At 61.9% G+C, this 57,671-nt stretch carries 50 protein-coding genes (1 of these 50 running past the window's edge); 24 read left to right on the forward strand and 26 right to left on the reverse strand.

Translation table 11 applies throughout. The annotated features are described in order from the left end of the window. The first annotated feature begins 183 nt into the window (after positions 1-183). The 4 genes from pilB to coaE all read left to right on the forward strand — a co-directional run bounded on the left by pilB (position 184) and on the right by coaE (position 4,883). On the forward strand, positions 184-1,923 hold the full coding sequence (gene pilB, locus ACFPN2_RS10355; protein ID WP_380596530.1) for a type IV-A pilus assembly ATPase PilB: 1,740 nt from the start codon (positions 184-186) through the stop codon (positions 1,921-1,923). Positions 1,924-1,963: 40 nt separating this feature from the next. Further along, entirely contained in the window at positions 1,964-3,181 is a 1,218-nt protein-coding gene (locus tag ACFPN2_RS10360) for a type II secretion system F family protein (RefSeq protein WP_380596531.1), read from the forward strand. A gap of 71 nt (positions 3,182-3,252) precedes the next feature. Then, positions 3,253-4,179 carry a prepilin peptidase gene (locus ACFPN2_RS10365; RefSeq protein ID WP_380596532.1) on the forward strand — a complete coding sequence of 309 codons (927 nt, stop codon included), beginning with the start codon at positions 3,253-3,255 and terminating at the stop codon, positions 4,177-4,179. 59 nt (positions 4,180-4,238) lie between these two features. Further along, complete coding sequence (coaE, locus tag ACFPN2_RS10370) at positions 4,239-4,883, forward strand: dephospho-CoA kinase (protein WP_380596533.1); 645 nt, start codon at positions 4,239-4,241, stop codon at positions 4,881-4,883. Here coaE and ACFPN2_RS10375 read toward each other — a convergent pair. Then, positions 4,871-6,289 carry an OmpP1/FadL family transporter gene (locus tag ACFPN2_RS10375; RefSeq protein ID WP_380596534.1) on the reverse strand — a complete coding sequence of 473 codons (1,419 nt, stop codon included), beginning with the start codon at positions 6,287-6,289 and terminating at the stop codon, positions 4,871-4,873. The genes coaE and ACFPN2_RS10375 overlap by 13 nt on opposite strands. Before the next feature lie 144 nt (positions 6,290-6,433). On the opposite strand from ACFPN2_RS10375, the gene ACFPN2_RS10380 reads away from it, so the two are divergent. Next, on the forward strand, positions 6,434-7,306 hold the full coding sequence (locus ACFPN2_RS10380; RefSeq protein ID WP_380596535.1) for a DUF72 domain-containing protein: 873 nt from the start codon (positions 6,434-6,436) through the stop codon (positions 7,304-7,306). Position 7,307: 1 nt separating this feature from the next. Here ACFPN2_RS10380 and ACFPN2_RS10385 read toward each other — a convergent pair whose 3' ends face one another. Together ACFPN2_RS10385 and ACFPN2_RS10390 are read right to left on the reverse strand one after the other, a co-directional pair. Continuing rightward, positions 7,308-8,783 carry an ABC transporter permease/substrate-binding protein gene (locus ACFPN2_RS10385; RefSeq protein ID WP_380596536.1) on the reverse strand — a complete coding sequence of 492 codons (1,476 nt, stop codon included), beginning with the start codon at positions 8,781-8,783 and terminating at the stop codon, positions 7,308-7,310. Continuing rightward, the gene (locus tag ACFPN2_RS10390) at positions 8,776-9,531 is read right to left on the reverse strand and encodes an ATP-binding cassette domain-containing protein (protein WP_380596537.1); all 756 of its coding nucleotides are present in this window, start codon (positions 9,529-9,531) and stop codon (positions 8,776-8,778) included. The genes ACFPN2_RS10385 and ACFPN2_RS10390 overlap by 8 nt, the downstream gene beginning before the upstream one ends. Positions 9,532-9,650: 119 nt before the next feature. Here ACFPN2_RS10390 and ACFPN2_RS10395 point away from each other — a divergent pair, with 119 nt between their 5' ends. Continuing rightward, complete coding sequence (locus tag ACFPN2_RS10395) at positions 9,651-10,592, forward strand: AAA family ATPase (protein ID WP_380596538.1); 942 nt, start codon at positions 9,651-9,653, stop codon at positions 10,590-10,592. Between the two features lie 7 nt (positions 10,593-10,599). Next, entirely contained in the window at positions 10,600-12,099 is a 1,500-nt protein-coding gene (locus tag ACFPN2_RS10400) for a VWA domain-containing protein (RefSeq protein WP_380596539.1), read from the forward strand. A gap of 47 nt (positions 12,100-12,146) precedes the next feature. Here the strand turns inward: ACFPN2_RS10400 and ACFPN2_RS10405 are convergent, their stop codons facing one another. Both ACFPN2_RS10405 and ACFPN2_RS10410 read right to left on the reverse strand, forming a co-directional pair. Next, a complete protein-coding gene (locus ACFPN2_RS10405; protein WP_380600096.1) occupies positions 12,147-13,064 on the reverse strand; it encodes an SPFH domain-containing protein in 918 nt (305 codons plus the stop codon). 55 nt (positions 13,065-13,119) lie between these two features. Then, positions 13,120-13,557, reverse strand: coding sequence for an NfeD family protein (locus ACFPN2_RS10410; RefSeq protein ID WP_380596540.1), 438 nt, complete (start codon positions 13,555-13,557; stop codon positions 13,120-13,122). 191 nt (positions 13,558-13,748) lie between these two features. Between ACFPN2_RS10410 and ACFPN2_RS10415 the strand changes: the two genes are divergently transcribed. Further along, on the forward strand, positions 13,749-14,954 hold the full coding sequence (locus ACFPN2_RS10415) for a dipeptidase (RefSeq protein WP_380596541.1): 1,206 nt from the start codon (positions 13,749-13,751) through the stop codon (positions 14,952-14,954). A 45-nt stretch (positions 14,955-14,999) separates the two neighbouring features. Here the strand turns inward: ACFPN2_RS10415 and ACFPN2_RS10420 are convergent, their stop codons facing one another. The 8 genes from ACFPN2_RS10420 to groES form a co-directional block, all read right to left on the reverse strand. Beyond that, positions 15,000-17,012 (reverse strand): amidohydrolase family protein, encoded by a 2,013-nt coding sequence (locus ACFPN2_RS10420; RefSeq protein ID WP_380596542.1) that lies wholly within the window; start codon positions 17,010-17,012, stop codon positions 15,000-15,002. Between the two features lie 73 nt (positions 17,013-17,085). Continuing rightward, positions 17,086-17,655, reverse strand: a complete 570-nt coding sequence (locus ACFPN2_RS10425) for a hypothetical protein (protein ID WP_380596543.1) — start codon at positions 17,653-17,655, stop codon at positions 17,086-17,088. A 20-nt stretch (positions 17,656-17,675) separates the two neighbouring features. Further along, a complete protein-coding gene (locus ACFPN2_RS10430; RefSeq protein WP_380596544.1) occupies positions 17,676-18,251 on the reverse strand; it encodes an RNA polymerase sigma factor in 576 nt (191 codons plus the stop codon). A gap of 5 nt (positions 18,252-18,256) precedes the next feature. Beyond that, positions 18,257-18,862, reverse strand: coding sequence for a TetR/AcrR family transcriptional regulator (locus ACFPN2_RS10435; protein ID WP_380596545.1), 606 nt, complete (start codon positions 18,860-18,862; stop codon positions 18,257-18,259). 65 nt (positions 18,863-18,927) lie between these two features. Further along, a complete protein-coding gene (locus tag ACFPN2_RS10440) occupies positions 18,928-20,910 on the reverse strand; it encodes an amidohydrolase family protein (RefSeq protein ID WP_380596546.1) in 1,983 nt (660 codons plus the stop codon). A gap of 82 nt (positions 20,911-20,992) precedes the next feature. Beyond that, positions 20,993-23,185 carry a TonB-dependent receptor gene (locus ACFPN2_RS10445; protein WP_380596547.1) on the reverse strand — a complete coding sequence of 731 codons (2,193 nt, stop codon included), beginning with the start codon at positions 23,183-23,185 and terminating at the stop codon, positions 20,993-20,995. Positions 23,186-23,461: 276 nt separating this feature from the next. After that, positions 23,462-25,108, reverse strand: a complete 1,647-nt coding sequence (gene groL / locus ACFPN2_RS10450) for a chaperonin GroEL (RefSeq protein ID WP_380596548.1) — start codon at positions 25,106-25,108, stop codon at positions 23,462-23,464. A gap of 81 nt (positions 25,109-25,189) precedes the next feature. Further along, entirely contained in the window at positions 25,190-25,480 is a 291-nt protein-coding gene (gene groES, locus ACFPN2_RS10455) for a co-chaperone GroES (RefSeq protein WP_116808371.1), read from the reverse strand. Between the two features lie 244 nt (positions 25,481-25,724). On the opposite strand from groES, the gene cutA reads away from it, so the two are divergent. Genes cutA through ACFPN2_RS10470 form a run of 3 tightly spaced genes read left to right on the forward strand, consistent with a single transcriptional unit; the run spans position 25,725 to position 29,058 of the window. Then, a complete protein-coding gene (cutA, locus tag ACFPN2_RS10460) occupies positions 25,725-26,063 on the forward strand; it encodes a divalent-cation tolerance protein CutA (RefSeq protein ID WP_380596549.1) in 339 nt (112 codons plus the stop codon). Between the two features lies 1 nt (position 26,064). After that, the gene (locus tag ACFPN2_RS10465; protein ID WP_380596550.1) at positions 26,065-28,359 is read left to right on the forward strand and encodes a protein-disulfide reductase DsbD; all 2,295 of its coding nucleotides are present in this window, start codon (positions 26,065-26,067) and stop codon (positions 28,357-28,359) included. A gap of 24 nt (positions 28,360-28,383) precedes the next feature. Beyond that, entirely contained in the window at positions 28,384-29,058 is a 675-nt protein-coding gene (locus ACFPN2_RS10470; RefSeq protein WP_380596551.1) for a TlpA family protein disulfide reductase, read from the forward strand. Here ACFPN2_RS10470 and ACFPN2_RS10475 read toward each other — a convergent pair. After that, a complete protein-coding gene (locus tag ACFPN2_RS10475; RefSeq protein ID WP_380596552.1) occupies positions 29,048-29,311 on the reverse strand; it encodes a hypothetical protein in 264 nt (87 codons plus the stop codon). The genes ACFPN2_RS10470 and ACFPN2_RS10475 overlap by 11 nt on opposite strands. On the opposite strand from ACFPN2_RS10475, the gene aroQ reads away from it, so the two are divergent. From aroQ to purD, 9 genes are all read left to right on the forward strand, one after another. After that, entirely contained in the window at positions 29,310-29,759 is a 450-nt protein-coding gene (gene aroQ / locus ACFPN2_RS10480) for a type II 3-dehydroquinate dehydratase (protein ID WP_380596553.1), read from the forward strand. The genes ACFPN2_RS10475 and aroQ overlap by 2 nt on opposite strands. A gap of 58 nt (positions 29,760-29,817) precedes the next feature. Then, positions 29,818-30,276 carry an acetyl-CoA carboxylase biotin carboxyl carrier protein gene (gene accB / locus ACFPN2_RS10485; protein ID WP_380596554.1) on the forward strand — a complete coding sequence of 153 codons (459 nt, stop codon included), beginning with the start codon at positions 29,818-29,820 and terminating at the stop codon, positions 30,274-30,276. A gap of 61 nt (positions 30,277-30,337) precedes the next feature. Next, positions 30,338-31,681, forward strand: coding sequence for an acetyl-CoA carboxylase biotin carboxylase subunit (gene accC, locus ACFPN2_RS10490; protein ID WP_380596555.1), 1,344 nt, complete (start codon positions 30,338-30,340; stop codon positions 31,679-31,681). A 6-nt stretch (positions 31,682-31,687) separates the two neighbouring features. After that, positions 31,688-32,614: a 50S ribosomal protein L11 methyltransferase gene (gene prmA / locus ACFPN2_RS10495; RefSeq protein WP_380596556.1), complete on the forward strand. Its 927-nt coding sequence runs from the start codon at positions 31,688-31,690 to the stop codon at positions 32,612-32,614. A gap of 7 nt (positions 32,615-32,621) precedes the next feature. After that, positions 32,622-33,809 (forward strand): DUF3426 domain-containing protein, encoded by a 1,188-nt coding sequence (locus ACFPN2_RS10500; protein WP_380596557.1) that lies wholly within the window; start codon positions 32,622-32,624, stop codon positions 33,807-33,809. Beyond that, positions 33,809-34,804 carry a tRNA dihydrouridine synthase DusB gene (gene dusB, locus ACFPN2_RS10505; protein ID WP_380596558.1) on the forward strand — a complete coding sequence of 332 codons (996 nt, stop codon included), beginning with the start codon at positions 33,809-33,811 and terminating at the stop codon, positions 34,802-34,804. Before ACFPN2_RS10500 ends, dusB begins: the two co-directional genes overlap by 1 nt. Before the next feature lie 133 nt (positions 34,805-34,937). Next, a complete protein-coding gene (fis, locus tag ACFPN2_RS10510) occupies positions 34,938-35,165 on the forward strand; it encodes a DNA-binding transcriptional regulator Fis (RefSeq protein WP_116808282.1) in 228 nt (75 codons plus the stop codon). A 16-nt stretch (positions 35,166-35,181) separates the two neighbouring features. Further along, positions 35,182-36,753 carry a bifunctional phosphoribosylaminoimidazolecarboxamide formyltransferase/IMP cyclohydrolase gene (gene purH / locus ACFPN2_RS10515; protein WP_380596559.1) on the forward strand — a complete coding sequence of 524 codons (1,572 nt, stop codon included), beginning with the start codon at positions 35,182-35,184 and terminating at the stop codon, positions 36,751-36,753. Positions 36,754-36,856: 103 nt separating this feature from the next. Next, the gene (gene purD, locus ACFPN2_RS10520) at positions 36,857-38,146 is read left to right on the forward strand and encodes a phosphoribosylamine--glycine ligase (RefSeq protein ID WP_380596560.1); all 1,290 of its coding nucleotides are present in this window, start codon (positions 36,857-36,859) and stop codon (positions 38,144-38,146) included. A 242-nt stretch (positions 38,147-38,388) separates the two neighbouring features. Here purD and ACFPN2_RS10525 read toward each other — a convergent pair whose 3' ends face one another. The 6 genes from ACFPN2_RS10525 to ACFPN2_RS10550 form a co-directional block, all read right to left on the reverse strand. Further along, entirely contained in the window at positions 38,389-38,772 is a 384-nt protein-coding gene (locus tag ACFPN2_RS10525; RefSeq protein ID WP_380596561.1) for a hypothetical protein, read from the reverse strand. 3 nt (positions 38,773-38,775) lie between these two features. Then, positions 38,776-41,076, reverse strand: coding sequence for a protein kinase domain-containing protein (locus ACFPN2_RS10530; RefSeq protein ID WP_380596562.1), 2,301 nt, complete (start codon positions 41,074-41,076; stop codon positions 38,776-38,778). Positions 41,077-41,130: 54 nt separating this feature from the next. Continuing rightward, positions 41,131-41,679, reverse strand: coding sequence for a GNAT family N-acetyltransferase (locus ACFPN2_RS10535; protein ID WP_380596563.1), 549 nt, complete (start codon positions 41,677-41,679; stop codon positions 41,131-41,133). Between the two features lie 9 nt (positions 41,680-41,688). Next, complete coding sequence (locus ACFPN2_RS10540; RefSeq protein WP_380596564.1) at positions 41,689-42,966, reverse strand: dicarboxylate/amino acid:cation symporter; 1,278 nt, start codon at positions 42,964-42,966, stop codon at positions 41,689-41,691. 56 nt (positions 42,967-43,022) lie between these two features. Beyond that, a complete protein-coding gene (locus ACFPN2_RS10545) occupies positions 43,023-43,520 on the reverse strand; it encodes a hypothetical protein (RefSeq protein ID WP_380596565.1) in 498 nt (165 codons plus the stop codon). A 109-nt stretch (positions 43,521-43,629) separates the two neighbouring features. Further along, positions 43,630-44,136: a DUF2721 domain-containing protein gene (locus ACFPN2_RS10550; RefSeq protein WP_380596566.1), complete on the reverse strand. Its 507-nt coding sequence runs from the start codon at positions 44,134-44,136 to the stop codon at positions 43,630-43,632. A 131-nt stretch (positions 44,137-44,267) separates the two neighbouring features. On the opposite strand from ACFPN2_RS10550, the gene ACFPN2_RS10555 reads away from it, so the two are divergent. Continuing rightward, the gene (locus ACFPN2_RS10555) at positions 44,268-44,978 is read left to right on the forward strand and encodes a DUF4097 family beta strand repeat-containing protein (protein ID WP_380596567.1); all 711 of its coding nucleotides are present in this window, start codon (positions 44,268-44,270) and stop codon (positions 44,976-44,978) included. Here the strand turns inward: ACFPN2_RS10555 and ACFPN2_RS10560 are convergent. After that, complete coding sequence (locus ACFPN2_RS10560; protein ID WP_380596568.1) at positions 44,968-46,062, reverse strand: MBL fold metallo-hydrolase; 1,095 nt, start codon at positions 46,060-46,062, stop codon at positions 44,968-44,970. The genes ACFPN2_RS10555 and ACFPN2_RS10560 overlap by 11 nt on opposite strands. 44 nt (positions 46,063-46,106) lie before the next feature. Here ACFPN2_RS10560 and ACFPN2_RS10565 point away from each other — a divergent pair, with 44 nt between their 5' ends. Together ACFPN2_RS10565 and ACFPN2_RS10570 are read left to right on the forward strand one after the other, a co-directional pair. Next, entirely contained in the window at positions 46,107-47,411 is a 1,305-nt protein-coding gene (locus ACFPN2_RS10565; RefSeq protein ID WP_380596569.1) for a M20/M25/M40 family metallo-hydrolase, read from the forward strand. Positions 47,412-47,545: 134 nt separating this feature from the next. Next, positions 47,546-48,835, forward strand: coding sequence for a PDDEXK nuclease domain-containing protein (locus ACFPN2_RS10570; RefSeq protein ID WP_380596570.1), 1,290 nt, complete (start codon positions 47,546-47,548; stop codon positions 48,833-48,835). On the opposite strand, the gene ACFPN2_RS10575 is transcribed toward ACFPN2_RS10570, so the two are convergent. The 5 genes from ACFPN2_RS10575 to trxA form a co-directional block, all read right to left on the reverse strand. Beyond that, complete coding sequence (locus ACFPN2_RS10575) at positions 48,832-50,034, reverse strand: DUF1501 domain-containing protein (RefSeq protein WP_380596571.1); 1,203 nt, start codon at positions 50,032-50,034, stop codon at positions 48,832-48,834. The genes ACFPN2_RS10570 and ACFPN2_RS10575 overlap by 4 nt on opposite strands. Before the next feature lie 172 nt (positions 50,035-50,206). Continuing rightward, entirely contained in the window at positions 50,207-51,592 is a 1,386-nt protein-coding gene (locus tag ACFPN2_RS10580; RefSeq protein ID WP_380596572.1) for a DUF1800 domain-containing protein, read from the reverse strand. Positions 51,593-51,857: 265 nt separating this feature from the next. Then, on the reverse strand, positions 51,858-53,702 hold the full coding sequence (locus ACFPN2_RS10585; protein WP_380596573.1) for a bifunctional diguanylate cyclase/phosphodiesterase: 1,845 nt from the start codon (positions 53,700-53,702) through the stop codon (positions 51,858-51,860). Between the two features lie 263 nt (positions 53,703-53,965). Continuing rightward, positions 53,966-55,222: a transcription termination factor Rho gene (rho, locus tag ACFPN2_RS10590; RefSeq protein ID WP_129781675.1), complete on the reverse strand. Its 1,257-nt coding sequence runs from the start codon at positions 55,220-55,222 to the stop codon at positions 53,966-53,968. A gap of 245 nt (positions 55,223-55,467) precedes the next feature. Then, positions 55,468-55,797 (reverse strand): thioredoxin TrxA, encoded by a 330-nt coding sequence (trxA, locus tag ACFPN2_RS10595; protein ID WP_380596574.1) that lies wholly within the window; start codon positions 55,795-55,797, stop codon positions 55,468-55,470. Between the two features lie 462 nt (positions 55,798-56,259). Between trxA and ACFPN2_RS10600 the strand changes: the two genes are divergently transcribed. Next, positions 56,260-57,671, forward strand: the 5' portion of a protein-coding gene (locus tag ACFPN2_RS10600) for a DEAD/DEAH box helicase (RefSeq protein ID WP_380596575.1). 118 nt of this gene lie beyond the right edge of the window; 1,412 of the gene's 1,530 nt are visible here — the first part of the coding sequence; the start codon lies at positions 56,260-56,262; the stop codon falls past the right edge of the window.

A 57,671-nucleotide genomic window follows, 5' to 3' on the forward strand; every position in this document is an offset into this window, starting at 1 on the left:
CGAAAGCCCCTCTCCGGAGGGGCTTTCTTTATTTTGGACGGGGCGAAAAACACGCCGCTCGTGTGAGCCCGGTCACGCTGAAAAGCCGCTGAAATATGCGAGCATTGCCGCTGATTTGACAATTTGCATGCTGCCCGGCTTACGGTAAAACTAACCGTCATTTTTCCGCCCTCCACAATCCCCATGGCTGACAACGTCGCACCGGCTCTCAATCCGCGCCTGGTCATGCAGGGCCTGCCACAGCGCCTCATTCAGGATGGGCTGGTCGACGAGCAGGCCATGACGCAGGCCATGACGGCCGCCAAGGAGAGCGACACCAACCTGGTCTCGCACCTAGTGAGCCAGGGCATCGCTGATGCCAAGGAAATCGCCATCGCGGCCGCGCAGGAGTTCGGCGCGCCGCTGCTCGACCTCGATGCCATTCAGCTCGACCTCGATGTCGTCAAGCTGGTCTCCGACAAGCTGCTGGCCAAGCACCGCGTACTGCCGCTGCTCAAGCGCGGCAAGCGCCTGTTCGTCGCCGTTTCCGATCCGACCAATCTGCATGCGCTGGACGAGATCAAGTTCCAGACCGGCCTGTCCATCGAAGCGGTGGTGGTCGAAGAGGACAAGCTGCAGAAGATCGCCAACAAGACCATGGAACAGGTCGACACCCAGATGCCGGCGCTGGCCGATGACGATCTGGATTTGGAGAACCTGGAAGTCACCGGCGGCGACGAGGATGACAATGGCGCGGCCGCGAGCCGCGACGACGTGGAAGACGCGCCTATCGTGCGCTTCGTCAACAAGGTGCTGCTCGACGCCATCAAGCGCGGCGCCTCCGATATTCACTTCGAGCCCTACGAAAAGTCTTATCGCATTCGTCTGCGCCTCGACGGCTTCTTGAAAGAGATCGCGAGCCCGCCCGTGCAGCTGGCAATCAAGCTCGCGGCGCGTATCAAGGTCATGTCGCGTCTGGACATCGCGGAACGTCGCATCCCGCAAGACGGCCGCATCAAGATGCGCATTTCGAAGAATCGCGCCATCGACTTCCGCGTGAGCACCTGCCCCACGCTGTTCGGCGAAAAGATCGTCGCGCGTATTCTCGATCCTTCCAGCGCCATGCTCGGCATCGACGCACTCGGCTACGAGCCGGCGCAGAAAGAGCTGTACATGAATGCGCTGGCGCAGCCGCACGGCATGATCCTGGTCACCGGCCCGACGGGTAGCGGTAAGACCGTGTCGCTGTACACGGGCTTGAACATCCTCAACAAAGAGGACACGAATATTTCCACCGCCGAAGATCCGGCGGAAATCAACTTGCCCGGCGTCAATCAGGTCAATGTCAATCCGAAAGTCGGCCTGACGTTCGCCTCGGCGCTGCGCGCGTTCCTGCGTCAGGACCCGGACGTGATCATGGTCGGCGAAATCCGAGACCTCGAGACCGCCGAAATAGCGATCAAGGCCGCCCAGACCGGCCACCTGGTTCTGTCCACCTTGCACACCAACGACGCGCCGAAGACGTTGACCCGTCTGATCGACATGGGCGTGAAGCCCTACGCGATCGCGACCTCGGTGTCGTTGATCATCGCGCAACGCCTGGCCCGCCGGTTGTGCAATAACTGTAAAGTGCCGATGGAAATGCCTGCCGAAGCATTACTCAAGGAAGGCTTTACGCAGGAAGAAATCGACGAAGGTATCAAGATCTACAAGCCGGTCGGCTGCGGATCGTGCACCGACGGTTACAAGGGTCGTACCGGCTTGTATCAGGTGATGCCGGTGTCTGAGGAAATCCAGCGCATCATCCTTCAGGATGGCAACGCGGTGGATATCGCCGCGCAATCGGCCGCGGAAGGCATCTGGGATCTGCGCAAATCGGGCCTCTCCAAGGTGAAGGCCGGCATCACCAGTCTGGAAGAAATCAATCAGTGCACGGTCGAGTGACCGCGCATACTTGCAAAGTCATCGAGCAAGGACCTAGACCATGGCCCAAGTAGCATCCAGCCAGCAATTCCCGTTTGTCTGGGAAGGCACGGACAAGAAAGGCAAGCGCATCAAGGGAAAGATGCTCGCGGTGTCCGAAGCCGCGGTCAAAGCCGATCTGCGCCGTCAGGGCGTGCTCGCAAAAAGGGTGCGCAAGGAAACGCAGCTGTTCAAGAGCGGCAAGAAGGTCGATGCCGCCGACATCGCGCTGTTCGCCCGTCAGCTCGCCACCATGCTGCAGGCGGGTATTCCGATGGTGCAATGTTTCGACATCATCGGTAACGGTCACGACAAGCCTTCGGTGCAAAAACTGGTGCTGGCGATTAAGGCCGACATCGAATCGGGCACCTCGCTGCACGAAGCGCTCGGCAAACATCCGCTGTATTTCGACGATCTGTTCGTGAACCTGGTCGAAGCCGGCGAGCAGGCCGGTGCGCTCGAGACCTTGCTCGACAAGATCGCCACCTACAAGGAAAAGACCGAAGCTCTGAAAAAGAAAATCAAAAAGGCGCTGTTCTATCCGGCGGCGGTGCTCGCGGTTGCGGTCATCGTCACGGTCATTCTGTTGATCTTCGTGATTCCGCAGTTCGAATCGCTGTTCAAAGGCTTCGGCGCCGATCTGCCCGCGTTCACGCAGATGGTCATCAACATGTCGAAGTTCGTGCAGACCAAAGGTTGGATCCTGGCTGCGATCTTCGGCGGCGCGGGCTATGCGTTCTTCTATTTCAAGAAACGTTCTCGTCCCATGCGCCGGACGCTCGACCGCATGATGCTGAAGGCGCCGGTCGTCGGACCGATCATGGAGAAGGCCGCCATCGCTCGTTACTCGCGTACGCTCGCGACCATGTTCGCCGCCGGCGTGCCGCTGGTCGAAGCGCTGACCTCCGTTGCCGGCGCAACCGGCAATATCGTGTTCGAGGAAGCCACGCTGAAGATTCGCGACGAAGTCTCGACCGGTCAGCGTCTGCAGCGCTCGATGGAATCGACCGGTCTGTTCCCGAACATGGTCATTCAAATGATCGCGGTCGGCGAAGAGTCCGGCTCGCTGGACGCCATGGCCGGCAAAGTCGCGGACTTCTACGAAGCGGACGTGGACGCGGCCGTGGATGCGATGAGCAGCTTGCTCGAGCCGCTCATCATGGCCATCCTGGGTGTGCTGGTCGGCGGCCTGGTGATCGCGATGTATCTGCCGATCTTCAAGCTCGGCGCGGTCGTGTAAGCTCCGACCTTACTTCCAATAACAAACGAACGCCGCGCCCGCTCAAAGGCGCGGCGTTTTTGTAACTGACCATGCAAGACTTGCTGGGCTCAACGATGTACCTGCTGACCTCCTCGCCGACGGCATGGACGGTCTCGATGCTGGTGCTCGGCCTGCTGGTCGGCAGCTTCCTCAACGTCGTCATTCATCGCCTGCCCATCATGATGGAGCGGGAATGGAAAACCCAGGCTCAGGAAATTCTCGGCCCGAACCTCTACGATCCGCCGCGCGCCGCGCCTGTCGAGCAGCAGCCGTACAACCTCGTCGTGCCCCGCTCCGCTTGTCCGAAGTGCGGAGCGCCGATCACGGCGCTGCAGAACATTCCGGTCATCAGCTATCTGTTCCTGCGCGGCGCCTGCGCCAGGTGCAAGACCAGGATTTCCATTCGCTATCCGTTAATCGAATTGTTCACCGGCGTGGTCTCGGCGGCCGTCGCGTGGAAGTTCGGCTTCACTTGGTATTGTGGAGCGGCGTTGCTGCTCACCTGGGCCCTGGTGGCGTTGAGTGCCATCGATATCGATCATCAGCTGTTGCCGGACGACATTACGCTGCCCTTGCTGTGGCTCGGTCTGCTGCTCAGTCTCGCACCGACGCTGCCGGAATTCGGCCTCCCGGTCGATGCTCGCTCCAGCATCCTGGGCGCAGTGTTCGGTTACCTGAGCTTGTGGAGCATCTATAAGCTGTTCAAGCTGCTCACCGGCAAGGAAGGCATGGGCTACGGCGACTTCAAGCTGCTGGCCGCACTCGGCGCCTGGCTCGGCTGGCAGATGCTGCTGCTCATCATCCTGCTCTCCGCGTTCGTAGGCGCGGCGGTCGGTATCGCACTGATCGTGCTTCGCGGCCGCGACCGGAACATTCCCATCCCGTTCGGCCCCTACCTCGCGGCCGCCGGCTGGATCGCTTTGATGTGGGGCGATCGGCTGGTGAGCTACTACGTCACGACCACAGGGCTGAAATAGCTCACAACTGCTGAATGGGCCAATTGCCCGGCCCGCGCGAGCCTCCTACACTGGCCGCGATGAACGCCACTGCCCCCAAGAATTTCCGTCCCCTGCTGATCGGGTTGACCGGCGGCATTGCCAGCGGCAAGAGCGCCGTCGCGGAGCTCTTCGCTCAGCTCGGCGCTCCTGTGCTGGATACCGATCAAATCGCACGCGACGTGGTCGAGCCCGGTACGCCGACGCTGGCCAGGCTGGTCACGGAATTCGGCAGCGACATTCTCGATGCCAGCGGTCGTCTCGATCGCGCCCGCATGCGAACCCGCGTGTTCGCCGATCCGGAGCAACGCAAGCGCCTCGAAGCCATCACGCATCCGGCGATTCGAGAAGAGCTGGCGGCCAGAGCACAACGCGCGCAAGGGCCTTACCAAATTCACGTCATCCCGTTGCTCGTCGAAAGCGGGCGCGCCGATCTCTACGATCGGGTGTTACTGGTGGACACCAGCCAGGAGGATCAGTTGAAACGTCTGCTGGCGCGCGACGGCTCGAGCGAGGAACAAGCCCGGCAAATTCTCGCCGCGCAAGCGTCACGCGAAGACCGGCTCGATGCCGCCGACGATGTCATCGTCAACACCGGCACGCTGCAGGATCTGCATCAGTTCGTGCAGACCCTGCATCGTAACTACACGGTGCTGTCCGAGCGAATCAACGCTCAGAACTTATAAGCCAGCTGGGCGCTGACGATATCCACGGCCGACGTCTGCTCGCCGATCAGAAAGCCCCGCGCCACGGCGTTGCCGTCGTCTTGATTCAACGGCACGTCGTCGGCAAACAAATGCGCATAGCCGACGTCGACAACCCACGCGTCGGCGGGCTTCCACTGGGCACCGATAGCCACCCACGTCCGCTCTGAATCCGGCAATCGCGCGGTACGCGTGCTGTCCGGAACATTGGTGCCGTCGTAAGCGACACCGCCGCGCAATTTCCATTGATCGTTGAGCTGATACGTCGCGCCGATCGCATACCGCCAGGTGTCTTTCCAACGCTCCGGCGTTACTGACAACACCGCGCCGGTGTCGCGCACGATGCGCAGCTCTTGAATGCTGCTCCAGCCGGTCCACGCGACATCCGCCAACAACTCGACCTTGCCCATCCGGTGATAGAAAGAAGCCGTCGCGATGTCCGGCAGTTTCAAATCCACCGTCGCCGGGCCGGTGGCCAATGTTGCTCCGGGCGCGGAGGCGGCTGCGATGATGCTCTGTCCAATGGCATTGGTCGAAGTCGGCGCGTCGAAACGCACGCCACCTTCGAGCGTGTAGTCGATTGTGGATCGATACGAAAGACCCACACGCGTGTCATCCGAGAACTCGAACAACACGCCGGCATTGAAGCCCCACGCACTGTCATCGCCGCGCACGGCGGTGTGACCTTCGAGCCCGGCGTTGGCTTGAATCAACCCCGGCACGGCGATCGCGGGCACCTGACCGGCGGCCACCAATGTTTGCAATCCTTGCGCGACGACCGCGGTGTAGTTCACCGAGTTGGTGAGCTCCGCCGTAATGCGCTGATAGTCCGCACCGATGCCAAAACTCAACTGCTTGTTCACTCGCCACGACAGCGAGGGATTGAAGTTATAAGTCTGGATCTCGTTGTTGAGCGACTGGAAGCGGCCCATCCAGCCGTTGTCATACTCGAGCTTCAGGCCGAACGGTGCATTGATGCCGAAACCAAAGGCGAACTGATCGTTGATCGGCAGCGCGAAATAAGCCGCCGGCACCGCATTCCAACCGCCAGCGTCGCCACCCTCGCCGCCCAACGGCTGACCGAGCGCGACTTGCGAGTTCTGATTGTTGAACTCGGATTTGATGAGCACGCCGCTCGCCACCACCACAAATTCAGTTTCCGTGAGCTTCGCGAGACCGGCGGGATTGTAGAAAATCGTAGTCGCATCGTCGGCCGCGGCCGCCGTGCCCGCGAATGCGGTCCCGAGCCTGCTCGAGCTCTGTTCCAGCAAAGCGAAGCCGGACGCAAACGCGCTCGAGGACGCGCAACATAGAAGCAGGCCCACCGGCAATACGTACCGGCGCCCCGCCAATGCGCGCTTCACCGAGGATGAGATTTGTTTGTTCATGATGGCGACCGTCTTACCGTAGACAAATCCAAGAGAGTTGAACGCGCACTCATCGATAGAGTTCCGCGCGGGCCGCTGAGGCCCCTGTTGCGAAAATCGAGGATGTGACCGGGCACCCGCGCCCGGCATGAATCGTTGCTGAGCATGGCCCGCATACGCATTGGCATTTCCGGATGGCGCTACACGCCCTGGCGCGGGGTGTTTTATCCGAAAGATCTGCCCCAACGACTGGAGTTGCACTACGCATCGCGCGTGCTGCCCACGATCGAGATCAACGGCTCCTTCTATTCGTTGCAATATCCGGCGAGCTACCAGAGCTGGCACGACGAGACCCCGGACGATTTCGTATTCGCGGTCAAAGGCCCGCGCTTCATCACGCATATGAAAAAACTGCGCGATGTGGAAACGCCGCTCGCGAATTTCTTCGCCTCCGGCGTGTTCAATCTGCGCCGTAAGCTCGGTCCCATTCTCTGGCAATTCCCGCCCAACTTCAGATATGACCGACAAAAGCTCACAAAGTTCTTCGAGCTGTTGCCGCACGATACCGAAGCCGCGTTGAAGCTCGCGCGCGGGCGCGATTCGCGCATGACCGGCCGGTCCAGGCTGGCGATCGACACGCGTCGGCCGCTGCGACATGCGATGGAGATCCGTCACGAGAGCTTCTGCGATCCGTCGTTCATCGAACTGCTTCGCGAGCACAACATCGCACTGGTGATCGCCGAGACGGCACAGCGCTTTCCCATGATGCACGACATAACCGCCGATTTCGTGTACATGCGTCTGCACGGCGACAAGACGCTCTATCAAAGCGGCTACAGCGATCGCGCACTGGAGAAATGGGCCAAGCGCATCGAAGCCTGGCATAGCGGGAGCGAGCTGCGCAGTACTCAGAAAGTCACCAAGCGCAAGCCGCCGACGTCTAAGCCGCGAGACGTCTATTGCTACTTCGACAACACCGACGTGAAGCTGCGTGCGCCCGTGGACGCGCGGACGCTGATCAGAAAGCTGGGCCTTTGAACTACTTCGCCGTGACCCAGCGACGCTCGACCCAGCCGAACACCCACTGCACGAGCAGTGCGAGCACCGCGGCGGGCACCGCGCCCTCGAGAATCAACTTCGTATCATCGAGCCGGATACCGGTGAGGATGGGCTGACCATAACCGCCGGCACCGATCAGAGCACCGAGCGTCGCCGTGCCCACATTGATCACAGCAGCCGTTCTTACGCCAGCCAGCATCGAGCGTGCGGCGAGCGGCAGTTCGACATAGCGTAACCTCGCTATGCGCGGCAGGCCCAAAGCCTCGGCAGACTCGCGCAGATCTCTCGGTATATCTGCCAACCCAGTGTGCGTGTTCCTGAGAATCGGCAGCACGCTGTATAGAAACAACGCCACGATGGCGGGCGCGTAACCGATCCCGAGCCACGGAATCAGGAACACCAGCAACGCCAGTGCCGGCAAGGTTTGCAAGATATCCGCGATCGCAAACACTACTCGCCCGACGCCACGGCGATAGCACGCGATAATTCCCAAGGGCACAGCCACCAGCACTGCCAGCCCGAGCGAGATGCCCACCATCGCCAGGTGCTCACGGGTCCGCTGCCAGATGCGGGCGGCTCGCGATTGAACTTTCGCCTCAGCACTCACATGCAACTGGTCGCGCAGAAAACTCGCCGCGATCTGCGCCTCGGGTTCGCGATCCAACGCAGCTCGTGCGTTCATCTTCGTCATGGCCCTTTCATCGATGCGTCCGCCAAGACGATTCAAAGATTCTCGAATCGCATCGGACACGTCGTCGCGACAGACGATGATGGCGTCATAGACCGGGAAGAATTTAGCGTCGTCCACCAGCGTCGTGAGATCGTAGTGAACGATCTCGGCGTCCGTGGAATAGAGATCGGTGAGATCCAGCGATCGGGATTGCAACCCGCGATACGCAAGATCATGCGACAGACCGCGAACATCCTGCTGCGGCAAACGATAGTGAGCGCGAATGCCCGGCCAACCATCGGCGCGCTCCATGAACTCGTTACTGAACCCGAAACGCAGCGTCGGATGATCGGCGAGTTGCGACATGCGCGTGATGCCCAACTCCGCCGCACGATCGCGCCTCATGCCGAGCACGTAGGTGTTATTGAACCCTAGCGACGTCGACGTCCAGATGGATTGTTTCGCCAACGCCTCGCGCAGCTCGGCATCGTTGGTGATGTTCTGGCTGGAGAAGATTTCTGTACGAAGCGTTCCCGTGTACTCGGGATAGCACTGGATGTCACCGCGGACGAGCGCGCTCCACAGCACTCGAGTACCGCCAAGCTGACGTCGATGCTCGGCATCAAAGCCAGCCTCTTCCGTCAGTTGAGCCGCGATCTCGCCGAGAATGACCGACTCGGTAAATGCCTTCGAGCCAATGACTGTCTTGGCAGCAAGTGCCGTCGAGCCGAAGCTCAGGACGGCAATCGTCAGCATCACACGAAACCAGCTGCGCGACTCAGGCATCGAGCGCCTCTGTATGTAGCCCGCGCTGCGCTTTCACGAAGTCGCTGACGAATTGCTCGGCGGGCGCGTCGATCAGGTCTCGATAGCTGCCCCGCTGCACGATCTTGCCTTCACGCATCAGCACGATGTGCTGCGAAAAGAACGCGGCCTCCGCCATGTCGTGCGTCACCAGCAGCACCGACTTTCGCAGCCGCTGAAATAAACGACGCAGATCCTCCTGCAAGCCATGCCTCACCATGGGATCGAGCGCCCCCAACGGCTCGTCGAGCAGCAGGACGGCAGGATCGAGCATCAGCGCACGCATCAGACTCACGCGCTGCCGCTGGCCGCCGGAAAGGTTGTTGGGGAATCGATCCAGCGCATCGAGGGGCAGCTGCACGAGCTCCGCCAGCTCGCTGACGCGAGTCGCGATCCATTGGCGCTCGCGCTTCAGAAATCGCGCCGCCAATGTCACGTTATCGACCGCGCTCAAATGAGGAAACAAGCCGCCGGACTGAATCACGTAGCCGATGCGATGACGAATCTCGAGCAGATTATCCGGCGCCAATGCGCGGTCGGTCACGAACACCGAGCCCTGCTGAGGCCGCACCAGTCCGGCGGCCAGCTTGAGCAAGGTCGACTTGCCACAGCCGCTCGGACCGATCAGCGCCACAGTTTCGCCCGGCTCGACTCGCAGGCTGACGTCATCTACCGCGACCGCGTGCGGATAGCGGTGGGTTACATGCTCGAAGGCAATGGCGCTGCTCATGTGGCCGCAAGCTTAAAGCAAAGCTCGCAGGTCTCCCACCCAGCAGCACAAATCAATCGCACGAGGACGCAGGAACGGCCGATTGCATCTGCGCCGCCCGAGGCGGACACTCACTGACTATGGCCGATATCCCCAGCATTGCCGCCTCCGTTGCCTCCTTGAAACAGCACCTGGAGGCGCACCGTTACATCTGCTCCGATCAGATCGCCACCGCGGTGTACCTCGCCTATCACCTGCGCAAGCCGGTATTGATCGAAGGCCCGCCCGGCGTCGGCAAGACCGAGCTCGCCAAGACCACCGCCGAGATGTTCGAGCTGCCGCTGATCCGTCTGCAGTGCTACGAAGGGCTCGATGAAGCCAAGGCGTTGTACGAGTGGAAGTATGGCAAGCAGCTGCTGTACACGCAGGTGCTCAAGCAAACCCTGGATGAAGTTCTGCAGGGCGCGAAGGGCTTTGCGGAATCGGTGCAGCGACTGCATGAGTTCGGCGATATCTTTTTCTCTGAGGAATTCCTCGAGGCACGCCCGCTGTTGAAGGCGCTGCGAGAAGAGCGTGGCTGCGTGCTGCTGATCGACGAGGTGGACAAGTCCGACCACGAGTTCGAGTCGTTGCTGTTGGAACTGCTGTCGGACTATCAGGTGTCGATTCCGGAGATCGGTACCGTGAAGGCGCGACATACTCCGCCGCTTGTATTCCTGACCAGTAACAACACGCGCGAGATTTCGGACGCACTCAAGCGCCGCTGCCTGCATTTGTATATTCCGTTCCCGGACATCTCGCTCGAGCAACGCATCGTCAACGCTCGCGTCCCGGAGATCGCCCCGCAGCTGCGCGAGCAATTGGTTCGGTTCATTCACGACCTGCGCGAACTGGATCTGAAGAAGGTGCCGTCCATCAGCGAAACTATCGATTGGGCGCGTACCCTGCTCCTGTTGCACGCGGACCGGCTCGATCCGGAGGTAGTGCGCAATACCATGAATGTGATTCTGAAGTTTCAGGAAGACATCGAGAGCGTGCAGCCCGAGCTGCGCGGCCTGACCGACAAGGCGACTCGCTCCTGACAACGTCATGGACCAGTTGCTGACCAACTTCATCCGGGCGCTTCGTAACGCCGACGTGCGCATCTCGCCGGCGGAGACGCTGGATGCATTCAGCACGGTCCAGTTGGTGGGCTATCGAGATCGGCAGTTGTTGAAGGACAGCCTTGCTCTGGTCCTGCCCAAGACGCCGGATGAGAAGGCCGCGTTCGACACGTGCTTCGATCAGTTCTTCTCGTTTCGCGAGCGCTCGCCTTTACCCGCATCGGATGCCTCTGGTAGCGATGGCGACAGCTCTGCCACGGATGATGGCGACGACGCACAGCCCGGCAATGCCGATGCTGGCGGCAGCGGCGAATCACAGGGCAAGCGCACCGGACGCGGTGAAGGCGGTAGCAACGCCGTGCACGTGGCTCGCGAAACGACCGATGAGACTGAATCGCTCGGCATCGGCGAAATGTCGGCTGCTCAATCCGCGCTCGGTCAGCTGCTCACGCGAGCCAACACGATCGAGATCAACGTGGCCATCAGCGCCGCCGGTCAGCAGGTCAAAGTTCACCAGATCGAGCTGTTCACGCAGAAAGGTCTCTACACCCGCCGCATTCTGGACGCGATGGGCCACACTGAGCTGCAACAGGAAATCTTCACGTTGATGGCCAGCGACGCGATCCCTGACCGGCGTCTGGCGCAGGATCTCGGCCGGCGCCGCGACTGGCTGCACGAGCGCATCCGCGACTACGTCGAACATCAGTTCCTATTGCACGCCGATGTCACCGGCCGACGCCTTCGCGAGAGCCTGCTCCGCAACTTGCGACTGTCGACCTTGGAGCAGCGCCATCATCGTCTGCTTCACGACCTCGTTCACCGGATGGCCCGCAAGCTCGTCGCGGCGTACTCGCGCCGACGCAAAGTATTTCGTCGCGGCCAACTGCACGTGCCCCGCACGCTGCGGCGAAATTTGAAATACGACGACGCGATCTTCGACCTGCACTGGAAATCGGTGAAAACCGACCAGCCCAAGGTCTTCGCCATCTGCGACGTGAGCGGCTCGGTCGCGAACTACGCACGCTTCATGCTGATGTTTCTATACAGCCTGGAGGAAGTGCTGCCGAAGGTGCGCTCGTTCGCTTTCTCTTCCGACCTCGGCGAGATCTCCAACCTGTTCGCACGCAACGACATCGACGACGCCATCGCGCTGGCCCTGCGCCAGTACGGCAACGGCTCGACCGATTACGGCCAGGCACTCGCCGATTTCCGCAAGCTGTGTCTGGAAGAGATCGACAAGCGCAGCACCGTCATCATTCTCGGCGACGCACGCAACAACTATGGCGATCCGAGGACGGACGTCCTCAAAGAAGTTTACGACCGCGCACGCCGCGTGATCTGGCTCAATCCGGAGTCGCGCCCGGCATGGAACACCGGCGATTCCGAGATGCGCCATTATGCGCCGTACTGCCATCAGGTGGATGAATGCGGCACGTTGACGCAACTCGAGCGGGTCGTGAGCCGGCTGCTGCAATCGCAGCGCTAGCGAGACAGTGGTGCGCACTTCGCGTGTGCGCACCACTTAGATGATGATCAGCTGGTCTTGTTCTGCAGCTTCACCACGCTGGTCGCCATCGCAATCATCGAAGAGATGTCGCTCAGCGTGGCCGGCACGATCAGCGTGCTCGACGCCTCATCCGCCAGCTTGCCGAATTGCTTCACGTACTCTTCCGCGACGCGCAGCTGCATGGCTTCCATACCGCCAGTGCCCGCCAGCGCCCCACCGACGCGTTTCAAGCCTTCAGCAGTCGCAGTGGCAACCGCGAGAATGGCTTCGGCCTGGCCGTGCGCTTCGTTGATCTGCTGCTGCTTCTTCGCCTCGGATTCCTTGATCACGCGCTGCTTCTCGCCTTCCGCCTGGTTGATCTTGGCATCGCGATCGCCTTCGGAGGTGAGCACGACGGCGCGCTTCTCTCGCTCGGCGCGCATCTGCTTTTCCATCGCGTGCAGCACATCCTTGGGCGGGTTGATGTTCTTGATCTCGTAGCGCAGGACCTTCACGCCCCACGCGGCGGACGCGTGGTCGAGCTCGCTGACCACGTTCGCATTGATCGTGGCGCGTGCCTCGAACGTGCGATCGAGATCGATCTTGCCGATCTCACTACGCAAGGTCGTCTGCGCCAGCTGGATGATGGCGAAGCGATAGTTGGTGATGCCGTACGAAGCGCTGCGCGCATCCAACACCTGCATATACAGCACTCCGTCGACGCCAACCTGCACGTTGTCCTTGGTGATACATACCTGCTCGGGAATATCGAGCGCGTCTTCCTTCAACGTATGTTTGTAAGCGATGCGCTCGACGAACGGCACCAGAATGTGGAAGCCCGCCTGTAGCGTGCGGCTGTAGCGGCCGAGCGTTTCGACCACGAACGCGCTCTGCTGAGGCACGACGATGGCGGTTTTCATCAGGACGATGAACACCAGCACAAGGAAAGCCAGCACCACAAACATAGTTGTGCTCACGAGTACCTCCTCCAGGGTTGACGAATATCGACAGGAAGGCGCGTCAAGCGATCGCGCGCACCATCAGCACCAGGCCATCGACGCGCGCGATCACCGCTTCCCGGCCGGCTTCGATCGGCGTCTCATCGACGTTGCGCGCGGTCCAGGAAGAGCCGCGATAGTCGACACGGCAGGTTTGCGAAGGCTCGAGCCGGACCGGCACGGTGACCCGATCGCCGACGGTCAGGCGCTCTTCGACATGGCCAGTGCGATTGCGCACGAGTTCATACGCGCGCTTGCGAAAGGTGAGCATCGAGGTAACGGCCAGGACGGAGAGCGCGAGAAACTGCACCCAATCCGGCATGTTCACGCCAGCGAGGCCGAGGAAGCCGATGATGGCGGCGGAAATGCCAAAGAACACGAGGTAGAACTGCGCGTCGAGCACGAACATCTCGAACGCGAGCGAGATCGCGGCGACGATCATCCAGGCCCACCAAGCCATGACAGCCCCTCCTCTGCAAGTCGCGCAGATATTACCAGCATGGCGCCCGCCCTCGCTGGAATGCTCACCGGCATGCAGCCGCGATTTGCCGGCGGGCGCTTGCCTGGCTGCATCCAGCGGTGCCTTCGGAAAGAAAGAAGTCAGGCGAGCCAGGGACTGTTACGCCGATCTGCCACCAAGAGGCTCCTTCCATGACCTATGACAAATCCTCACCGCCGGACGCCACGGATGCCGGCCTGAACCGCCGGCAAGTGTTGCTGGCCATGTCCGCCCTGCCGCTCGCCGCCGCCGGCGGCCAGGCGCTGGCCGATGTCGCGACTGACGATCCGTTGGCGGGCATGACGGTCGTCAACACGCTCGGTTCGCTGTTCGGTTACGACGTGGCCGCGGACATCATGAAATCCACCAGCAATATCATCGTCCATACATTGCCGGGCATGGTCACCGACTCGGCCGTGCGCGACACGCTGGCCTCCGGGCTTGCGGCCGTGAACGTCACGGTCGGCTATGTTTCGGGCGATGCGGATCCCTTCGAGCATACGGTCGCGGACATCGGCCGCTTCGACCGCATTCTCCGACAGCGCCCCAATCAGCTGATCAAAGTGCTCACCACGCAGGACGTGCGTCGCGCTCGCGCCGAACGCAAAGTCGGCGTCATCTACGGTTTTCAGAATGGCGAGATGGTCGGCAACAAGGCCGAGCGCGCCGAAATCTTCACCGACCTGGGCGTGCGCGTATTCCAGCTCACTTATAACAAAGCGAACCAGATCGGCGACGGCTCGATGGCACCGGAGAATCGCCCGCTCACCGCGTTCGGCCGTCAGGTCGTCGAGCATCTGAACACGCAGCCCGTGCTGATCGACCTGTCTCACAGCGGTCAGCAAACCTGTCTGGATGCGGCCCGGGTGTCGAAACGTCCCATCTCCATCAGCCACACCGGCTGTCGTGCGCTGGTCGATGTGCCACGAAACAAGACCGACGAGGAGCTGCGATGGGTCGCGGAGAAAGGCGGTTACGTGGGCATCTACTTCATGCCGTTCCTGGCGAAAGACGGCCACGCGCGCTCCGAACATCTGATCCAGCATCTCGAGCACGCGATCAACGTGTGCGGCGAGGATCACGTCGGCATCGGCACCGACGGCGCCACCTCTGAAATTCCAAACATGGCGGAATATCTGAAAGCGCAGGCCGACTATGTCGCGGAACGCAAGCGGCAAGGCATCGCCGCACCGGGCGAATCCGGCACGGCCCCGTTCTTCGTTGCCGATCTCACCGGACCGGAGCAATTCCGCAAGCTGGCTCGGCTGCTCAAGAAGAAAGGCTGGTCGACGACCCGGATCGAGAAGGTCTTCGGCGAGAACTTCCTGCGCGTCGCCAAGGAAGTGTGGGGAGCGTGATGCCTGAGGAGGCGGTCCCAACAGGACCGCCTCCTTCGTTCGAAGTCAGCGCGGGCGCACTCCAGCCGCCTGCCACATCTCCTCGGAACGGAACTGCACGCCGTTCTTCATCACCAAGGTCGCTTTGCGCACGTCGCCGATCTGAACCGTGGGATCGCCGTCGACCAACACCAGATCCGCGAGCTTGCCGGCTTCGATGGAGCCGAGACGCTTGCCCTCGCCGGCAACGTTTGCCGCGCCCAATGTCGCCAGATACAACGCCTGCGACGGCGTCAGGCCCGCTTCAACATAGATTTCCAGCTCGCGAGGCAGTGCCACACCCGCCATGCCATCGGTGCCGGCCACCATCGGAATGTTGGCCTCGTACATCTTCTTGAAAAACTGGCGCAACTTCACGAACGACTCGCGCTGATGCTCACGCGCGTCGGCATCCTTGGCGGTGCCGCTTGCGATGGAAGCGCGAGCGATCAAAGGCGGAAGACGATTGAACATCGCGGCGATGCTTGACGGCGGGTGACCAGGCTCGCCGAGCACTGTGTCCTCGATCACCGTCAACGTCGGATCGAGCGATGTATGCCGCTGTTGTAACAGCGCGATGAAGTCCGCGACCGGCTTCGAATTCAGATCGAGCTCACGCCCGTGCTCGGCAACGGCTAGGAACCGGGTCATACCGTTGGTCTTGTTGTTGATCTCCGGTCCCATGAAATTCAGCATCCAGAAGTTCGCATGCTGAACTTCGTCGTAGCCCGCGCGGACTGCCTGCTCCATGTTCATGCCCGCCGGAATGTGTCCGCTGACGCGCATGCCTTTCGCGTGCGCCGCCTCGACGATCACGGGCACCAGCTCCGGCTTCAACGAGCTGTACAGTTTCACTTGCGGATAACCGTTGCTCGCGAGCTTCTCCACCACGGCACGCGCTTCTTCAGGCGTATCGACGAGCAGCTTGGTCGGACCCGCCAGTGGGCCTTTGCCATCGACCATGCCCGCAAGAAAGATGCGCGGACCGGGCAGCTTGCCACTGTCGAACGCTTTTCGGCGCGCCAGGATCGAATCCATATCGTTCGCCAGATCGCGAACGCTGGTGATGCCCGCGGCGAGATACATCAAGCCATCGCTGTTCGCGGAAACGTGCACGTGCATATCGAACAAACCGGGCAGCAGCGTCTTGCCACGACCGTCGACGACTTGCGCGCCCGCAGGTATTGCCACCGAAGCATTGGCACCGACCGCTTCGATGCGATCGCCACGCACGACGACCGTTTGCGACCGACGCGCCTGCCGCGCGTTCGCGTCGTAGATAGAAACGTTTTGGAAAACGACCGCTCCGCTCGCGCGGCGCGCCAGCTTTTGCGCCTGAGCGATCTCTCTTTTTTCGAGCGCTTCGTCCTGCGCCCGTAACAGCTCGGGCACGGCCGCTTCGGCTCCTTTGCGGACGCCCGACAGCCAGACATTGCCCTCGAACATCAACTCACGCGAATCGTCCAGCCAGATGGGACTGGGGCTGAAGCCAACGCCTTCGATGAGATAAAGCGTGGCCTTGCGCTTGCCCGCGGCGGTGTCGATATCGCGAGTGAGCACCTTCTCGATGCTGGCGCGACCACTCGGCAGCAGTGGCAACGCTCGATCCTTGCTCGACAACAGCGCTCGCGCCAGCACGGTGGACACATCGGATGTCATTTCGTGCTGCATGTAGAAGCCGGGCGTCGGCGTGCTGCCTCGATCCGCCGAGCTGGTCCAGACGGCGAGCTCGCCTTGCCGGCGAAACTGCTCGTCCACCGGGACCTTCAAATAGCTCACGCCCTTCACGCTGAGCTCGAGCGGCAAGCCGTTGGCATCGGTGCGCACGACTGACGTGACATCCGGCCCGCGGCCGCGATCCACGAAGCTGAAATTGACGCGTCGGGTCTGGCCTTCGTTGACGACCGTCATCTGGCCGCGTGCCGTGCCGGCCACCAGAATGGCGTACTCACCGTCGGCATGAGCGGGCACCTGGCCCAAGAGTAATCCGCCGCACAGGCCTGCCAGCCAGCGCGCACGCAATCCGATTCGAGCAAGCAAAGGACTCTCCCCTATCAGTTGCAGCGGAAAGCTGCATCGACAGGCAGTCCTCCAGAGCGCCGAACTCTTTCCCCTAGGCAGCCCCGGCAGCGTCCAATCGGTTGCGAATTTGCTGGAGGCTGTCGAGATAGCGCCGATCCCGGCGCAACGCGAACGCGTGATAGACCAGGATCGGAATGAGCAGCGCGGACACGAGGGCGACTTTCCGCCAATCCAGGCCCGCCTTGGCGTAGGCAACGATGGCACAGAACGCGACCGCCAACGCCGCCAGGATGTAGGACGAGCTGGCCAGGCGAATGCCGGCGCGGGTTTGTCGAATGGAAATATCCAGCGCCTGGTGGACGGTCTCGGTGCGAATCTGGCCGGTGTTCGCTCTCGTCCACAAGCTCAGCACGAAGCCCGCGCCGGCGTAAGCGATGGTGGCAATTCCGATGAGGCGGGCCGCCCATTCGGGCTGTATCAACAGCCACACGCCGAACGACAGCGCGGTGGCCGCGGTGACCAGATCGAACGCGAATATCAGCTTGCCGTTGCGTGCCCGGCGCGCAATGGTGGCTCGCACGACTTCGACGTCGGACTGCTGTGAATCGGCTCGCCACAGCTCCGCAAGATCCGCCCAGCCCGGATCAGTCTGGTTATGCATCCTGCGAAGCCTACAGCAGATCAGTCCTGTGCGGTAAATGCGCTGCGAAGCATCGCCTTGGCGCGAGTCAGACGAATGGAAATGACGTTCGGCGAGAGGTTCAGAACATTGGCGATTTCGCGGGGCGTGAATCCTTCCAGCGTCAGCACCACCAGCTCACGCATGCCGAGCGGCAATTGGCGGACCTGCTCCATCAAGAGCGCCTGGCGATGTGTGATGTCGGCATGCTCGAGCGGCGACGGTTGTGGCGAGGGCTCGAGCTCCGTCAGCTCCGTCGTACGCGGCCGGGACGCTTCACGAGCGACATGACTGACGCCGCGATTGTGAGCGATGCGCGCCAGGAACGTTCGTAACAGCGAGTCGTTGCGGAACGAAGGCAGTGCGCGCCAGATCGCGAGCAGGATGTCCTGATGCAACTCGTTACGTCGCTCGGGATCGGCTTCGTAGCTGGCGGCGATCCGGCGCAAGAGCGGCCCGTGATCGCGCACGATTTGTTCGAACGGCACTTCGGCCGCTCGCTGCCCGGTGGCGAGCGCAGTTGTTTGCCGGAGTGCTCCGACCTCACCCAACATCGACACATCCGACCAATCCGACATCGCAGTTACTCCGGCGACAACCGCCGGGCGCCCCGTCGCCGCAAATCCTTGAGCAGCACATCGATCGCCCACCCGACGGCCTCCGCGGCCGCCTCCCCATCGAGACCCCACTCTTCACGCATCTGCAGCCACGTATAACCGCTGTGGAGCACCTGAATCGCGGCCGCGGCCTTGCGTCGCTCCGACTCGGGCAATGACTTCGCCGCCTCCCGAGTCGCTGCGAGATAACCTTTGACGCGCTCCGGCCGCATGAGCTTGCGCAGACGCCGCCCCTCATCGGTCAACAGCACCGCAATGGTTTGCGGAGCGAGCGAGTCGAAGCCGGTGAAATACGGTCGGATCAATTCCGTTAAGTCCGCTTCGCTTTGTGGCATGCGAGCAAAGCCGCCTTGACCGCTCACGCGCGCCCACATCGCGCGTAACAGGTCGTCCCGCGACGGAAAGTATCGGTACACCGTGCGCTCGCCGATCTCGCTCAACTCGGCGATTTCAGCGTAGGTGCCCGTGCGACCTTGCTGAAGCGCCTCGCCGAACGCATCGAGGATGACCTCGCGCAGCTCGGCTTTGCGACGCTCGCGCAGAGGGGGCTTGACGGGTCGGGTGGGTGACATGGCAGTGTTTTGCCATTCTGACAGTATCACTGTCAAATTTTCGCCAAGGAGAGGGACTGTCTCGATTATTTCGGAGTCGGCCCGACTCCGACGTAGGCGAACACTTCATCCGGTTGAAACAGCACGCCATCTTTCATAACGACATCGGTCGCGCGCAGCACGCCAATGTCACGCTCCGGATCGCCACGAACCAACACCAGGTCCGCCAGCTTGCCGGCTTCGATCGAGCCCACCTGGTGACTCGTGCCAGCCACACGAGCCGCCCCCAGGGTCGCCATGTACAACACATCGAGCGCGCTGACGCCTGCATCGACGCGCGTCTGCATCTCGTGCGGCAGGGCCAGGCCGATGATGAAGTCGGTGCCCACCACCATTTCGATGCCGGCATCGTTGAAGCGCTTGAACAGCGTCTTGAGCGCGGCCATCGAAACTTTGGCCTGCGCCATGCGCTCGGGCTGCAGCGACGAGGGAAATCTCATCGTGCGCGCAAACACCAGCGGCAAGCGATCCGCCACGCCTTGCAGGCTCGGCGTCACTTTCGACGCGTCGGAGAGCAGGAAGTCCTGATAGATCGCGAGCGTCGGATCGAGCACGGTACGATGTGACTTCATCAGCGCGATCAAACGTTCGAGATCCGGCGAACCTGGCTCGAGCAATCCCGGCGGCACTGGCGGCAGACCGATGCCATTCTTCGGCGGCGCCGTCGGGCCGGCGAAGTTGCTCAGCCAATAGCTGGAATGCTGAATCTCGTCGTAGCCGAGCTCGATGGCCTGTTCCATCGTGAGGCCGGTCGGTATGTGCCCGCTCACTCGCAAACCTCGCGCACGCGCGGCAGCGATCAGCGGCGGAATGAGCTCCGGCTTGAAGGAGCTGTAGATCTTCACCTGTCGATATCCCGCGCCGGCGATTCTCTCGATCGCGGCATTGGCTTCTTCGGGCGTATCGACAAACAACTTGGTGGGACCGGCGAACTGCCCGCGACTATCGACCATGCCGGCGGGCACGATGCGCGGCCCGACCAGCTTGCCCTCGTCGTAAAGTTTCTTGCGCGCCATCAGCGTGTCGATGTCGTTCGCAAGGTCGCGAATGCTGGTCACACCAGAAGCGATGGCGAGCGGACCGTCCGTCGCGAGCGCTGTGTGGGTGTGCATATCAAACAAACCGGGCAACAGCGTTTTACCGGCGCCATCGATGACCTGCGTATCGGCCGGAGCGGTGACTTCAGCGGCGGGCCCAACGCGCTCGATGACCGAGCCTCGCACTAGCACGCTCATCGATGGCAGCATGCGCTTCGTAGTCGCGTCGTACATGCGCACGTCGCGGAAGAGCACCGGACCTGAAGGAACCTTACGCAGCTTCTGTGCAGCGGCCATATGCCGAGCCTGCACAGCGTCTTCCTGAATTTTCAGCATCGCATCGACCGACGGCCGCAACGCAGGCCTGACCGCGCCGATCCACACCTGTCCCTGAAATGCGAGCCCGCCTTTGTCATCCAGCCAGATCGGCAATGGACCGAAATCGAGACCGGTGATGAAGTACAACGTCAGCTCGCCCTTCGCGCCTTCGATGCGATGACGCCCGACCGTTTCGATGCGAGCATGACCCGCGGGCAACAATGCCAGCGAGCGATCCGGTGCCGCCAGCAGCGCTTTCGCCAGTGCCGTAGTGACAGTCGGATCCGCCTCTTGAGGATAGTAGAAGCCAGTGCAATTGGCTGTTCCCGAATCGACGGCGCTGGTCCAGCGAGCATTGCCGCCGTTGCAGTCGAATGTTTCTTTGACCGGAGTCCGCAGCAGACTGGTGCCGGTCACGCTCAGCTTCTTGGGCCAGCCACGCGAATCGTAAGTCACAGACGATGTCAGTGTCGGACCGCGACCGCGATCAGAGAATTGGTAATGACTTTCCTGCGCGCCGCCGCGGGCACTGACGGTTAACTCTCCGCGCGTCGTTCCTGAGAGGACGACCTCATATTTGTCCGCAGCGCTGGCCGTCCCGATCCAAGCTACAGCGACCGATGCAAGCAACAACCTTCGACCAGGCTTCAACATGATTCTCTCTACAATTCCGAGCGCCAAACGGCGCGTTCATGCCTCGAACGGCCGCCCGGCGGTGCCGGGCGAGCCCATGCGGTCAGAACCGCACGTCCACGCTGACGCCCAGCGTGCGCGGCTCGTTGATCGGCGTGACGTAGTACAAAACAGCGGTGCCGCGTCGCTGAGCCATCGGCGACAGGAAGGCGCGCTCGTCAGTGAGATTCTTTGCGAACAATTGCACCGACCATCGCTGATTGGTCAGAGCAACCGTGGCGTCGACGATTCCATAGGCCTCCGCTTCCTGCGCAGTGGCGTTGTGCTCGAGCGTGGAGAAGCGGCTGCCGCTGTAGCGATAGCCGCCATTGAGCTGCATCTCCCAATCGGAGAAGACATCGAATCGGTAATCAGCCATCAGCGCCCCACTCCACTTGGGAATGTACGAGATGCGATCACCATTGAGCCCGCCGAGCGCGGCAGCGCCGCTGAGGATCGTCGCGTCCGTGTAAGCACCGCTCAGGCCGAACGTCAGCCCTGACGTCGGGCGCACCGTAGTTTCTAATTCAACGCCCTTGCTGCGCGCCTTGCCGCCGTTAGTGAGGTACGCAATGTTTTGCGGGCTGACCACATTCGACTGAATGTCATCCCAATCGATATAGAACACCGTGGCATTGAGCAGCGCCTTGCGATTGAACAGCTCGGACTTGAAGCCCAGTTCGTAATTCGTCGTCGAATCGGAATCGACGGTGGGCGGCACGCCGGGCAGCGCCACGTTCGGACCACCGGGTCGATAACCGGTGACGTAACGGGCGTAGATCATCGCGTCTTCGGACAGATGCAAACGCGCGTTCGCCATGTAGGTGACGACGCTTTCGCTGGAATCGCTGCCGGTGCTGTCGTCGTTGCCGAACGCCGGGCCGCGGGTGAACTGATCGAATCCCTGCTCGTTGCGCGCCCAGCGCAGGCCGGCGCTCACATCGAAACGATCGGTGAAGTGATAAGTCGCGTTGCCGAAGACTGCTTTTTCTTCGTAGGTGGATGACAACACGGCGATGCCGAGCGGCGCCAGGGCTGGAATGATCGCGTAGTTGGAATCGCGCGCTTCGAGCCTCTGATCGTAGAGCGACTTCTCACGCGCGTAGAACGAGCCAAGCATCCATTCAAACCCGCCGTCCGCGCTCGAGCTCAAACGCAGCTCGTGCGTTTGTTTCTTCACATTGTTCCGATACGGAAACGGCACGACACCCGTCGTGGTCGGCGCACATCCGCCACTCATCGCACAAAGCACCGGAATCAGCGGCCCGAAACTGACGGTGAGATCGCCCACATCCTGCGACCCGTTCTCGGAATAGCTCGCAGCGTAAGTCAGATCTGCCCAGGGCAACGACCAGTTGACGGTGGCGGCGTAGTGATCCAGCTCCTGATCGAACGGCGTCAGCACGTACCGCTGTTGAGGCAAGCCGCCGCCCAGCGGCTTCAATGTTTGCGGATCGAGCGCGACATGATTGGTGGTATCGACTTCGTTCTGTTGTTTCAGCGCCGTGAGTTTCACGCTCAGATCGGACGTCGCCTGCCACAACAACGCAACCCGGTAGTTTTCCTGGCGGCCGTCGTTCACGTCGCTGAGACCGAGGATGCGGTTGTCGACATAGCCGGGGCTCTCGCGCACGAGGAAGCTGCCACGAACCGCGAGCTTGCCTTCGATCAAGGGAGTGCTCAGCGCGCCACGCACGCCCCAGCCTTCCTGAGATGCCTTGCTCGTGGTGAAAAGCTCGCTACCGACGCGCATTTCGGTGCGTTCGAGATCGGGCTGCGTCGTCACATATTTCAGCAAGCCGCCCAACGCATTGGCTCCATAGAGCGTGCCTTGCGGACCGCGCAGGACTTCGATGCGCTCAACATCGTATGGCGTTAAATCGACAACGACGGTCGATCCCGCCGCCAATGCGCTGCTCGAACCGACGGGCGTGTCATCGATGTATGTGCCGACGGCGGCCGCTTCGCCGAGGGGAGCAAGGCCGCGTAGCGCGATGTACCCATGCCCTTGTCCGCCGCGACTCGCAAACACGAGACCGGGCACATAGCCCGCGTAGTCGGCAAGTTGCGTGGCGCGTATCGATTCGAGCTGCTCGGTGCTCACCGCACTCAATGAGGCAGGCACATCCTGTAATCGCTGTATCCGCTTCTCGGCGGTGACGATGACTTCTTCGAGTTGCGAAACAGGCTCGCTCGTTTGTGCCCAGACATGCGCCGATGCGGTTGCTGCCAGAACAGCACAGATTGTCGACTTCATAGGCTCCCCTGTGGGCCTGTGTTACAGGCCGCGGCTTTATCGTTCGGGGAGCTAGTCCAGAGCGCGCGAAATTTCTTTCAGCTTGCCGCCCGGAATCGGACCTCGCCGTTGTTCAGGAAACACGACGTTCTCGCGCGCCAGGAGCCTGGCTTTGCGCTTCAAGTGATAAGGCGCGGGCAACGCGGCGAATGATAGTCCGCGGTCCCCAAAAGAAAAGCCCCGCCGAAGCGGGGCTTTCCAGGGATCGAATCGATCCAGTCGAAAGACTGGGGTCGATTACATATCCATACCGCCCATGCCACCCATGCCGCCGCCCGGGGCGCCATGAGCGTGGTCGGCTTCGTCCTTCGGAGCTTCGGCGATCATGACTTCGGTCGTCAGCAGCAGGCCGGCCACCGAAGCGGCGTTCTGCAGGGCCAGACGGGTCACCTTGGTCGGATCCAGGATGCCGAGCTCGAGCATGTCGCCGTAATCGCCGGAAGCGGCGTTGTAGCCGAACGTGCCCTTGCCTTCCTTCACCTTCGCCAGCACCACAGCGGCGTCTTCACCCGCGTTGGTGACGATCTGACGCAGCGGCTCTTCGATCGAGCGCGACAGGATGCGGATACCGAAGGCCTGATCTTCGTTCTTGCCTTCCAGCTTCTCGACAGCCTTCTGCGCACGGATCAGCGCCACGCCGCCGCCAGGAACCACGCCTTCTTCAACGGCGGCGCGGGTGGCATGCAGCGCGTCTTCGACGCGAGCCTTCTTTTCCTTCATCTCGATCTCGGTGGCAGCGCCGACCTTGATCACGGCCACGCCGCCCGACAGCTTGGCAACGCGCTCCTGCAACTTCTCCTTGTCGTAGTCCGAAGTGGCTTCTTCGATCTGACGACGGATCTGCTCGACGCGAGCCTTGATCTCGGAGTTCTTGCCCTTGCCGTCGATGACGGTGCTGTTTTCCTTCTCGACCACGATCTTCTTGGCTTCGCCGAGGTCGTTCAGGGTCGCCTTCTCGAGCGACAGACCGACTTCTTCGGAGATCACGGTGCCACCGGTCAGCACGGCGATATCCTGGAGCATGGCTTTACGGCGGTCGCCGAAGCCCGGGGCCTTCACGGCGGCGACCTTGACGATGCCGCGGATGGTGTTGACGACCAGGGTCGCCAGCGCTTCGCCTTCGACATCTTCAGCGACGATCAGCAGCGGGCGACCGGCCTTCGCGATGCCTTCCAGCAGCGGCAGCATTTCGCGCACGTTGGAGATCTTCTTTTCGTACAGCAGCACGTACGGGTTGTCCAACTCGGCCGTCTGGTTCTGCTGGTTGTTGATGAAGTACGGCGACAGGTAGCCGCGGTCGAACTGCATGCCTTCGACGACATCCAGCTCGTTCTGCAGGCCCGAGCCTTCTTCGACGGTGATCACGCCTTCCTTACCGACCTTCTCCATCGCGTCGGCAATGGTCTTGCCGATCGACTCGTCGGAGTTCGCGGAGATCGTGCCGACCTGCGCGATGGCCTTCTGATCTTTGCAGGGCTTGGAGAGCTTCTTCAGCTCTTCGACAGCAGCGGCGACGCCGGCGTCGATACCGCGCTTCAGATCCATCGGGTTGGCGCCGGCGGCGACGGCCTTCAGGCCTTCGCGCACGATCGCCTGGGCGAGCACGGTGGCGGTGGTGGTGCCGTCGCCAGCCTCGTCAGAGGTGTTGGAAGCGACTTCCTTCACCATCTGCGCGCCCATGTTCTCGAACTTGTCCTTGAGCTCGATTTCCTTCGCGACCGACACGCCGTCCTTGGTGACGGTGGGGGCGCCGAAGCTCTTCTCGAGCACCGCGTTGCGGCCCTTGGGACCGAGCGTGGCTTTGACCGCGTTCGCCAGGATGTTCACGCCTTTCAGCATGCGGGCGCGAGCGTCGTCGCTGAAACGTACTTCTTTAGCTGCCATGTGAGTAAACCTCTAGAATTTTCTTGGTCGTGGGGCCGGCTCCGCCGGCCCCACGACAACAAATTTGCTTGCAGGGATCGATTACTTTTCGATCACGGCCATGACGTCTTCCTCGCGCATCACGAGGAGCTCTTCGCCGTCGACCTTCACTTCGGTGCCGCTGTACTTGCCGAACAGGATGTTGTCGCCGACCTTGACGTCCAGCGCACGGACTTCACCGTTCTCCAGGATCTTGCCCTTGCCGACGGCAACGACCTTGCCCTTGATCGGCTTCTCGGTCGCCGAGTCCGGAATCACGATACCGCCGGGGGAGGTGCGCTCCTCTTCCAGGCGCTTGATGATCACGCGATCGTGCAGGGGGCGAATCTTCAGTTTCTCGGCCATAGCTCAAACCTCGGCAAAGCTAGTTTGCGATTGGATTTGGGAGTCTTGGAGGGTGGGGCGGAGCCGCGATCGATCGTTAGCACTCACCCCATGCGGGTGCTAATAATAGGCAGCGAAGGGGATATTTCAAGCCCAATTTGGCGTTCCCGATGACCCCCATGTCACCGCCCCGACACTGACATCGGACCCCGCTCCAGCTATGCTGCCGAGCGCCGTCAGCGAGTGTAACCCCATGACCGAGCAAGTGATTGTTGGCCTTTCCACCTGCCCGGACGAGGCCACCGGCAAGCGTATCGCCGAGGCGCTGGTGAGCGAGCGATTGGCAACCTGCGTGAATCGGGTGGCAGGCTGCGCCTCGACATACTTCTGGGACGGGCGTCTCCAGGACGACGCGGAGATTCTGTTAATCATTAAGACCACGGCGGCGCGACTGGCCGAGCTGGCAGCGCGGCTGAACGTTTTGCACCCTTACGAACTGCCGGAGCTGATCGTCCTGCCCGTCACGGGCGGGAACGAACGCTACCTGCAATGGGTCCGAAGCGGCGTGGGCGAGCAGACTGAAGGCGGATAACTTGAACATCGACAGGCATCGATCGGGACTGATGGGTCGGCTCGTGCTGGCGGCACTGGCCTGGCTCGCGCTCGCGCCCCCTGCGCTGGCCAAGGACGACTTCCTGGCGCCCGCCCAGGCCTATCGCTACACGATCGACGCCGACGGCGATCGCGTCGTGATCCACTGGAAGATCGAGAAGGGCTACTACCTCTATAAGAAGAAAATGGGCGTGGCCTCGACCATGGCGACCGTGCAGCTCGCCGAGCCGCAGTGGCCCAAAGGCGAAGATCACACCGACGATTACTTCGGCACGCAGGAAATCTATCGCGGCAATGTCGATGTCCCGGTCGCATTCTCGGTGCAAGGCGCCGAGCGACCCAAGAAGCTCGCACTCGAATTGAAACTGCAAGGCTGCGCGGATGCCGGCCTGTGTTATCCGCCGCAACGCTGGAAGACCGAAATCGATCTGCCCGCGGCCGCCGCTCCGAAGACTGGCGGCAGCTTGAGCTCGCTGTTCAAATCGAAATCCGGCGTGCCCGGCGGCAACAAACAAGAGGACTTCCTGCAGCCCGACGACGCGTTCCGCTTCGGCGCCGGCATGGAGAAGCCGGACTCGGTGGCGCTGACCTGGATCATCGCCGAGAACTACTACCTATATAAGGATCGCATCCACGTCGAGACCGACACGCCGGGAGTGACACTCGGCAAGTTGCAATTGCCCAAGGGCGATCCGAAACATGACGAGTACTTCGGCGATACCGAGGTCTATCACGAAGTCCTCGAAGCCTCGCTGCCGATTGCGCGGCCGGCAGGCTCCGGCGGCACGCTGAATCTGAAGGTGACGTATCAGGGCTGTGCCAACGAAGGGATTTGTTACAACCCGATCGCCAAGAATGTTTCTTTGGAATTGCCGCCGTCGGATAAGGCCACGAGCTTGCCGACGGACGCGCAGTCCGAAGGTTCTGTAACGAGCGCCGCAGGCCCGACTTCATCGTCGAAGGCGCCAGTCGCCGAACAGGACAAGCTCGCCTCGCTGATTCGCGACGGCAATTTGCTGGCCGTGCTCGCCACGTTCTTCGGCCTCGGCGTGTTGTTGTCGTTCACGCCCTGTGTGCTGCCGATGATTCCAATTCTGTCCGGCATCATCGTGGGCCAAGGCGGCACGGTGACTCCCGCTCGCGGCTTCTCGCTTGCGTTCACCTATGTGCAAGGCATGGCACTGACTTATGCCGCGGCTGGAGCGGCGTTCGTGCTCGCATTCAAACAAGCGCCGCAAGCATTCTTTCAGCAGCCGTGGATCATCACGTTGATGACATTGCTATTCGTCGTGCTGGCGTTCGCCATGTTCGGCGCATTCACGCTGCAATTGCCGAGCTCGCTGCAGACCAAGCTGACCAGCGTCAGCAATGAGCAGAAGTCAGGCACCTACGTCGGCACGTTCATCATGGGCGCGTTGTCGGCACTCGTCGTCACAGCGTGCGTGGCTCCGGCCATCATCGCGGCGCTCTCCGTGATCAGCCAGACGGGCCAGATCGCACGCGGCGCCGGCGCGTTGTATGCGACCGGGTTGGGCATGGGCGTCCCGCTGTTGATCGTCGGCGCATCCGCCGGCTCGTTGCTGCCGAAAGTGGGACCGTGGATGGATACAGTGAAGTCGCTGTTCGGCGTGCTGTTCCTCGCGGTCGCGGTTTATCTGGTCTCGCCGTTGCTGCCCGCGAGCGTAGTGATGCTGTTGTGGTCGCTGCTTGCGGTGCTGTCCGGCTTCTGGGTGTTCTCGCTCAAAGCTCGCGATGGAGGCCCGGCCGCCGCACCGCTGCGAGCGTTGGGCTTGATCGCGGTCGTCTACGGCATTCTGTTGTTGATCGGCGCGGCCTCGGGCGGCAAGGATCCACTGCAACCGCTGGATCGCCTGGCTGCGGGCGGCGGCGCGAGCGCGCAGGAACACGTGCTTGCCTTCCAACGAATCAAGACCGTCAGCGATCTGGAAAACGCCGTGGCCGCCGCGACAGCCGCGGGTAAGCCGGTGATGCTGGATTTTTTCGCGGACTGGTGTGTGTCGTGTAAAGAGATGGAGAAGTACACGTTCCCCGATCCGGGCGTGCAGTCGGCACTCGCCAACGCGGTGTTACTGCAGGCTGATGTGACCGCCAACGACGATGCGGACAAGGCCTTGATGAACCGCTTCGAGATCTTCGGTCCGCCGACCATCGCGTTCTATGGCGCCGACGGAGTCGAACGCAAAGACTTCCGGCTGGTAGGATTCGTGCCCGCCGAACGCTTTCGCGAGCACGTGAAAGCCGCGTTCGGCAGCTGAGTTTCCTTATTCGAGACTGCTGATATGAAACCCATCGGTTACGTTGTGGTCGCCGTCATCGCGGCGGCTGCCGGCTTCGGCATTTATCAATTCGCGCTCGCGCCTCGCATGAACGCCGAGGTCCCGCAGGTTGCGAACGAGGCGAACACCACGCCGACCGAGGCAACCGCCGAAGCGGACAGCAGCGCCGACGGGCTCCCCGAAACCCTCCCCGACTTCACGCTCGCCAATCTCGAAGGCCAGCCGCAGTCCATCCGCAGCTGGCAGGGCAAGTCGATGATCGTGAATTTCTGGGCGACCTGGTGCGCGCCCTGCCGTCGCGAGATTCCGCTGCTGAAGAAAATCCAGGCCGAGCATGGGGCGGAAGGTTTTCAAATCGTCGGCGTCGCCGTGGACTTCCGCGACGACGTGTTGAAGTACGCCAAAGAAATGAGCATCGACTATCCGCTGCTGATCGGCGAAGAGGATGGCCTGAACGCGGTGACCAAATTCGGCCGCGGCTCGCTGGGATTTCCCTTCACGGTATTCACCGACAACCAGCAGCGCCTGGTGCTGTTCCACCTCGGCGAGATCCATCCGGAGCAGGCGAAGATCATGCTGGCCGCCGTTCGGAGGGTGAATGCCGGCGAACTGACCCCCGCGGCCGCCCGCATCGTTGCAGCCAAGCAACTCCAGGAATTGCCGCCGGCTAAAGAGTAAAGCTGGCCGACACCGCTGAATCGGCTATGATGCCCGCCCGGTTTTCCCCGGCTCGCACGCGCTTGGGCGCGTTTTTGACGATCTGAGCCGGGCTGGCGCGATCCACCCGCTGTTGCAGATTTGCCCACGAGAGGCGCCGGACTGGCGGCGATCGTGGCGCAATCTCGGCGTAGATCATCGCCAAATTGCTTCCAATCTGGGTAAACTCGCCGCCATCTTCGGTAAAGTGAACTTTTGGCGCGCCCTCCTGCATGGCTCATCTGCTACTTCTCAACGGTCCCAACCTCAACCTGCTTGGCACGCGCGAGCCGGGGACCTATGGGTCCGTGACTCTGGAGCAGATCGTCAACCGGGTGAGCCAGCTGGCGGCGGAATCCGGCCATCACTTGTCGGCTTTCCAGAGCAATGCCGAGGCGGAGCTGATCAGCCGCATTCACGAAGCTCCGGCGTCGCACGTCGCCTGCATCATCTTCAATCCCGCGGCGTTCACGCACACCAGCGTGGCGCTCCGGGATGCGTTACTGGGCGTGAAGATTCCTTTCATCGAAGTTCATCTGAGTAACGTGTATGCGCGGGAGTCTTTCCGCCATCACTCCTACTTCTCCGACATCGCCATCGGCACGATTACGGGACTGGGGGCTTTCGGGTATGAGCTGGCGCTGCGCGCGGCGGCCAACTACCTGACCCTCCCTCGTAAGTAGCGCTGGCATTTTTCGCACTCTTTCCGCGCTCCCGCAGGAAAAGAACAAGAGGATCCGTATGGATATTCGTAAGGTCAAAAAACTCATCGAGCTGCTCGAGGAATCCGGCATCGCCGAGATCGAGATCAGCGAGGGCGAGGAGTCGGTGCGGATCAGCCGCTATCCGCAAGGTGGAGCGCCTGCTCCGGTCGTGCACTACGCGGCTCCGCCGGTGGCCGCGCCCGTTGCCGCTGCTCCCGCCGTTGCCGCGGCCCCAGTAGCTGCGGCCGCGCCGAGCAAGGCCGATCACACTGTCACGGCGCCGATGGTCGGCACGTACTACTCCGCCGCCTCGCCGGGCGCGAAGTCATTTGTCGACATCGGCAGCGAAGTGAACGTCGGCGACACTCTCTGCATCATCGAAGCCATGAAGATGATGAATCAGATCGAGTCCGACAAGGCCGGCCGCGTCACGGCCGTGCTGGTGAAGAACGGCGACCCGGTCGAGTTCGGCCAGCCTCTCTTCATCATTGAGTAACGAATAACTTCCCATCGCGTGTTGGCGCGGCTCGCGCCGACACCCGCGGTAAAAACCAAACATGCTGGAAAAAGTAGTCATCGCCAATCGCGGCGAGATCGCGCTAAGGATTCTGCGCGCTTGCCGTGAATTAGGCATCAAGACCGTCGCCGTGCATTCCACGGCGGACTTCAATCAAAAGCACGTGCTGCTCGCGGATGAATCGGTGTGCATCGGCCCGCCGTCTTCCAAAGAGAGCTATCTGAACATGCCGGCGATCATCAGCGCCGCGGAAGTGACCGACTCGGTCGCGATCCATCCCGGCTACGGCTTCCTGTCCGAGAACGCGGACTTCGCCGAGCGCGTCGAAAAGAGCGGTTTCATTTTCATCGGCCCCAAGCCAGAAGTGATTCGCATGATGGGCGACAAAGTGTCGGCCATTCGCGTGATGAAAGCGGCCGGCGTGCCTTGCGTGCCCGGCTCGGGCGGCCCGCTCGGCGCCGATGCCGATGAAAACTTCCGAATCGCTCGCGAGCTCGGTTATCCGGTCATCATCAAAGCGTCCGGCGGTGGCGGCGGTCGCGGCATGCGCGTCGTCCACAGCGATGCCACGTTGATCAACGCGATCAATGTGACGCAGGCCGAAGCGTTGGCCGCGTTCGGCAACGCCGAGGTCTACATGGAGAAGTTCCTCGAGAAGCCGCGTCACATCGAGATTCAGGTGCTGGCCGACAATTACGGCAACGTGATTCATCTCGGCGAGCGCGACTGCTCGCTGCAACGTCGCCATCAGAAAGTCATCGAAGAAGCGCCCGCGCCCGGTATCACGCCAAAACAGCGCAAGGCCATTGGCGACCGCTGCGTCGCTGCTTGCCGCGAAGTCGGCTATCGCGGCGCCGGCACGCTGGAGTTCCTGTATCAGGACGGCGAGTTCTATTTCATCGAAATGAACACGCGCGTGCAGGTGGAGCATCCGGTCACCGAACAGATCACGGGCATCGACATCGTGAAGGCGCAATTGCGTATCGCCTCCGGCGAGCGTTTGCAGTGGACGCAGAATGACATCGTCATTCGCGGCCACGCCATCGAGTGCCGTATCAACGCCGAAGATCCGAAGGGCTTCATTCCCTCGCCGGGACCGGTGAAGCTGTTCCATGCGCCGGGCGGCCCGGGCATTCGCGTCGACAGCCATTTGTACAGTGGCTATACGGTGCCGCCCTACTATGATTCGATGATCGGCAAAGTCATCGCGTATGGCGAGGATCGCGACACTGCGATCGCCCGCATGAAGAACGCGCTGTCGGAGATGGTGATCGAAGGCATCAAGACCAACATCCCGCTGCACCAGGAAATCTTCAATCACGCGGCGTTCAAGGCCGGCGGTTTGGATATTCATTACCTGGAACGTCGTCTCGGTATCAAATAATCGGCCATGCCATTCCTGCAGCTCATCCTTCCGATCGGCGCAGCCGACCCTGCGCCGTACGAGGATGCGCTGCTGGCGGCCGGCGCTTCCTCCATCACCCTCGAAGACGAGGGTGACGATCCCGTGCTCGAACCGCTCCCCGGAACGACGCCGCTGTGGCCGCGCGTCCGGGTGAAAGCGCTGTTCGACGGCGACGCGGATCGCGACGAAATCCTGCAGATCCTGAAGAGCGAGCTGAGCGGCGCCGAGCCGTTGAGCCGGGTCGCGTTCGAATCGATTGCAGACCGCGCCTGGGAACGCGAGTGGCTGAAAGATTTCAAGCCCATGCGTTTCGGTCAGCGCCTGTGGATCTGTCCGGGCGGTCAGCAACCCGATGCGGAACAACTCCGCGCCGTCTCAAACCCGGTCCTCATTGAACTGGATCCGGGTCTGGCGTTCGGCACCGGTACGCATCCGACGACCGCGCTGTGCCTCGAATGGCTGGATGCGGCCCAAGTCGCCGGCACGCGCGTGATCGATTTCGGCTGCGGCTCGGGCATTCTCGCCATCGCCGCGGCCAAGCTCGGGGCGGCCGAAATACTCGCGATCGACATCGATCCGCAGGCGCTGCTGGCGACTCACGACAATGCTGAACGCAACGGCGTCGCGCAGCTCATCACGGCGCGCCTGGTCGAGAGCGAGGCGCACGACGCGCCGGCCGACATTCTGCTGGCCAATATCCTGGCCGGGCCATTGGAGAGCCTGGCGCCAGCGTTCGCCGCTCGCGTCCGCACCGGCGGCCGGCTGGTGATGTCAGGAATTCTGCGGAATCAGGCGGAAGCGGTGGCAAGGACGTATGCGCCGTGGTTTGATATCGACCCCGTCGTCGTCCGGGACGACTGGGTGCGCCTCGACGGCGTGCGCCGCCCGACTCCACTCCAGACTTCGCGATGATCCGAGCATGCTGACTCAGTGTCCCAGCTGCCAGACCACATTTCGCGTCACGAGCGAGATCCTTCGTGTCGCGCACGGTCAAGTGCGCTGTGGCCGCTGTCAGACGCAGTTCGACGCGCTCGAGCGGCTGATCGAAGAAACCGACGACGGCGAGATCGAAAGCGGCCAGTTCATGCGCCCGCCGCGCGCGATTCCACAACCGCCGCCGCCGCCCGGTCAGATCGAGGTCGAGGAGCCGGTCGAGCACGAGGACATCACGCTCGAAGGTCGTCACATCGAGATCAGCGGCGTGTATGAGGCCATCGACGAGACCGGCCAGGGTCAGCCGCAGATTCGCGAAGAAGTGGTCGAAGAGTGGGTCGAGATCGATCAGGACGACGCCACGGTCGACACCGAGCCTGAAGTCATCGACATGCGCGAGGAATATTCCAGCGTCGCCGATGAAGATGAAGACATGCGGGCCGCGGCCGCCGAGATGGAAGCCGAGCGCGCCGCTTTGGACTCAGGCCAATGGGCCTCGCGGGCGCAAGCTCAGCCACAACCCCAAGCGAATTTCACTAACACTCGCGTGCGCCTGCCGGCCGGCACGCGAACACGTCGTAATCCGCGCGCGGTCAGTGTCGACGACTCGCCGGCAATCGACTTCGATTTTCCGAGTCAGCAACGCACCGAGACGGCAGTGTCGCCGTTCTGGAAGTTCCTGGCCGTGCCGCTGGTTCTGCTGTTGCTCGTGCAAGTCGTACATCACTACCGCGCCACTTTGGCGCGCCATCCGCAAATCGGCGCGCCCCTGCAGAGCATTTACGCCGCACTCGGCCTGACGTTGCGTCCCGATTGGAACTTGCACGCCTATGAAGTGCGTCAATGGGGCGTGGTCGCCGATCCTTCGGCGCCGGGAACCCTGAAGGTGCGCGCCAGCGTGAAAAATCTTGCCGACTTTGCTCAGCCCTATCCGTTGCTGAAGCTGGTGCTCGAAGATCGCTGGGGCGATCAGGTGCGCGCCCGCGAGTTCGACCCTTCCGAATATCTGGATCCCAATACCGCGCCGGACCGCATGCTCGCGCCCGCTCAACAAAGCAACGCCAGCATCGCCATCGTCGATCCGGGCCCGGACGCGGAAGGCTTCCGCTTCGATGTCTGCTTGCGGGGCGCGCGTGGCCCGGTCTGCGCCGCGGACGTGCCGGGCAAGCAGTGATGCGCATCGGTCGTTACGAACTGGTCAACAACCTCGCACTCGCGCCCATGGCGGGCGTGACCGATCTGCCGTTCCGGTTGTTGTGTCGGCGCATGGGAGCGGGCATTGCCGCTGGAGAAATGCTGACTTGCGATGTGCGTTTATGGCACACCGAGAAGTCGCGTCGGCGCATGGACCACAGTGGCGAGCCCGAGCCGCGCGTCGTGCAGATCGCCGGCGGCGATCCGGAGATGATGGCCGAGGCCGCGCAACGTAACGTCGACGCCGGCGCGCAGATCATCGATATCAATATGGGTTGTCCGGCCAAGAAAGTTTGCAATAAGGCGGCCGGCTCGGCATTGATGCGCGACGAGCCGCTCGTGCAAGCGATTCTCGAAGCGGTTGTCAAGGCAGTGAATGTGCCTGTGACATTAAAAATGCGCACCGGCTGGGACCCCGAGCACCGTAACAGCCTCACGATTGCGCGCATGGCTGAATCGATCGGCGTGCAAGCACTGGCCATTCACGGGCGCACGCGCGCCTGTATGTATCAGGGCAACGCTGAGTACGAAACCATCCGCGCCATCAAGCAGAACGTGTCCATTCCGATTTTCGCCAATGGTGACATCGACTCAGGTGCGAAAGCGAAGCACGTACTTGAACAGACAGGCGTAGATGGCTTGATGATCGGGCGCAGCGCACAAGGTCAGCCATGGATCTTCCGTGAAATTCTCGCCGCGCTGAACGGAGAATTTTTCATCCCGCCTTCCATCGCGGACGTCCGTGATATCATGCTCGCTCACTTGCGCGATCTGCATGCTTTCTACGGGGAGGAGGCGGGAGTCCGGGTCGCGCGTAAGCACATCGATTGGTATGCGAAGAGTCGCGCATCTGCGCCGGCTTTACGACAAGCCGTGATGCAGGCGACGGACGCGACGACACAAATCGATCGCGTACAGGCGTATTTCAATGCGCTCGAAGAAGCGCCGGAAGAGAGTCTGTCAAGCGCGGCTTGAGTTTGGTCGCGCGCCAAGCGAGGCACGCGTGGAAGAATTTTTGATTGCAGAGAATTTTGGCGGAGAGGCCATGGCCCCCAGAAAAAAAACCAGAGCTCGCCGAGAGCCGCTGGCACGACCCGTAACCCGGGCGATGCCGTTGAGGACGATGACGGCGGAGGCGCTCGATTCCTATTTCGCGACGTTGAACGGTCACAAGCCCGGTCAGTTATACGACCTGGTGCTGCGTGAAGTGGAAGAGCCGCTGTTCAAGGCCGTGCTCGACTACGCGGAAGGTAACCAGAGCCGCGCGGCCGATATTCTCGGCATCAATCGCGGCACGTTGCGTAAGAAGTTGAAGACCTACGGTCTGGCTAATTGAGAGAGATCGACAGCCCATGTCCATAGCTGTGCGTCGCGCGCTGCTGAGTGTTTCCAATAAAGACGGCCTGGTTGAATTCGCGCAGGCTTTGCAACGTCGCGGCGTAGCCATTCTCTCGACCGGCGGCACCGCCAGCCTGCTCGAGAAGCATGGCGTAGCGGTGACGCAAGTTTCCGCGCACACCGGCTTTCCTGAAATCATGGATGGCCGCGTCAAGACACTGCATCCGAAAATTCATGGCGGCCTGCTCGGTCGACGTGACATCGACGACGGCGTGATGAAAACGCACGGCATCGAGCCCATCGATCTGGTCGTGGTGAATTTGTATCCGTTCGCGGCCACCATCGCGAAACCGGACTGCACTTACGAAGATGCCATCGAGAACATCGACATCGGCGGCCCCGCGATGGTGCGCGCCGCTGCCAAGAATCACGATCGCGTCACTGTCATCGTCGATCCGTTGGATTACTCCGCGGTTCTCGATGAACTGAACACTTCGGACGGCGGTGTTTCCGAACAAACCCGCAAGCGTCTCGCCGCGAAGGCGTACGCGCACACCGCGAGCTACGACGCCGCGGTCGCCAGTTATCTGACTCGCGTCACTCAGCCTGAACAAGGCACGAAGACGGAATATCCCGAATCTTTGTCGCTGCAGTTCGGCAAGCGCATGGATCTGCGCTACGGCGAGAACCCGCATCAATCGGCGGCGTTCTACGCCGTTCCTGACGCGCCCGGCGCCAGCATCGGCACCGCTAAGCAATTGCAGGGCAAGCAGCTCTCGTACAACAACATCGCCGATGGCGACACGGCGCTGGAATGCGTGCGTCAGTTCGACGAGCCTGCATGCGTGATCGTGAAGCATGCGAATCCGTGCGGCGTCGCTGTCGCTGGCGACACGCTCGCTGCGTACGATCGTGCGTTTCGCACCGACCCCACGTCAGCGTTCGGCGGCATCATTGCTTTCAATCGTCCGCTCAACGCGACCACCGCGCGTGCCATCGTCGAGCGTCAGTTCGTCGAGCTGATCATCGCGCCTGAAGTCGATGCTGAAGCGCTCGAGATCTGCGCACGTAAAGAGAATGTGCGCGTACTCACGACGGGCGGCCTCGCGGCCACTGGCATTCGTCACGAATATCGCAGTGTGAATGGCGGTCTGCTGGTGCAGACGCGCGACGAAGGCCGCGTCGGCCGCAGCGATCTGCGCGTCGTCACCAAGCTGGTGCCGACGGACGAGCAATTCGCCGACCTGCTGTTTGCGTGGCAGGTGTGTAAGTACGTCAAATCCAACGCCATCATTTATGTGAAGGACCGCATGACCCTCGGCGTCGGCGCCGGCCAGATGAGCCGTGTCGTGTCGAGCCGCATCGCTGCGATGAAGGCGAAGGACGAAGGTCTGGAAGTTGCCGGCGCGGTGATGGCGTCTGATGCGTTCTTCCCGTTCCGCGACGGTCTGGATGTCGCCGCTGAGCTCGGCATCAAAGCCGTGATTCAGCCGGGCGGCTCGATGCGCGACAATGAAGTCATCGCCGCCGCGAACGAACATGGTATGGCCATGGTGTTGACTGGCATGCGGCACTTCCGTCACTGAGACGCGCTCATCGCCGCTCTTCATCAGGCGGCGCGAGCAGAGACATTGGCCCGGCACCTCCGCGGCACGCCGGGCCGCGAACATTCTCGCGGCTGAGTAAGTTATGCGCGTATTAATCCTGGGTTCCGGTGGTCGCGAGCATGCCTTCGCGTGGAAGGTTGCGAATACGCCGCGCGTGAAAGCGGTCTTCGTTGCTCCGGGCAACGCCGGCACGGCGCTCGAACCGGGCGTGACTAATGTCGACATCGCGGCTGACGATGTTCCCAAGCTCATCGAATTCGCCAAGCGCGAAAAGATCGATCTCACCATCGTCGGTCCTGAAGCGCCGCTCGTCATTGGCGTGACGGATGCGTTCGAAGCGGCCGGCCTGCGCTGCTTCGGTCCTCGCAAACTCGCCGCGAGACTCGAAGGCTCGAAAGCGTTCACGAAAGAATTCCTTCGTCGTCACAAGATTCCGACCGCTGCGTATGCCACATTCACAAAGGCGAATTTCGACGCCGCGTGGGTGCGCGCTCAGCGTGCACCGCTCGTTGTGAAAGCTGACGGTCTCGCCGCGGGCAAGGGTGTGATCATCTGCGCCACGCAGGAAGAAGCGATCGCGAGCACACAGGCGATGTTCGACGGGCAGTTCGGCGCCGCCGGCAACACTGTCGTCATCGAAGAGTTTCTAGAAGGCGAAGAAGCCAGCTTCATCGCCATCGTCAGCGGCAAACACATTCTGCCACTCGCCACGTCGCAAGATCACAAGCGACGCGACGATGGCGATCAAGGCCCGAACACGGGCGGCATGGGCGCGTACTCCCCTGCTCCGGTCGTCACCGATGAGATGCACGCTCGCATCATGCGAGAAGTGATGCAGCCGACGGCGGACGGTTTGATCAGCGATGGCACGCCATACATCGGCTTTCTCTACGCCGGCATCATGATCGCACCAGACGGCACGCCGAACGTGCTCGAGTTCAACTGTCGCTTCGGCGATCCGGAGACCCAGCCGATCATGTCGCGACTCACGTCCGATCTCACAGCGCTCTGTGAAGCGGCACTGGACGGCAAGCTCGATCAAGTCAAAGCGGACTGGGATCCCCGCGCGGCCCTCGGCGTTGTCCTCGCGGCCGGCGGTTATCCAGATTCCGTTCGCAAGGGCGATGAGATTCACGGCCTCAAAGAAGCGGCCGCATTGCCTGGCAAAGTGTTTCATGCCGGCACGTCGCTGAGCGACGGCAAGGTTGTAACGAATGGCGGTCGCGTGTTGTGCGCCGTCGGCCTCGGCAACACCGTCCTCGAGGCCCAGAAAGCTGCCTATGCTTTGTGCGAGAAGATCAGCTGGACCGGCGTGCAATACCGCCGCGACATCGGCTATCGCGCCGTGCAAAGAGAAACTGCTAAAAAATAAAAGCTCAGCGCCTGAACGAGCAGCAGATTTTTTTGGATGCCTGCTCGCCAGCCCGGATAGGAAGGAGCCAAGCTTTCAGCGAGCAGCAAGTTTCTTTAATTGCATGCTCGCTGGTCCGGAACGGTAGCGCCTTGCTGTCAGCGACCTGCAATCATTCTTACTAGTGTCGCAGCTGGCAGGAGTTTGGACACGCAGCTCTCAGCAAGGCGCAGCCTTGGAAAAATCAATGTTGCTGCGTGAGGCTACTCGGCTGAGTCATGCGGCGGCGTAATCTCAATGACGCTGCTCTCATCCGGCTGTGTATCCGGCACAGCCTCCAGGATCACCTGGATCTGTTGAGTCGACGACACCGGAAACTCTCGCATCAATCTCTCAGCAAACGTTTCCGTTTGACCCAGCTGCTCGAGCTCCGCGCGGGGAATGGTCAGCCAGATCCCGGTGGGATCGCTTTCCAACTGCCACCCGCCGCGGTCCGCACTCATGATCGACGGCCGCAGGCTGACGCGAAACGAACGATGGCGCGGTAAAGAAACGATCAGATCGACGGAACGCCCCGACGACAACGTCTCCAGCTCAGCGCGGCTGATCTGACAATACAGCGCCTGCCCGGAGAAACGTACGTCCACGGATCAATCGTCGTCGACGATAATGACGGCGGCGCTGCTGCGCTCGCCGAGGGAGACGCCTTCCTCGTTGACCTGCAGCTCGACCAGGAACAACTCGGTGGTTTCCTTGATGGAGTCCTGCACCAGCGGGACCGTGATGCTCGCCTCACGTGCACCGGCAGGAATGATCTCGACGCCCGGGCCGATGCCCGCGAAGTCGGCGCCCATTTCCGCGGAGTTACTGCGCAGAGTCCAATGCACAGTGACGGGTCGACGCGTCGAACCCGTGCGACGAATGATCAATCGCACCGAGCCGTCACCTTCCGAGGTGACATAGCTGTCTTTATCAAACTCAACGATGACCGGACGCGTCGCGCCAGCCGACGCCGCAGCCGGAGCGCTCGACCCCGCCGCACTCGGTGCGGCCTGCGTACGCGATGTTTGCTGTTTCGGCTGATCTTTCTCGACGGGCTGATCTTCAGCCTGCGCCTGTTTCGTCGGCGCTCGCGGCGACTCAGGCAGCGGCACAGGAACCGACGGCACAGTCTGCCGCTGCACCGAAGGCAGAGGCTCCACCTTCGGAGGTGTCACATCCGCAAGCGGCTTCGATCCAACGGAGTCGCCCACTTTGACATCGTCGTTGGCGCGGCCGGCCTGCTCACTTTGCAGCTCGCGATCCGCGGTGGGCGGCATCACTGGAATCATGTTGGCCAGATTCTGCGGCAGCAACCCGTACTGCCACACCGCATACACACCGCCCGCGAAAATAAACGCCAGCGTGAGAGCAACCGCCCCTCGACGCCAACGTGCGAGCGATGATTCCGGCACGGCCAGTTCGGACGGCGAGCCGAGACGACTCGGCGCTTCCCCACAACCCAGGCCCGCGAGCAATTCAACGATATCGATACGACGCTCGCCGCGAGTCCACAGCAACGCACGTTGCAACGTCTGCTGCTGTTTACCCGCCAGGCCCGGAATGCGTTGAGGCGCACGACCATGCGCGCGTGCCAGCGGCGCGGATCGGCCACCGAAAGGATGGCGTCCGGAGAGCAATTCGTAAGCGATGCAAGCGAGGCTGTAGACGTCATCGCTGGGATGCGGATCGCTGCCGTTCACTCGCTCGACGCTCGCGTAGGCGGGCGCGGCGGCCGGGCCGTCGTTCAAACCAGACGCCGTGTGCAACTCGAGCGGACGATCGCGCGCGAAGCCGAAGTCGAGCACGCGCACTTCGCCGGTCGTCGTGATCATGATGTTTCGCGGCTTCAGGTCCGCATGCACGACCCCGCGACGATGAGCATGCGCCAGTGCCGCGCCGACGCTGCTGATGATGCCCAGCGCGTAATGACGCGCCATGGGCTGACCATCCAGCCGCTTCAGAATGTCCGCGAGCAGCTCGCCTTCGAGCAGCTCCATGACAATGAAATAAACATTGCCGTCGCGATCCAGGTCGAACACGCTGACGACGTTGGGATGCGACAGCGACTGCGCTTCGTGAAACTCGCGCTCCAGCTGAGCCAGCTCGTCGGGCCGGTCCAGATAATTGAGCTTGAGCACCTTCACGGCCACGCAACGCGCCGTAGGATCGAGATGCGCGCGATGCCGGTCGACGGCCTTGTACACGGTGCCCGTGCTGCCGCGACCGAGAATCGACGTCAGTTCGTACCGATCACGCAGCACATCGCTGGTAAGCCCGGGCGGCGGCACCGGCGACGATCGAATCGGACGCTCACGTTCCCGCTCGCGCTCGACGGCAGGACCATGCGTATGCACGCCATGCGTCGGCTCTTCTTTGCGCGGCCTTGCGAGTACCGTGTCGTCGTCCGTATGTTTCAGCGGCGGCGGCGGTCGGGTCAGCGGATCTTCCAGCTCACGCCGGAAGGTCGTGACTTCTTCATCGCCCCGTCGCAGCAGGGACGGATCCACGAACGCCGGCTCGGAATTGATCGAGGCGGGATCGCGCTCGGCCATCAATTTGCGCCAGCGCGACCCGGTGGTATCGATGGTGACGTCGGTGGTGTCCTGATTGTCCCGGCCGGCGTCGGACTTGGTTTCGGTCTGATTAGCAACGCCGAACACCAGCTGCGCGATGTCGGTCTTGAGCGACCGGGCCAGCGCCACATCGATGCGGCCGCGACGCTGGTACTGGTCCAGCAGCGCGAGCGCGTCCCAGGGCGCATCGGGATTACTGCGGCAAACCGACAAGAACTGGGCTTGCATGTCCGCACGGTCGCAGCGGCCGGAGATGTAATCATCCAGCCAGCTGGCGAGCACCGCACGGGCATTCTCGCCCTGCTCTCCAAGGTCCTTGTCGATGGACAGACTCATCACCGTTTACAGTATTGCCCCAATTCGTAGGTCGCTTGTGGCTCAGGCGAGCTGCTAGAGCACCCCGAGTGCTTTTTCCATCCGGTAATCGTCCATAACGAAGCCGCCGCCAATATCCATGACCAGATCCGCGGCAATCCGGAACCCCAGCCTCTGGTAGGCCTGCACTGCCGGATTGCCCTTGTTGACGGTCAGCCACAACAGGGAGAGCTCGCGCCGCCGGGCGAGTCCCTCAATGAACTCCATGCATCTACGCCCGGTTCCCGAGCCGCGGGCGGCATGGTGCAGGTAAAACTTGCTGAGAAACATCACCCTTCCGGGTTGTTCCTGCACCGCGCAGTAGCCGATGTCCGACACTTTGCCGGCGCTATCCTGCCGTTGCACCAGGAAATATTCGTAGCCCTGCTCGATCTGGGCCTGCATCGCCGGGGCATTCTGAAACTTCGCGACCATGTAATCGACCTGCGGCCGGCCGATCAAGGGTACGTAATATTCGTACCAGATCTCATGGGCCAGCGCCGCCACCGCCGCCAGCTGCTCAGGGGTGGTGACCGGGACGAAATTCAGCGGGGCGACGGTCTGGGGGCTGGCAGCGGCACTCATCGGCCCATACTAGCCCAACTCCTCGTGTAACCGGTTCTCATCGAGCGCCCGACACCATTTAGCCACCACGACGGTGGCGACGCCATTGCCGACCAGGTTGGTCAGGGCCCTGGCTTCGGACATGAACCGGTCGATGCCCAAAATCAGGGCCAGCGCGGTGACCGGCAGCGTGCCCAGCGCCGACAGGGTCGCGGCCAGGACGATGAATCCGCTGCCCGTGACCCCGGCCGCCCCCTTGGAGGTCAGCAGCAGCACGCCCAGCAGGGTCAGCTGGTCGAGCAGGGTCATGGGCACATTGGTGGCCTGGGCGATGAATACGGCCGCCATGGTCAGGTAGATGGACGTGCCGTCCAGGTTGAACGAATAGCCGGTGGGGATCACCAGCCCGACCACCTGCTTCTCGACGCCCACCTGCTGCATCTTGCCCATCATTCGCGGCAGCACCGATTCGCTGGAGGACGTGCCCAGCACGATGAACAGCTCTTCCCGGATGTAACGAATGAAACGCACGATGCTGAAGCCGTGCACCTTGGCGATCGCGCCCAGCACCACGAAGATGAAGAACAGGCAGGTCGCATAGAAACACGCCATCAGCTTGCCGAGCGACGCCAGCGAGGCGAGCCCGTATTGCCCGATGGTGAACGCCATCGCGCCGAACGCACCGATCGGGGCGAGCCGCATGATCATGCCGACGATACGAAACATCACCGCCGCGAACCGGTCGATGAAATCGAAGATGGGGCGCGCCCGCTCGCCGACAGCATGCAACGCGAAGCCGAACAGCACCGAGAACAACAACACCTGCAGAATGTCGCCCTTCGCGAACGCATCGACGATGGTGGTGGGAATCACGTTCAGCAGGAAGTCGGTGATGTGCTGCTGCTCGGCCGCCTTGGCATAGGTTTCCACCGATTTCGCATCGAGCTGCGACACATCGACGTTCATGCCTTCGCCCGGCTTCACCACGTTCACGATCACCAGCCCGACGATCAACGCGATACTGCTGACCACCTCGAAATACAGCAGCGCCAGCGCGCCGGTCTTGCCGACCGCCTTCATGTTCTCCATGCCGGCGATGCCGGTCACCACGGTGCAGAAGATGATGGGCGCGATCATCATCTTGATCAGCTTGATGAAGCCGTCGCCGAGCGGCTTGAACTGCGTGGCGGTTTCCGGCAGGTAATGGCCCAGCGTCACGCCGATCGCGATGGCGATCAGCACCTGAACATACAACGAGCGATACCAGCGAGCGGGCGCCGCTGGTGAGGCATGAGCTTCGGAGGCCATTGCGGTCCGCGACTTTCGTTCTGGGGAGAGCGGACCAGTCTACATGAGCGCGACGTTTACGCGGGGGCGACCTGCCGCAGGCTCGGCGGTGTGCCATTCACCCAGATCCGGCCACCGCGCGGATCCAGACGCACCATCAGACCGGGCGAGCGGTTGAACTCTTTGCATTCCACCGGCAGTCGCGCGTCGGCGAAATACGCTTTGGCCAGATCGATCACGGTCGCGGCCGGCCCCTGCATGCCCGGCACTTCCTCGGGCGTGTGCCCGAAGATGCTCACGCGCCAGCTTTGCTTGCGCGCCCCGGCCGAGCGCAGCTCCTTGCAAAACCGATCCATCAGCAAGAGGTCGGAGCTGAGCGTGTTGTCGGTCAGATCGATGGGCCGGTCGTTGGCGACCGCGACGTAGCGCAAATGCAAGAGACCGCCGGCCGGCTGCGTATCGTCATACACGCAAACAGCCAGCGCCCCGCGCAGCTCGCAGGCGAGCAGCGTCGATTCCTTGGACACGCGGAACGCATCGGGCTGAACCACGATTTCTGGCGGCGGCTGGATCATGTGGAAGCGATGATGCCGGGGGCGCGGCGCGCCAAGTTGTGCATTGGATCACGGAATTACGTGAACCGACGAGCCCTGACACTTTTGCGCCAAATTTTGTCCCTGGCTGTCATTCTTTGGCGACGGGCGTTTTGGCCACGTTGCCGCTCTTGTTCACTTCCAGATGCATGGGCCGCACCCCGCCGAAAGTCAGGGAATTGGTGGCCAGAATGACTTCGCGCAGGAAATAAATCAGGCCCATCGCCAGACACGCCAGTGCGATCACGAACGTGATCGCGATCGGCGCATCGAGGTTGATCCCGATCGAGGAGCTGATGAACAGCGCCGCGACCACCAGCGACACCAGAAAGCCGCAGGTCACGGACAAGCCGATGGCCCGATTGATCAACGTCGCGCGCTTCGACAACACGCGCAGCAGCTTGTGGTACTCCTCCGCCTGCTCCGGGCTGGCCGTCAGCAGCCGGTCTTCCATGGTCCGCGCCCGATCGATGATGCGACCGACGCGGGTCGCGAGCGCATTCAACGTGGTCCCCACACCAGCCAGAAGAAACACGGGCGCGACAGCCAGTTGAATGACCTGCGCCAGGTTGGCGATATGCGGAGCGGTGTCGAGCATGCGGACCTCAGTAACTTGTCCGAGAAGATACCAGCCGTTCGCCCGCGGCCGCCAGACAGTTGCAGCCCTCATTGCAACCTTCCGCCCGCCGCTCGCGTCCTAATCCACAACGCGCAACGGAGGACGGATCGATGCAAAACAAATGGGCGGTCTCTTTGGCCATCTGGGTGTCGATGACGCTGCTGTTGGCGAGCCCGATGCTGTGGGCGGACGATCAGGACATTTCCAAGGTCAATGGCGCGATCCGCGTCGAGAGCGGCCGGCACGTGGGCTCAGTCGAAACCGTCAATGGCTCGATCGATCTCGGCGACGCCGTGCACGCCGAGGACATTGAGACGGTCAGCGGCTCGATCGACATCGGCCACGACTCCACGGTCGGCGACATCAACACGGTCAACGGCTCCGTGACCCTGGATCGCAACACCAAGGCGGACTCGGTGGAGACGGTGAACGGCCGGGTGCGGCTGGAAGAACACGTCGAGGTCCGCGGCGATGTCACGAACGTGAACGGCGGCATTGCCCTCGCGAAGGGTGCTCGCATCGGCGGTCAGATCGAGAACGTCAACGGCAAGATCGAGCTGGACGGCGGCATGGTCGGTAACGGCATCAAGACCACCAACAGCGACATCGAGATCGGCGCGGACTCCCGCGTCGACGGCGGCATTCATGTCGAGAAGCCCAACGGCGTCAATTTCTTCTCGACCAGGCGCAAGCCCCGGATCACGATCGGCCCGAACGCGGTGGTCAACGGCACTCTGAAGTTCGATCGCGAAGTGGAGCTGCGCATCAGCGACAGCGCCAAGGTCGGCAAGATCGTCGGCGCGACCCCTATCAGAGAGTAATGTAATAAACGCGTCCGTCGCGCGGCTCGCGACGGACGCGACCGGCATGCACCAGATATTCCAAATGCGCCAGCGCCTCGCCAATCGCCAGAAACAAATGCATTTCCTTGAGCTCGCGGCGAAACATGAATGGCAGCACGTCCATCGCCACCTTGGGCTCGACACACAGCGCCGCCAGCTTGTCGAGCTGCTGCACGTGATGGCCGGTGAGATCGTCGATCCGCTGGCGCAGGCCGCGAAACGGCACGCCATGCGCTGGCAACACCAGCGTGTCCTCTGACAGCGCACGCAGCCGCTGCAACGACGCCAGATACGAGCCCAGCGGATTCGCATCGGTGTTGTGGAACATGAAGCTGATATTCGAGGAAATCGTCGGCAGCACTTGATCGCCGCTGATCAGCAGACCCGCCGCCGGATTCGACAGACACAAGTGCCCTTCGGCATGACCGTTGGTCTCCAGCGCGGTCCACTCCCCCGCGCCCCAATGGATGACTTCTTCATCCGCAATGAACCGCTCGACCTTCGGCATGCCGCTGGTCATTCGCGCGAAGCGATCGGGACGAAACATCGCCCGGATCTGTAGCGCGTCGGTCACGCCATGCGACGAGAAGAACTGCTCGGCCTTATTGAAATGTACCTGGCCCTCGCCGCCCCACATCGCGCGCGACAGCTCATGCGTCCGCCGCGACATGATCACGGGCACGCCCGATCGTTCCTGCAACCAGTTGGCCAGGCCGATGTGATCCGGATGGATGTGAGTAATGAAGACGGCGCGCAACGGCCGCTGTGAGAAATACTCACGCTCGATGACTTCCCACGCGTCCTTGCCGATGGACGCCGCCATGCCGGTGTCGACCACGACACAACCGTCTTCGGTTTCCACCAGCCACACGTTGATGTGATTCAGATCCAGCGGTAACGGGATGCGCCCCCAGCGCACGCCGGGCCCGATGCTCACACTTTGGCCGGACGCTGGCGCGGGCGTGTCCACGTACTGCAGACGACGCGGCGCTGAGGGAAACGCCTCGCCTTCCGCGGTCACGGTTGGCGCGACGGACGTATTGGCAAAGTCGGAGACAGTCATCTTGCGTATCATGCGGCCTCTTGGCCGAAAGAGGAAATTCCACCATGCGACTCCGCCCGCGCGCTGCCCTGCTCGTCGTTCTGGCCTCGCTGCCCCTGTGGGGAGCGCACGCCGCGCCTCGGGACGCGAAGGAAAAGGCGCTGGTCAGTCACGTGACCGCCGGCGAGCAGGCCAACATCGAGCTGCTCGAGCAGCTCGTGAACGTCAACAGCGGCACGATGAATTTCGCCGGCGTGCGGAAGGTCGCCGACATGCTTCGGCCGCGCTTCGAGGCGCTCGGATTCAAGGTGAGCTGGGTCGATGGCACGCCGTGGGGTCGCGCCGGTCATCTGATCGCGACTCGTCCGGGTCGCGGCAAGCATGTGCTGCTGATCGGTCACCTCGATACGGTGTTCGAGCCCAATCACCCGTTTCAGCGCTGGCAACGCGTCGATAAGAACATCGCTCGCGGTCCGGGCGCGGCGGATATGAAGGGCGGCATTATCATCGGGCTCGCGGCGATGGATGCGCTGAAGTCGCAGAAGCTGCTGGATTCGTTGCAGATCACGGTGGTCCTGCATGGCGATGAAGAAGATTCAGGCAAGCCGCTCGATCTGGCCCGCCACGATCTCATCGAAGCCGCCAAGGCGGCGGACATCGCCCTCGGTTTGGAGAATGCCGCCGACAATCCGAAGACCGCCGTGACCGCGCGTCGCAGCTCGACCGGGTGGGTCGTGAAAGTGAAAGCGAAGAGCTCGCACTCGTCGCAGATCTTCTCCAATGAAGTCGGCGCCGGTGCCGCTTATGAGCTTGGCCGCATCCTCAATGGTTTCTATCAGGAAGTGCGTGGCGAGGAATTCGTTACTTTCAATCCCGGGCTGGTTGCGAGCAGCACGCAGGTCGATTTCAACAAACAACCGTTGAGTGCGACGATTTCGGGTAAGAACAATATCGTCGCGCCTGTGGGCATCATCTCTGGCGATCTGCGCACGCTGACTGTGCAGCAGTTGGAAGATACGCGGGCGAAGATGAGAAAGGTCGTGGCGGCGAGCCTGCCGAACACGTCAGCGGAGATCGAGTTCACCGACAACTATCCCCCCATGGCCCCAACCGAAGGCAATCGCAAACTGCTGTCTCTTTATGACGGCGTCAGCAAAGACCTCGGCTTCGGCCCCGTCACCGAAGTGAACCCCCGCAACGCCGGCGCCGCTGACATCTCCTTCGCCGCCGACCACGTCGACATGGCCCTCGACGGCCTCGGCCTCCTCGGCGGCGGTGCCCACACGGCGGATGAGTTCGCTGATTTGCGGACGTATCGGATTCAGACGCAGAGGCTGGCGGTGTTGTTGTATTGGTTGGGGAAGAAGTAAATCCGCCAGGATATTCCGTTACACGATGAACTAACGCGTTCTCTCGCTGGGTGAGCGCGCGAACTTTCAGGGGGCTAGCACTACCAGTCTCGGCGATCCTTGCTGCTGTAAGAAGGTTAATTCGAGCGGCAGGCATGACGACGCAACTAACCGACAGCTACTCTGCGCTTCTAACGGAGCTCAAACAGCGTATTCGCGGTGCACGGCTGCGCACCGTGGTCTCTGTAAACACGGAACTCACCCTTCTCTATTGGAGCATCGGCCGCGACATACGCGCGCGTCAACGCGCGGAGGGATGGGGCGCGAAAGTCATCACGCGCCTCTCCGCGGATCTGCGCCGCGCATTCCCGGACATGAAGGGCATCTCGGCGCGCAATTTAAAATACATGCGCCTTTTTGCGGACGCTTGGTCGGACCGCTCAATTGTGCAACAGGTTGCTGCCCAATTGCCCTGGGGCCATAACATCGTTTTGCTGCAGGACGTCAAATCGCCCAGCGAACGTGAATGGTATGCGCGCCAAGCCTTGGAGAACGGATGGAGCCGCAGCGTGCTCAGCCACCAGATCGAGAGCGATCTATTCGACAGACAGGGCCGCGCGCTCACCAATTTCACGCGTACGTTGCCGGCTGCTCAGTCGGACCTGGCTCAACAGCTCATCAAAGACCCCTACAGTTTCGAATTCCTTTCTCTGGGCGCCGGCATACTGGAGCGCGACCTGCAGCGCGGCTTGCTCAACCATCTGCGATCCATGATTTTGGAGTTGGGCAAGGGGTTTGCGTTCGTCGGCAGCCAGTATCCCATCGAGGTCGGAGACCAGGAGTATTTCATCGACTTGCTTTTCTACCACCTGCGACTGCGTTGTTTTGTCGTCATCGAGCTCAAGGTCGAAGGTTTCAAGCCCGAGTTCGCGGGCAAGATGAATTTCTATCTGTCCGCCGTCGACGACCTCTTGCGCCACCCGGACGATCAACCCTCCATCGGCATCATCCTTTGCAAAGGCCGGAATGAAATCGTCGTGGAGTATGCGCTGCGCGACTCGAGCAAACCGATGGGAGTGGCTCAGTATCGACTCTCGACCGCCTTGCCGGAACAATTGAAAAGCGACCTCCCGACCGTGGAAGATCTGGAGCAAGAATTTCGGTCGATGGAGGCCACCGACCTTCGTCGGGAAGTGGAATGTTCGCTCCGAGACTTCGCCGCCGCGCACGATGTCCCGGCTCAGCACCCGGTCACAATGACCTCGCTCCTTCGCGAGCTGAAGGAACAAGGCAATGCGCCTCCCAGCGCGAATCGCTTCCTTGAGGCCTGGCAATCGATGGAGATGTCGGACGAGCTCGACTCGATGACGGCCGCCGATGTTGTAAGTATCAATCGGCAGATTCTTTCGGAGCTGACCTCTGCGTCCCAGCATGACCCTGCTTAAACGGCGCGCAGGAGGCCTGTGAGCGCCTTGGCGTTTCGACTGCTGGGGAAAACGCGTGTCTCCAGATCGTTTTCGCTCACACCGACATGCTGGCCCAGCACACCCTTGAACACCGATCGCAAATCCAGTGTCGGTTTCAAATCCCGCTGTTGATACAAATCGCCGGTCGCCAACCCGGGCCAGTCGGCGATGACGCGGCCGCCGGAGATGGCGCCGCCGGTGAGGAAGGCGCAGGTGGCGGTTCCGTGGTCGGTGCCGCGGGTGCCATTGACGGCGACGGTGCGGCCGAATTCGGTGACGACGAGCATTGCGGTGTCCTTCCAGGCCCCGCCCAGAGAAGTGCGCAATGTTTCTAAGCCTTGATCGAGGGCGCGCAGTCGGTTGGCGAGTTGGCCTTGTTCGGCGCCTTGGTTGGCGTGCGTATCCCACCCGCTCACTTCGATCACAGCGACGCGCGGGCCATCGGCCGCGGCCAGAAACGTTCCGGCGGCTGATGTCACAGTGTTGAATCCGTTGAGCGGGTCACGCTTGCCGCCGCCCATGTCCGCGCCCATCATGCCTTCGCCGGCGATGCCATCCGCGGCTAAAGCCGACTGCAATCGAGTGGCGAAGTGTTCATCAGTGGAATAGAGATCGGCGATCCGTTGCAGAGTATCGGCGTCAGTATCAGGAAGTCGCGAGGGCGCCCAGGAATTCACGGGGGCATCGCCACGCAAGACCAAGGGAACGCTCTGAGCCAGAGCCACAGCGATTTGATCGGTGTTCCGTCCCTTAGAGGCCGGCATGCCTGACAACGCGCGATTGAGCCAGCCGTCACGAGCACCTTTCAACTCGGCCGTGCCGCTTTCGAGTAGATCCTGACCATCGAAATGCGAGCGCTCTCGATAAGGAGAGGCGACGGCGTGAAAGACGATCAGTTCTTCCTCGCGATAGCGCTGGTACAGATTTGTCATCGATGGATGCAGAGCGAACATTCCATCCAGCTTCTGCGTCGGTGCTGTGATCGCAAGCGCGCCGCGCTTGCTCGCGTAGCTGCCATCGCCGTAAGCAGGCACAGCGGCCAAGCCGTCCAGCGCGCCGCGCAGGATCACGAGAATGAAGCGGGCATCGGTTTTAGTGGCAGCGAACGGAATCTGTGGTAACAACGTCGCCACGCTGCCGAGCACGGAAGAGATAACGAAGGTGCGACGGTTCAGCATGGATACAACCTCAGCCTCGTACGGCTCACGGTGCCGGCGGCCCTCCTACAACCTCGCCTACATAAGGCCACGTATCGGCCCGCACGAGCCTCCAATGCGCGCGAGCATCGCGTATACAAGCCTGCCGCTGCCGGGCATGCGGTTACGATCACTGAAAATGCAGCGGCGTTATTCATCGACGCTGAAACTCCGGGCTCGCCAACAACAACGCAATTCCCTGCGCCCCACTCTCCGCTCGCGAAATTGCCACGCGTGTGCGCTCGGCAAGCGCATCGCCTAGCGACGATGCGCCAGCATCGAGAGGCTGCACCTTCGAGCCCATGCGTTTGCCAACCGCGCTGGCCCATTCGATTCGTTTGAGCAATGCATCCGGCCCATCCCACTGACTGGCAGTATCCGGCCAGCCGGCCGGTGAGCCTGGGGTATAGGGCCGCTGCCCGAGCAGTTGGAAGGGCGACAGGATCTGTTCGGGAAGCGGAGGCACGAAGTCGAGCATGCGAAAGGTCGATACCACGAAATCGTGTGGCGTCTTGAACTTCGAAGTCGTCCGCTCCCACGCTTCGGGACTCTCGACCAACGCTCGATGCAGCGACGGCAGATCTCCGTCCGTCTCCAGAAAAACTTTCGTCAACCGGACGACCGCACGCTCCGGAGGGTCGTCCGCGATGAAATGACGCGCCAACTTGGTCGCCACATGTTTGGCTGTCGCCGGATGCGCCGCCAGATCCTTCAGCATCGCGCGTGGCTGCGACACGCCCTCTTCACCATAGCGCTTGCCAAGAAGAGTCTTCGCGCCCGGCTCATGCGCCATCGGGCGAAATTGAAACTGCCCCGCTTGCTGAGACTCCTTACCGCGAGCCGCCGCGACCGACCAACCTGTCAGAGCCCGAGCGAACGTTGTGACATCCGCCTGCGTGTAACCGCCATTCACACCCAACGTATGCAGTTCAAGAATCTCTCGCGCCAGGTTTTCGTTGATATCAAGCTTGCGATCGCTATTAATACGCCGCGCGGCTTTCTGAGCCAGGGGCGAGTTCGGCCCGATGGACGCTTGGTTATCCAGATACAGAATCATCGCGGGATGCATCTCTACCGCGAGCAACAGATCGACGAAACGCCCGCCGACATTCGGCCGGATCGCCTCATTCTCCAGCGTGGCTGCGAGCCCAACGACCTGGGCCTTATCGGCGGACACCGCGAAGTGATTGGTCCAGAAATGCACCAGCCGCTCACGAAACGGCTCATCGGTGCGAATCGCAAATCGATAGCGCGCGGCGACTTGATCCCGATACATCGCGCCGATCTGCCGACGACCGTTCTCGGCAGCCTTGGCAGCATCCTCGCCATCTTTTTCCTGGCGCCGCTCACGCAAAGCTTTAGCAAAGGTTTGAAGCGCAACCGCCGACGACGCCAGCCCCGCCACCTCCGGCGGCACAGACCGCGTGCCTTTGAGCTGCTGCGTCAGCCAGCCGCGCGCATCGTCACCGATGGCGCTCAATTCACCCGGCCGGGCCCCGAGCCCGAAGCGATTGGCGGCAATGATGGCGGAGAGCGTCAATGCACAAGCCCTGAGTCCAGTAGATGCAAAGGATAACGCGCATCGAGGCACCAGGTTGACGCAGCGAGCGCGGCGAACGGCGGGCCGAGGCGTCCGGCTAATGCAGCGGGCGCGGCGACGGCGGATCGAGAAGTCAGGTGGACGCAGCGGACGCCACGAAACGGCGGGTCCAGACGTCAGGTTGACAAAGCGGCTGTGGCGAACGCGTGAACGGAGCCAGCCGGTAAGAACTACGCAGCCGATCCGACACGAGGGCGAGCGCCGATCAGGCGCTATTCACCAACTGATCCATCGACAACATCTCCGAGGAGCGACGGGCGTTGGCGAGCAGGTCGACGATGCGGTCGTCGCTTCGGAGCACGAAGCTGTTGCCGGTTTGTTGTTTGGCGTATTTCTTCACGTGCGCGAGCAGATGGGCGACGGCATCCGCGCTGGTGGCGCCGAGCGTCTCCGAATCCAGGGCGGCCACCGACAGAGTGAGCAGCGGATATTTGCGCTGACGGCCGTCGCGATCGGCGGCGGTGATGGACTGATCCGACGCATGCTCTGGCGAATAGAAATTCCCCACCGTCTCGGCGAAGCGATTCAGCACATTCACCACCCGATCGCGCCAGTCCGCCGAGCGCATGACGACCAGGAAGTCATCGCCGCCCACGTGACCGACGAAATCCAGCCGTGCCGAGAAATGACTGGAGAGCAGCCCGGCCAGATGCAGGATCACCTGGTCGCCGTGCGCGTAGCCGTACACGTCGTTGTAAGGCTTGAACGAATCCAGATCGAAGTACGCAACGATGAAACGTTTGCGCGACTCGATCAGCTTGTCGATGCTGCTACGAACCGCGGCATTGCCGGGCAGCAAGGTCAGCGGATTGGAATGTTTCGCCGACTGCAGCTGTTGCTCGGTGATCAGCCGGAGCACGTCGATGGTCTGACCGAGGCCGAGGTAGCGGCCGTCCTTGGTGATCACGAATTCTTCCGTCAGGCGCGGCCGGCTCTTCTGGGTCACGAGGCGGCTCACCTGCTCCAGACGAAGCTGACTGTCGATGAGCAGCGTCGGCGTCTCCATCACCGCGGTGACCGGCTTCTTGTTGAAGATCTCCGGATGCAGCGGCTTGGCGAGCAGGTCAAACAGGCGCTCGCGACGCACGACCCCGAGCGGCTTGCCGTCCTCGACGACCGGAAAGGTCAGCTGCTCGGGATTGTCACGAAACAATTCGGCGACTTCGGTGACGCGCATGGCCGGCGGCACCGGCGGTACGTAATTCGCAATGTGCTCGGCGAGCAGCGCGGTGTAAGTAACAATGGAACGATCGAGCGATTCCACCTGCTGGAGCGCCGCCACCGGATTCGCGCTGGGACGACCGAACAAATGGCCCTGCAGGCGATCCAGGCCGAGATCCACCAGCTCGCGACATTCGCGCTCGGTCTCGACGCCTTCGGCGATGACACGACAGCCCATGGCGCGACCCATGTCGAGCATGGAGCGCACGAATTCCAGCTTGGTGGGATCGGCATCGATGCCGGTGACAAAGTAACGATCGATCTTCACGTAGTCGGGCTTGAGCTCCGACCAGGCCCGCAGACCCGACGAGCCGGCGCCGAGATCGTCGATCGCGATGGCGCAACCTTCCGAACGCAGCCGCTGCATGGCTGAGCGCAGGCGGTCGTAGTCCTCGAGCAGGCTTTCCTCGGTCAGCTCGATGACACAACGGTCCATGCGCATGCCGCTGTTGTTCGCCAGGTCGACGAAGCGCTGGGCGAAGTTCGGATGCTCGTAAATCGTGTCGGGAGAAACATTGATGAACAGCTGCCCGGACACCCGGGCCGCGACGAAACGCTTGAAGGCGTTGGCCATGCACAGGAAGTCGAGCTCGACCTTGAGGCCGGCGCGGCGCGCGGCTTCGAACAGATTCTGGGGAGCGTGCAGCCAGCTGTCGGAGGGGCCGCGGGTCAGGGCCTCATAGCCGCAGATGCCCCGCGAGCGGGGATCGACGATGGGCTGAAACAGGGTCGTGATGCGTCCCTCGCGCATGAGCTCCGCGAGCTCGAGCGCCGATGCATCCAATCGGCGCAAGCGTAACGTCGGCGAATCGGGACGTGGATCGGACATGCGCTACGGTGCCGGGATTACCCGACGTTCCCCTCGATTCCATAGGGCTTTGGAGTCAGCGCAACGTTAAATCCCGAGCACGAATGAGAACAGAGAACCGTTTCGCATCGACGGCGTTACACCATCGAGGACTACACATACAAATGCGAAATTTGTGATGGAGCGCACATCGGCCGAGCCTCCCGCGACGGGAGGCCGGTACCGATGCGCTGTCTCATGGACTACGTTGACCGATGAACGGTCAACGGGCCGCAGCGCGTTTCTTAACGCTTCATCGCGTCGAAGAAGTCGCCGTTGGTCTTGGTGTCCTTCATCTTGTCGATCAGGAACTCGATGGCCGCCAGCTCGTCCATGGGGTGCAGCAGCTTGCGCAGAATCCAGATCTTCTGCAGCTCCTCGGCGGAAGTGATCAATTCCTCGCGGCGGGTGCCGGAGCGATTGATATTCACGGCGGGGAACACGCGTTTTTCCGACACGCGCCGATCCAGGTGGATTTCCGAGTTACCGGTGCCCTTGAACTCTTCGTAAATCACGTCGTCCATGCGCGAGCCGGTATCGATCAGCGCCGTGGCCAGAATGGTCAGCGAGCCGCCTTCCTCGATGTTACGGGCCGCCCCGAAGAAGCGCTTCGGGCGCTGCAGGGCATTGGCATCGACACCGCCGGTCAGCACCTTGCCGGAGCTCGGCACCACGGTGTTGTAAGCACGCGCGAGGCGGGTGATTGAGTCGAGCAAAATCACCACGTCGCGCTTGTGCTCGACCAGGCGCTTGGCCTTCTCGATCACCATTTCCGCGACCTGCACGTGACGCGTGGCCGGCTCGTCGAAGGTCGACGACACCACTTCGCCGCGCACCGTGCGCGCCATTTCGGTCACTTCTTCCGGACGCTCGTCGATCAACAGGACGATCAGATAAACGTCGGGATGATTCGAAGTGATGGAGCTGGCGATGTTTTGCAGCAGCATCGTCTTACCCGCTTTCGGCGGGGAGATGATCAGGCCGCGCTGACCTTTGCCGATCGGCGCCACCAGATCGATGATGCGCGCGGTCAGGTCCTCGCTCGAGCCGTTACCGCGCTCCAGCTTGAAGCGCTTGGTCGGATGCAGCGGGGTCAGGTTCTCGAACAGCACCTTGTGCTTGGCGCCTTCGGGAGAATCGAAATTGATCTCGCCGACCTTGAGCAGCGCGAAGTAGCGCTCGCCGTCCTTGGGCGGACGGATCAGGCCGGAGATGGAGTCGCCGGTGCGCAGGTTGAAGCGGCGGATCTGGCTGGGGCTGACGTAGATATCGTCGGGCCCGGCGAGATAGGAGCTGTCGGCGGAGCGCAGGAAGCCGAAGCCGTCCTGCAGGATTTCCAGCACGCCGTCGCCGTAGATGTCCTCGCCGCTGCGGGCATGCGCCTTGAGGATGGAGAAGATGATGTCCTGCTTGCGCGAACGGGCCAGGTTCTCCAGCCCCATCTTCTGCGCGATCTCCACCAGCTCCGGAACCGGCTTCAGCTTGAGCTGAGTCAGGTTCATCGACTGGCGCGAGGCGGCCAGTTCGGCGGGGGAAATTACACCGACGTCATCGCCGTCGAACGCGTCGTCCTGCGGCAGGTCGTCGTGTTGCGGGCCTTCCCCGCGATGATCACCGTTGTTGCCGCCGCGGTTGCCGCGGTTACCACGGTTGCCGTCGTTATTGCCGCGGTTGGAGCGACCGCCGCCCCCACCACCCTTGTTACCACCGCCCGGGCGATTACGGGCCTGATTGCCGAGATAGCCTCTCACAGTTTGCTGTCCAGAAATGCGGCCAGGTCGGATTTACGGAGTGCCCCAACCTTCTGGCCTTCGACCTGACCGTTCTTGAAAAGGATGAGAGTGGGGATACCACGCACAGCGAAGCGCTGCGGCGTCTTGGGGTTCTCGTCGATGTTGAGCTTGGCGATCGTGACCTTGTCTTTATATTCGGTCGCGATCTCGTTCAGCATGGGCGCGATCATCTTGCAGGGCCCGCACCATTCCGCCCAGAAGTCCAGCAGGACCGGGCCTTTGGCCTTGACGACGTCCTCTTCGAAGCTGGCGTCGGTGACATGCACAATCGTCTCGCTGCTCACCAGAAACTCTCCTGGAATGGCTGTGGTGATAAAGGAATAAGGCGGGTGTTTTGGGGGCTGGGAAGCGACTCAAACCTTAGGTTCGGAGCGCACCGAATGGTCGGCGGAAATTGACCGGGTGACTTGAGCATGCCCGGTCGGGCACAATGCCCTGAATGCTTCGGAAAAATCTGTGTGAGCGGTGCTCGTGCTCGATGTAAGCCAGTCTGCGTCTGATCCGTCTGTCTCGGACAGTTACTCGCGCCTTCCGATAAAATGGCCGCTTGAGTATCGTCCCCCTGAGCGCCCTATCGAGTATCAAATGAGATACTCCGCCAAGGGTCACGTCTTCGAGGGGCTTGGAGCCTGTGCTCCGGTCGGGGCAGGTGCGGATGAGTCCGCTTCGTTGAGGCTTATTAAAACCGGGTGCCTGCCAATTTGCAAGCGCCCCCCGCGTCAATTCCAACAGGTAACCCATATCGAATGGCTGATTCGCACTTAACCGAGCTGTCCTTCTCGAGTCTGCATTTGCCGGAAGCTTTGCAGAAAGGTCTGGCCGACGCCTCGTTCGAGCGTTGCACGCCCATCCAGGCACAAACCCTGCCGCAGGCTCTCGCCGGGCTCGATGTCGCCGGGCAGGCGCAAACGGGAACGGGGAAAACCGCGGCATTTCTAGTGGCGATGTACGCGCGCCTGATGCGCGAGCCCCCACCGCCGTCGCGCAACTTGAATGCACCGCGGGCTTTGATCATCGCCCCAACGCGCGAGCTTGCCGTCCAGATCCATAGCGACGCCGAGGTTCTCGGCTCGCACACCGGCCTGCAACTCGGCCTCGCCTTCGGTGGCGTCGACTACGAGAAACAGAAACATCATCTCGAGCGGGGCGTGGACATTCTGATGGGCACACCCGGCCGCATCATCGACTTCGTCAAACAGAAGGTGATCGACCTGCGCTCGGTACAAGTGCTGGTGCTGGATGAGGCCGATCGCATGTTCGATCTCGGCTTCATCGCGGATATCCGCTACATATTGAGGCGCCTGCCCGATCCTCAAGCCCGTCTCAATATGTTGTTCTCGGCGACGCTCTCTCATCGCGTGCTCGAACTCGCCTACGAGCATATGAACGAGCCCACGCTGGTGCGCATCGAGCCGGACAAAATGACGGTGGATCGCGTTCGTCAGGTGATCTATTACCCCTCGAACGATGAGAAGCCGCGCCTGCTGGTCGGCCTGCTCAAGCATATGGATCCGCGACGCAGTATGGTGTTCGTGAACACGCGGCGCGCGGCCGAAGAAATCGAAGGGCTATTGCGAAGCAATGGCATCAATGCCGAAGCGATTTCAGGCGACGTTCCTCAGCGCAAACGCTTACGAATGCTTCGTGATTTTCATGAAGGCACGCTCGCGGTGCTGATCGGCACGGATGTCGCTTCACGTGGTTTGCACATTCCCGATGTGAGTCACGTGTTCAACTACGATCTGCCGCAGGATCCGGAAGACTACGTCCATCGCATCGGGCGAACTGCACGCGCCGGCACCGAAGGTGACGCGATCAGTTTCGGCTGCGAGGAGTACGTGATTTCCCTGCCGGACATCGAGGCCTATATCGGCCGCAAGCTGCCCGTTGCAGCGGTGGCCACCGACATGCTGCCTGAGATCGTTTCGCCTGCTCCGCTGCCCAGACGTCACTTCGGTGGGGGCGGTGGTCGCGGCAAACCAGGACGCGGCGGTGGTGGTCGCCCTGGCGGTGGCGGCAGTCGCGGTGGCGGCGGTGGCCGCAACGATCGTCGTCGTAGCGGTGGTGGTGGCGGTGGCCATTCATCATCTCGCCCGCCCGCGACAGAAGCGCCGGCCCCTGCTGTTTCGGCGGATGCGCCCGCCGAGGCCAGCGCGAA

This window comes from Steroidobacter flavus (assembly GCF_042651805.1).
Classification (GTDB): Bacteria; Pseudomonadota; Gammaproteobacteria; order Steroidobacterales; family Steroidobacteraceae; genus Steroidobacter; species Steroidobacter flavus.

Bases quoted from the DNA above. Each gene is read 5' to 3' on its own strand.
- ACFPN2_RS10555 (WP_380596567.1), top strand. From the start codon at position 44,268: ATGCAAAACAAATGGGCGGTCTCTTTGGCCATCTGGGTGTCGATGACG.
- ACFPN2_RS10530 (WP_380596562.1), bottom strand. From the start codon at position 41,076: ATGAGTCTGTCCATCGACAAGGACCTTGGAGAGCAGGGCGAGAATGCC.
- ACFPN2_RS10565 (WP_380596569.1), top strand. From the start codon at position 46,107: ATGCGACTCCGCCCGCGCGCTGCCCTGCTCGTCGTTCTGGCCTCGCTG.
- cutA (WP_380596549.1), top strand. From the start codon at position 25,725: ATGACCGAGCAAGTGATTGTTGGCCTTTCCACCTGCCCGGACGAGGCC.
- ACFPN2_RS10385 (WP_380596536.1), bottom strand. From the start codon at position 8,783: ATGCCTGAGTCGCGCAGCTGGTTTCGTGTGATGCTGACGATTGCCGTC.
- ACFPN2_RS10500 (WP_380596557.1), top strand. From the start codon at position 32,622: ATGCTGACTCAGTGTCCCAGCTGCCAGACCACATTTCGCGTCACGAGC.
- ACFPN2_RS10415 (WP_380596541.1), top strand. From the start codon at position 13,749: ATGACCTATGACAAATCCTCACCGCCGGACGCCACGGATGCCGGCCTG.
- ACFPN2_RS10540 (WP_380596564.1), bottom strand. From the start codon at position 42,966: ATGGCCTCCGAAGCTCATGCCTCACCAGCGGCGCCCGCTCGCTGGTAT.
- purD (WP_380596560.1), top strand. From the start codon at position 36,857: ATGCGCGTATTAATCCTGGGTTCCGGTGGTCGCGAGCATGCCTTCGCG.
- groL (WP_380596548.1), bottom strand. From the start codon at position 25,108: ATGGCAGCTAAAGAAGTACGTTTCAGCGACGACGCTCGCGCCCGCATG.
- fis (WP_116808282.1), top strand. From the start codon at position 34,938: ATGCCGTTGAGGACGATGACGGCGGAGGCGCTCGATTCCTATTTCGCG.
- ACFPN2_RS10545 (WP_380596565.1), bottom strand. From the start codon at position 43,520: ATGATCCAGCCGCCGCCAGAAATCGTGGTTCAGCCCGATGCGTTCCGC.
- ACFPN2_RS10535 (WP_380596563.1), bottom strand. From the start codon at position 41,679: ATGAGTGCCGCTGCCAGCCCCCAGACCGTCGCCCCGCTGAATTTCGTC.
- ACFPN2_RS10375 (WP_380596534.1), bottom strand. From the start codon at position 6,289: ATGAACAAACAAATCTCATCCTCGGTGAAGCGCGCATTGGCGGGGCGC.
- ACFPN2_RS10380 (WP_380596535.1), top strand. From the start codon at position 6,434: ATGGCCCGCATACGCATTGGCATTTCCGGATGGCGCTACACGCCCTGG.
- prmA (WP_380596556.1), top strand. From the start codon at position 31,688: ATGCCATTCCTGCAGCTCATCCTTCCGATCGGCGCAGCCGACCCTGCG.
- ACFPN2_RS10395 (WP_380596538.1), top strand. From the start codon at position 9,651: ATGGCCGATATCCCCAGCATTGCCGCCTCCGTTGCCTCCTTGAAACAG.
- ACFPN2_RS10435 (WP_380596545.1), bottom strand. From the start codon at position 18,862: ATGTCACCCACCCGACCCGTCAAGCCCCCTCTGCGCGAGCGTCGCAAA.
- ACFPN2_RS10440 (WP_380596546.1), bottom strand. From the start codon at position 20,910: ATGTTGAAGCCTGGTCGAAGGTTGTTGCTTGCATCGGTCGCTGTAGCT.
- ACFPN2_RS10410 (WP_380596540.1), bottom strand. From the start codon at position 13,557: ATGGCTTGGTGGGCCTGGATGATCGTCGCCGCGATCTCGCTCGCGTTC.
- ACFPN2_RS10390 (WP_380596537.1), bottom strand. From the start codon at position 9,531: ATGAGCAGCGCCATTGCCTTCGAGCATGTAACCCACCGCTATCCGCAC.
- ACFPN2_RS10445 (WP_380596547.1), bottom strand. From the start codon at position 23,185: ATGAAGTCGACAATCTGTGCTGTTCTGGCAGCAACCGCATCGGCGCAT.
- ACFPN2_RS10470 (WP_380596551.1), top strand. From the start codon at position 28,384: ATGAAACCCATCGGTTACGTTGTGGTCGCCGTCATCGCGGCGGCTGCC.
- ACFPN2_RS10405 (WP_380600096.1), bottom strand. From the start codon at position 13,064: ATGTTTGTGGTGCTGGCTTTCCTTGTGCTGGTGTTCATCGTCCTGATG.
- ACFPN2_RS10550 (WP_380596566.1), bottom strand. From the start codon at position 44,136: ATGCTCGACACCGCTCCGCATATCGCCAACCTGGCGCAGGTCATTCAA.
- ACFPN2_RS10400 (WP_380596539.1), top strand. From the start codon at position 10,600: ATGGACCAGTTGCTGACCAACTTCATCCGGGCGCTTCGTAACGCCGAC.
- ACFPN2_RS10360 (WP_380596531.1), top strand. From the start codon at position 1,964: ATGGCCCAAGTAGCATCCAGCCAGCAATTCCCGTTTGTCTGGGAAGGC.
- ACFPN2_RS10430 (WP_380596544.1), bottom strand. From the start codon at position 18,251: ATGTCGGATTGGTCGGATGTGTCGATGTTGGGTGAGGTCGGAGCACTC.
- rho (WP_129781675.1), bottom strand. From the start codon at position 55,222: ATGAACCTGACTCAGCTCAAGCTGAAGCCGGTTCCGGAGCTGGTGGAG.
- coaE (WP_380596533.1), top strand. From the start codon at position 4,239: ATGAACGCCACTGCCCCCAAGAATTTCCGTCCCCTGCTGATCGGGTTG.
- pilB (WP_380596530.1), top strand. From the start codon at position 184: ATGGCTGACAACGTCGCACCGGCTCTCAATCCGCGCCTGGTCATGCAG.
- accB (WP_380596554.1), top strand. From the start codon at position 29,818: ATGGATATTCGTAAGGTCAAAAAACTCATCGAGCTGCTCGAGGAATCC.
- ACFPN2_RS10570 (WP_380596570.1), top strand. From the start codon at position 47,546: ATGACGACGCAACTAACCGACAGCTACTCTGCGCTTCTAACGGAGCTC.
- ACFPN2_RS10475 (WP_380596552.1), bottom strand. From the start codon at position 29,311: ATGCAGGAGGGCGCGCCAAAAGTTCACTTTACCGAAGATGGCGGCGAG.
- ACFPN2_RS10425 (WP_380596543.1), bottom strand. From the start codon at position 17,655: ATGCATAACCAGACTGATCCGGGCTGGGCGGATCTTGCGGAGCTGTGG.
- ACFPN2_RS10575 (WP_380596571.1), bottom strand. From the start codon at position 50,034: ATGCTGAACCGTCGCACCTTCGTTATCTCTTCCGTGCTCGGCAGCGTG.
- accC (WP_380596555.1), top strand. From the start codon at position 30,338: ATGCTGGAAAAAGTAGTCATCGCCAATCGCGGCGAGATCGCGCTAAGG.
- ACFPN2_RS10585 (WP_380596573.1), bottom strand. From the start codon at position 53,702: ATGTCCGATCCACGTCCCGATTCGCCGACGTTACGCTTGCGCCGATTG.
- aroQ (WP_380596553.1), top strand. From the start codon at position 29,310: ATGGCTCATCTGCTACTTCTCAACGGTCCCAACCTCAACCTGCTTGGC.
- dusB (WP_380596558.1), top strand. From the start codon at position 33,809: ATGCGCATCGGTCGTTACGAACTGGTCAACAACCTCGCACTCGCGCCC.
- purH (WP_380596559.1), top strand. From the start codon at position 35,182: ATGTCCATAGCTGTGCGTCGCGCGCTGCTGAGTGTTTCCAATAAAGAC.
- ACFPN2_RS10365 (WP_380596532.1), top strand. From the start codon at position 3,253: ATGCAAGACTTGCTGGGCTCAACGATGTACCTGCTGACCTCCTCGCCG.
- ACFPN2_RS10560 (WP_380596568.1), bottom strand. From the start codon at position 46,062: ATGACTGTCTCCGACTTTGCCAATACGTCCGTCGCGCCAACCGTGACC.